General features: G+C 63.8%; 48 protein-coding genes (1 of these 48 running past the window's edge). 27 read left to right on the top strand and 21 right to left on the bottom strand.

The features are described from left to right. The 3 genes from ftsL to GAK28_RS14280 form a co-directional block, all read left to right on the top strand. Positions 1 to 47, top strand: the 3' portion of a protein-coding gene (gene ftsL / locus GAK28_RS14290) for a cell division protein FtsL (protein WP_291780361.1). It extends 352 nt beyond the left edge of the window; only the last 47 of its 399 coding nucleotides appear in the window; the start codon falls outside the window, past its left edge; it ends in the stop codon at positions 45 to 47. Positions 48 to 285: 238 nt separating this feature from the next. After that, positions 286 to 567 (top strand): hypothetical protein, encoded by a 282-nt coding sequence (locus GAK28_RS14285; protein WP_291780358.1) that lies wholly within the window; start codon positions 286 to 288, stop codon positions 565 to 567. A gap of 69 nt (positions 568 to 636) precedes the next feature. Beyond that, positions 637 to 1,014, top strand: a complete 378-nt coding sequence (locus GAK28_RS14280) for a hypothetical protein (protein WP_291780356.1) — start codon at positions 637 to 639, stop codon at positions 1,012 to 1,014. Here GAK28_RS14280 and GAK28_RS14275 read toward each other — a convergent pair. Then, positions 981 to 2,369, bottom strand: coding sequence for a DUF418 domain-containing protein (locus tag GAK28_RS14275; protein WP_291780353.1), 1,389 nt, complete (start codon positions 2,367 to 2,369; stop codon positions 981 to 983). The genes GAK28_RS14280 and GAK28_RS14275 overlap by 34 nt on opposite strands. Positions 2,370 to 2,527: 158 nt before the next feature. Next, positions 2,528 to 2,800: a hypothetical protein gene (locus tag GAK28_RS14270; protein WP_291780350.1), complete on the bottom strand. Its 273-nt coding sequence runs from the start codon at positions 2,798 to 2,800 to the stop codon at positions 2,528 to 2,530. Here GAK28_RS14270 and GAK28_RS14265 point away from each other — a divergent pair. Then, a complete protein-coding gene (locus GAK28_RS14265; RefSeq protein WP_291780346.1) occupies positions 2,793 to 2,981 on the top strand; it encodes a hypothetical protein in 189 nt (62 codons plus the stop codon). The genes GAK28_RS14270 and GAK28_RS14265 overlap by 8 nt on opposite strands. Before the next feature lie 75 nt (positions 2,982 to 3,056). Continuing rightward, positions 3,057 to 3,341, top strand: coding sequence for a hypothetical protein (locus GAK28_RS14260; protein ID WP_291780343.1), 285 nt, complete (start codon positions 3,057 to 3,059; stop codon positions 3,339 to 3,341). On the opposite strand, the gene GAK28_RS14255 is transcribed toward GAK28_RS14260, so the two are convergent. The 3 genes from GAK28_RS14255 to GAK28_RS14245 form a co-directional block, all read right to left on the bottom strand. After that, positions 3,338 to 3,529 carry a hypothetical protein gene (locus GAK28_RS14255; RefSeq protein WP_291780341.1) on the bottom strand — a complete coding sequence of 64 codons (192 nt, stop codon included), beginning with the start codon at positions 3,527 to 3,529 and terminating at the stop codon, positions 3,338 to 3,340. The genes GAK28_RS14260 and GAK28_RS14255 overlap by 4 nt on opposite strands. A 411-nt stretch (positions 3,530 to 3,940) precedes the next feature. Continuing rightward, on the bottom strand, positions 3,941 to 9,421 hold the full coding sequence (locus GAK28_RS14250; RefSeq protein ID WP_291780338.1) for an RHS repeat-associated core domain-containing protein: 5,481 nt from the start codon (positions 9,419 to 9,421) through the stop codon (positions 3,941 to 3,943). A gap of 75 nt (positions 9,422 to 9,496) precedes the next feature. Beyond that, positions 9,497 to 12,820: an IPT/TIG domain-containing protein gene (locus tag GAK28_RS14245; RefSeq protein WP_291780335.1), complete on the bottom strand. Its 3,324-nt coding sequence runs from the start codon at positions 12,818 to 12,820 to the stop codon at positions 9,497 to 9,499. A 168-nt stretch (positions 12,821 to 12,988) separates the two neighbouring features. Here GAK28_RS14245 and GAK28_RS14240 point away from each other — a divergent pair, with 168 nt between their 5' ends. Next, positions 12,989 to 14,065 (top strand): cytochrome c peroxidase, encoded by a 1,077-nt coding sequence (locus GAK28_RS14240; protein WP_343161875.1) that lies wholly within the window; start codon positions 12,989 to 12,991, stop codon positions 14,063 to 14,065. A 5-nt stretch (positions 14,066 to 14,070) separates the two neighbouring features. Here GAK28_RS14240 and GAK28_RS14235 read toward each other — a convergent pair whose 3' ends face one another. Both GAK28_RS14235 and GAK28_RS14230 read right to left on the bottom strand, forming a co-directional pair. Beyond that, positions 14,071 to 14,589 (bottom strand): hypothetical protein, encoded by a 519-nt coding sequence (locus GAK28_RS14235; protein ID WP_291780329.1) that lies wholly within the window; start codon positions 14,587 to 14,589, stop codon positions 14,071 to 14,073. Positions 14,590 to 14,657: 68 nt separating this feature from the next. Continuing rightward, positions 14,658 to 15,572 carry a LysR substrate-binding domain-containing protein gene (locus GAK28_RS14230; RefSeq protein WP_291780327.1) on the bottom strand — a complete coding sequence of 305 codons (915 nt, stop codon included), beginning with the start codon at positions 15,570 to 15,572 and terminating at the stop codon, positions 14,658 to 14,660. A gap of 112 nt (positions 15,573 to 15,684) precedes the next feature. On the opposite strand from GAK28_RS14230, the gene GAK28_RS14225 reads away from it, so the two are divergent. Then, positions 15,685 to 16,401 (top strand): HAD hydrolase-like protein, encoded by a 717-nt coding sequence (locus tag GAK28_RS14225; protein WP_291780324.1) that lies wholly within the window; start codon positions 15,685 to 15,687, stop codon positions 16,399 to 16,401. A gap of 4 nt (positions 16,402 to 16,405) precedes the next feature. Here the strand turns inward: GAK28_RS14225 and GAK28_RS14220 are convergent, their stop codons facing one another. Both GAK28_RS14220 and GAK28_RS14215 read right to left on the bottom strand, forming a co-directional pair. Next, entirely contained in the window at positions 16,406 to 17,710 is a 1,305-nt protein-coding gene (locus GAK28_RS14220; RefSeq protein ID WP_291780321.1) for a sorbosone dehydrogenase family protein, read from the bottom strand. After that, positions 17,703 to 18,131 carry a hypothetical protein gene (locus GAK28_RS14215; protein WP_291780318.1) on the bottom strand — a complete coding sequence of 143 codons (429 nt, stop codon included), beginning with the start codon at positions 18,129 to 18,131 and terminating at the stop codon, positions 17,703 to 17,705. Before GAK28_RS14215 ends, GAK28_RS14220 begins: the two co-directional genes overlap by 8 nt. 194 nt (positions 18,132 to 18,325) lie before the next feature. Between GAK28_RS14215 and GAK28_RS14210 the strand changes: the two genes are divergently transcribed. Further along, on the top strand, positions 18,326 to 20,431 hold the full coding sequence (locus GAK28_RS14210; RefSeq protein ID WP_291780316.1) for a TonB-dependent receptor: 2,106 nt from the start codon (positions 18,326 to 18,328) through the stop codon (positions 20,429 to 20,431). Here GAK28_RS14210 and GAK28_RS14205 read toward each other — a convergent pair. Both GAK28_RS14205 and GAK28_RS14200 read right to left on the bottom strand, forming a co-directional pair. After that, a complete protein-coding gene (locus GAK28_RS14205) occupies positions 20,416 to 21,807 on the bottom strand; it encodes an ATP-binding protein (RefSeq protein ID WP_291780315.1) in 1,392 nt (463 codons plus the stop codon). The two genes, GAK28_RS14210 and GAK28_RS14205, sit on opposite strands and share 16 nt — an antisense overlap. A gap of 6 nt (positions 21,808 to 21,813) precedes the next feature. After that, positions 21,814 to 22,287, bottom strand: coding sequence for an Lrp/AsnC family transcriptional regulator (locus GAK28_RS14200; protein WP_291780312.1), 474 nt, complete (start codon positions 22,285 to 22,287; stop codon positions 21,814 to 21,816). A gap of 153 nt (positions 22,288 to 22,440) precedes the next feature. Between GAK28_RS14200 and ald the strand changes: the two genes are divergently transcribed. Beyond that, the gene (ald, locus tag GAK28_RS14195) at positions 22,441 to 23,556 is read left to right on the top strand and encodes an alanine dehydrogenase (RefSeq protein ID WP_291780310.1); all 1,116 of its coding nucleotides are present in this window, start codon (positions 22,441 to 22,443) and stop codon (positions 23,554 to 23,556) included. Between the two features lie 45 nt (positions 23,557 to 23,601). Here the strand turns inward: ald and GAK28_RS14190 are convergent, their stop codons facing one another. Further along, positions 23,602 to 24,357 (bottom strand): SDR family oxidoreductase, encoded by a 756-nt coding sequence (locus GAK28_RS14190; RefSeq protein ID WP_291780308.1) that lies wholly within the window; start codon positions 24,355 to 24,357, stop codon positions 23,602 to 23,604. 169 nt (positions 24,358 to 24,526) lie between these two features. Here GAK28_RS14190 and GAK28_RS14185 point away from each other — a divergent pair, with 169 nt between their 5' ends. Both GAK28_RS14185 and GAK28_RS14180 read left to right on the top strand, forming a co-directional pair. Further along, positions 24,527 to 25,444, top strand: a complete 918-nt coding sequence (locus GAK28_RS14185; RefSeq protein WP_291780305.1) for an AraC family transcriptional regulator — start codon at positions 24,527 to 24,529, stop codon at positions 25,442 to 25,444. Between the two features lie 725 nt (positions 25,445 to 26,169). Then, entirely contained in the window at positions 26,170 to 28,179 is a 2,010-nt protein-coding gene (locus GAK28_RS14180; RefSeq protein ID WP_291780302.1) for a phospholipase C, phosphocholine-specific, read from the top strand. 44 nt (positions 28,180 to 28,223) lie between these two features. On the opposite strand, the gene GAK28_RS14175 is transcribed toward GAK28_RS14180, so the two are convergent. The 3 genes from GAK28_RS14175 to GAK28_RS14165 are packed head-to-tail and all read right to left on the bottom strand — an operon-like array spanning position 28,224 to position 33,837. After that, positions 28,224 to 29,618: an efflux transporter outer membrane subunit gene (locus GAK28_RS14175; RefSeq protein WP_291780300.1), complete on the bottom strand. Its 1,395-nt coding sequence runs from the start codon at positions 29,616 to 29,618 to the stop codon at positions 28,224 to 28,226. 4 nt (positions 29,619 to 29,622) lie between these two features. After that, positions 29,623 to 32,760 (bottom strand): efflux RND transporter permease subunit, encoded by a 3,138-nt coding sequence (locus GAK28_RS14170; protein WP_291780297.1) that lies wholly within the window; start codon positions 32,758 to 32,760, stop codon positions 29,623 to 29,625. Between the two features lie 3 nt (positions 32,761 to 32,763). Further along, a complete protein-coding gene (locus GAK28_RS14165) occupies positions 32,764 to 33,837 on the bottom strand; it encodes an efflux RND transporter periplasmic adaptor subunit (protein ID WP_291780294.1) in 1,074 nt (357 codons plus the stop codon). Between the two features lie 204 nt (positions 33,838 to 34,041). On the opposite strand from GAK28_RS14165, the gene GAK28_RS14160 reads away from it, so the two are divergent. Then, entirely contained in the window at positions 34,042 to 34,791 is a 750-nt protein-coding gene (locus GAK28_RS14160) for a response regulator (RefSeq protein ID WP_291780291.1), read from the top strand. Next, on the top strand, positions 34,791 to 35,870 hold the full coding sequence (locus tag GAK28_RS14155; RefSeq protein WP_291780288.1) for an ATP-binding protein: 1,080 nt from the start codon (positions 34,791 to 34,793) through the stop codon (positions 35,868 to 35,870). Before GAK28_RS14160 ends, GAK28_RS14155 begins: the two co-directional genes overlap by 1 nt. Here the strand turns inward: GAK28_RS14155 and GAK28_RS14150 are convergent. Further along, entirely contained in the window at positions 35,833 to 36,255 is a 423-nt protein-coding gene (locus GAK28_RS14150) for a hypothetical protein (protein ID WP_291780286.1), read from the bottom strand. The two genes, GAK28_RS14155 and GAK28_RS14150, sit on opposite strands and share 38 nt — an antisense overlap. Before the next feature lie 232 nt (positions 36,256 to 36,487). On the opposite strand from GAK28_RS14150, the gene GAK28_RS14145 reads away from it, so the two are divergent. After that, the gene (locus GAK28_RS14145) at positions 36,488 to 37,594 is read left to right on the top strand and encodes a glycosyltransferase family 9 protein (protein ID WP_291780283.1); all 1,107 of its coding nucleotides are present in this window, start codon (positions 36,488 to 36,490) and stop codon (positions 37,592 to 37,594) included. On the opposite strand, the gene GAK28_RS14140 is transcribed toward GAK28_RS14145, so the two are convergent. Next, on the bottom strand, positions 37,567 to 38,232 hold the full coding sequence (locus GAK28_RS14140; protein ID WP_291780280.1) for a response regulator transcription factor: 666 nt from the start codon (positions 38,230 to 38,232) through the stop codon (positions 37,567 to 37,569). The genes GAK28_RS14145 and GAK28_RS14140 overlap by 28 nt on opposite strands. A 181-nt stretch (positions 38,233 to 38,413) precedes the next feature. On the opposite strand from GAK28_RS14140, the gene GAK28_RS14135 reads away from it, so the two are divergent. From GAK28_RS14135 to GAK28_RS14125, 3 genes are read left to right on the top strand one after another with little or no spacing between them, the layout of a single operon-like run. Continuing rightward, a complete protein-coding gene (locus tag GAK28_RS14135) occupies positions 38,414 to 39,877 on the top strand; it encodes a TolC family protein (protein ID WP_291780278.1) in 1,464 nt (487 codons plus the stop codon). Continuing rightward, a complete protein-coding gene (locus tag GAK28_RS14130) occupies positions 39,874 to 40,986 on the top strand; it encodes an HlyD family secretion protein (RefSeq protein WP_291780276.1) in 1,113 nt (370 codons plus the stop codon). Before GAK28_RS14135 ends, GAK28_RS14130 begins: the two co-directional genes overlap by 4 nt. Beyond that, the gene (locus tag GAK28_RS14125; protein WP_291780274.1) at positions 40,979 to 42,514 is read left to right on the top strand and encodes a DHA2 family efflux MFS transporter permease subunit; all 1,536 of its coding nucleotides are present in this window, start codon (positions 40,979 to 40,981) and stop codon (positions 42,512 to 42,514) included. The genes GAK28_RS14130 and GAK28_RS14125 overlap by 8 nt, the downstream gene beginning before the upstream one ends. 3 nt (positions 42,515 to 42,517) lie before the next feature. On the opposite strand, the gene GAK28_RS14120 is transcribed toward GAK28_RS14125, so the two are convergent. Next, positions 42,518 to 43,270: a helix-turn-helix transcriptional regulator gene (locus GAK28_RS14120; RefSeq protein ID WP_291780272.1), complete on the bottom strand. Its 753-nt coding sequence runs from the start codon at positions 43,268 to 43,270 to the stop codon at positions 42,518 to 42,520. Positions 43,271 to 43,344: 74 nt separating this feature from the next. Between GAK28_RS14120 and GAK28_RS14115 the strand changes: the two genes are divergently transcribed. From GAK28_RS14115 to GAK28_RS14070, 10 genes are all read left to right on the top strand, one after another. Further along, on the top strand, positions 43,345 to 43,893 hold the full coding sequence (locus GAK28_RS14115; RefSeq protein ID WP_291780270.1) for an RNA polymerase sigma factor: 549 nt from the start codon (positions 43,345 to 43,347) through the stop codon (positions 43,891 to 43,893). A gap of 102 nt (positions 43,894 to 43,995) precedes the next feature. Then, positions 43,996 to 44,916 carry a FecR domain-containing protein gene (locus tag GAK28_RS14110; RefSeq protein ID WP_291780268.1) on the top strand — a complete coding sequence of 307 codons (921 nt, stop codon included), beginning with the start codon at positions 43,996 to 43,998 and terminating at the stop codon, positions 44,914 to 44,916. A gap of 118 nt (positions 44,917 to 45,034) precedes the next feature. Beyond that, positions 45,035 to 48,133 carry a TonB-dependent receptor gene (locus tag GAK28_RS14105; RefSeq protein WP_291780266.1) on the top strand — a complete coding sequence of 1,033 codons (3,099 nt, stop codon included), beginning with the start codon at positions 45,035 to 45,037 and terminating at the stop codon, positions 48,131 to 48,133. Between the two features lie 95 nt (positions 48,134 to 48,228). Continuing rightward, complete coding sequence (locus tag GAK28_RS14100) at positions 48,229 to 48,999, top strand: Slam-dependent surface lipoprotein (protein WP_291780264.1); 771 nt, start codon at positions 48,229 to 48,231, stop codon at positions 48,997 to 48,999. 55 nt (positions 49,000 to 49,054) lie between these two features. Next, positions 49,055 to 50,512: a surface lipoprotein assembly modifier gene (locus GAK28_RS14095; RefSeq protein ID WP_291780261.1), complete on the top strand. Its 1,458-nt coding sequence runs from the start codon at positions 49,055 to 49,057 to the stop codon at positions 50,510 to 50,512. A 6-nt stretch (positions 50,513 to 50,518) separates the two neighbouring features. Continuing rightward, the gene (locus GAK28_RS14090) at positions 50,519 to 51,100 is read left to right on the top strand and encodes a biliverdin-producing heme oxygenase (RefSeq protein WP_291780257.1); all 582 of its coding nucleotides are present in this window, start codon (positions 50,519 to 50,521) and stop codon (positions 51,098 to 51,100) included. Further along, positions 51,097 to 51,810, top strand: coding sequence for a tonB-system energizer ExbB (gene exbB / locus GAK28_RS14085; protein WP_291780254.1), 714 nt, complete (start codon positions 51,097 to 51,099; stop codon positions 51,808 to 51,810). The genes GAK28_RS14090 and exbB overlap by 4 nt, the downstream gene beginning before the upstream one ends. After that, positions 51,807 to 52,229, top strand: coding sequence for a TonB system transport protein ExbD (gene exbD / locus GAK28_RS14080; RefSeq protein WP_291780250.1), 423 nt, complete (start codon positions 51,807 to 51,809; stop codon positions 52,227 to 52,229). The genes exbB and exbD overlap by 4 nt, the downstream gene beginning before the upstream one ends. Beyond that, on the top strand, positions 52,226 to 52,951 hold the full coding sequence (locus tag GAK28_RS14075) for an energy transducer TonB (protein ID WP_291780246.1): 726 nt from the start codon (positions 52,226 to 52,228) through the stop codon (positions 52,949 to 52,951). The genes exbD and GAK28_RS14075 overlap by 4 nt, the downstream gene beginning before the upstream one ends. Before the next feature lie 479 nt (positions 52,952 to 53,430). Beyond that, positions 53,431 to 54,183 carry a Slam-dependent surface lipoprotein gene (locus GAK28_RS14070; protein WP_291780243.1) on the top strand — a complete coding sequence of 251 codons (753 nt, stop codon included), beginning with the start codon at positions 53,431 to 53,433 and terminating at the stop codon, positions 54,181 to 54,183. A gap of 150 nt (positions 54,184 to 54,333) precedes the next feature. Here GAK28_RS14070 and GAK28_RS14065 read toward each other — a convergent pair whose 3' ends face one another. The 3 genes from GAK28_RS14065 to GAK28_RS14055 all read right to left on the bottom strand — a co-directional run. Continuing rightward, positions 54,334 to 55,521, bottom strand: a complete 1,188-nt coding sequence (locus GAK28_RS14065; RefSeq protein ID WP_291780240.1) for an ABC transporter permease — start codon at positions 55,519 to 55,521, stop codon at positions 54,334 to 54,336. Positions 55,522 to 55,531: 10 nt separating this feature from the next. Then, positions 55,532 to 56,851, bottom strand: coding sequence for an ABC transporter permease (locus GAK28_RS14060; protein ID WP_291780238.1), 1,320 nt, complete (start codon positions 56,849 to 56,851; stop codon positions 55,532 to 55,534). 635 nt (positions 56,852 to 57,486) lie between these two features. Continuing rightward, on the bottom strand, positions 57,487 to 57,671 hold a 185-nt coding region (locus GAK28_RS14055; RefSeq protein WP_291774467.1), incomplete at its 5' end, for a hypothetical protein.

Genomic DNA, 57,671 nt, shown 5'->3' with positions numbered 1-57,671 from the left:
TGACTGAAGACTCGCCCGGCCATGCGAGTTCGGTCTACGCCCCCTGAATGCATCGCGCGATTTGGCCCAATCGCGAAATCATTTGGCCGCTTTTCGCAACCGCTTCCGATAGCCGATGCGGATAATCGGTGCAGCCTCCGGCCATGTGTCCCAAAGAACTGGCCTGCCAGCCCCGTCTCCTTCTTCGGTTCCTGCCCATGCTTTCAATAAATCCAGGTGGCCCTGTTCACGGGCCGCGCCATGGCGCACGCCTGCGCCTCGACGTGACGATCCGGGAGACTGCCCATGACTGAACGGCGGCGTGTCGGCAGGATCGAGGCTGCCTTCCAGAAAATGTTCACGCGCAACGCCAGGGTCGTCGCCATCGAGCCGATCGGCGCACGCTTCCGGTTGATTACCCTGGGGGGCGACGCCTTGAAACAGGTTGCGTGGACGCCGGGCGACAAGCTGCAATTGATGTTCGGCGGCTGGATGCAACGCACCTACACCCCGATTGAATGGGATCCGGACAACGGAACGACACGACTCCTGGCATTCATGCACGGCGAAGGGCCCGCCGCGCGCTGAGCACGCGAACTGAAGATCGGCGACGACTGCACCCTGTTCGGCCCACGCCGCTCCATCGACCTGCACGCCGTGACGGCTCCGGCCTTCGTCTTCGGCGACGAAACGACGCTGGGCCTGGCGATCGCTCTGGGGGACATGCGCCCCGCGCTATCCCCCGTAACGATCTCGCTGGAAATGACGCCAGCCGACGACCTGAACGAGGTCAGGCAACTGCTCGGACTCGGACACGTCGATATTCACCTGCGCCGCGCGGACGACGCCCATTTTTCGGCTATCGAAGAGCGCGCGACGCGATTCCTGACGACATACCCTTCGGCATCGTTTGTGCTGACAGGCAAGTCCACCTCCATCCAGCGCCTGCGCCGCTCGCTGCGAAAGGAGAACGACAAGACGTCCGCTTACCAGAACAAGGCTTACTGGGCGCCAGGCAAGACCGGACTCGACTGAAGCGGCTGCCAACGCCAATAGGTAAGAGAACGCCAGACCCATTCCACGGGACCGAAGGCGAAATGGCGCAACCAGAGGCGACTGAACAGGATATTGAAGACCCACACGGCCACCACGACGTAGAGGTACTGGTAGTACTCAAGCGTGCCGTAGAGTTTCCAAGGCCCCCAACTGAACACGAAGCGACACAGGATGCTCGTGAAGAGGTAGTTGGTGATCGCCATGCGCCCAACAGCCGCAAGGCTCCCGGCCACCATGGACAGGCGGCCGGAGCGGATAAGCAGGATCATCAACGACGCGTTGCCCATCGCCGCAAAGAACTGCAACACCATGTAAGGGCAATACAAGGCCTTGAGCAACGCACCGGTCGAAAGATCGTGGTGGAACCCGTACCAGAGACCGCCAAGGCTCAGGGGCAAGGCGACGGCGTAGCTGACCAGGGCGACCTTCATGTACGTGCGTGACGACAGGTCACCCGTGAGGAAGCCCATTCGGAACAGCCCCATGCCGAAGATCATGCTCCCGATGTACTCGAGCATCAGGCCACCGGTCCACTGCTTCCAATAGAAGGCGAGGTATCCGCTGGCGTTTGACGCGACGGAGTCGATGAACCCCCTGCGACCATCGCGGAGGGATTCTTCCATGGCCACCGGTGCCTCCCGCGTGTCCCGAGCCTCCTCCGCCAACGCGTCACGCTGCCCCTCCGTCAACGGCGCACCGCTGGCGGTAGCCTCATGGGCTTGCTGGAGGAACGCCTCTTTGGCGAGCGCCCCCGGCATATCCATGAAACCCACCACACCCAGCGTGCCACCGACGAGCCATATCGTCAGTCCAGCCACAAGCAGACGCTTCGGCGCCACGTGACGCAACGGATAGAGCACAAGCAGGGCGATGACCCCATAGGTCAGCAGAATGTCACCATTCCAGATGACCAGACCGTGCAGCAATCCGAAACCGATCAGCCACATGTTGCGGCGATGGAAGACATCCGCTGCCTTTTCGGCTCCCGCGCGTTGTTCGATACGCTGCAAGAGCAACACGGTACTCGCACCGAACAACAGGCCGAACAGCGCCCGCATCTTGCCCTCGAAGAACGTCCACTTCAGCGCCAGGATCGCCTTGTCGAGCATGGCATGCCAGCCAACGAAGGCAGGATGGGCAAGCCCTAACGGAAAGTCGTGAAGCCAGCCTTCCGGCCCCACGAAATCGTCGATATTCATCAGCAGGATGCCCAGCAGGGCAATGCCGCGAAGTATGTCGATGATGGCGATGCGCTCACGCGATGCCAGTGGCTCACGGCCCGGCAGGTCGCCTTCGATCGCCGGGGAAAACACGGAACCCGCCACACTACTCATGAACGTCTATCGGCTCGACTCAAGGCTGCGCATTGGGACACATAGCCCGACACAGGGCTTTGCCGATCCACGCCTTTTTCCACGGTTACAGGGTCTTGCGATGACGACGCAAGAACTCCCACCGATGGTCCGCATTCACCACTCAGGTCGTACACGACTCAAATGCGCGATCGCTCCATCTGCGGATAGATCACCGAAAGGGCCGGTGTTTCGCGTAACTGCGCAATCAACCGACCTACGGCCATCCAGCGCTCCTGGCGACGGAACACCACCGACACTCCCGACGGAATGGGCTTGCCTGCAAGAGGCTTGAAGCGCACGCCCGGGAGACTCACCACATCTTTCAGCACGCTCGGGACGATGGCGACACCCGTGCCGAGGGATACCTGAGTCAACACCGCCCGCGTCGTCGCCGTCGAGCCGGTGGGCACCCGGTTCCGGCTGATCACGCTGGGAGGCGACGCGCTGAAACAGGTCGCGTGGACACCTGGCGACAAGCTCCAGCTGATGTTCGGCGGCTGGATGCAACGGACGTATACGCCGATTGAATGGGACGCCCTCAAGGGGCGCACGCGCCTGCTCGCCTTCATACACGGTGACAGCCCCGGCTGACGCTGGGCACGCGACGTACGCACGGGCGACGATTGCACGCTGTTCGGGCCTCGCCGCTCCGTGGATCTCCCGGACGTGACGTCGCCAGCCTTCGTGTTCGGCGACGAGACAACGCTGGGCCTTGCCATGGCGCTGGGCGGTATCCGGCCGGCTTTGTCACCCTTGACGATCTGCCTGGAAATGACGCCTGCGGACGATCTAGACGAGGTAAAGCACTTGCTCGGTCTAGGTCATATCGACACCTACCTGCGACGCGACGACGAGACGCACCTTTCCGCCATCGAGGATCGCGCGACTCAGCTGCTCAAGGCATGCCCATCGACATCGATGGTGCTCACCGGCAAGTCCACGTCGATCTAGCGGTTGCGTCGGGCGCTGCGCGAAGCGGGCGACAAGGCGGCTTCGTCGCAGAACAAGGCGTATTGGGCTCCAGGCAAAACCGGCCTTGATTGAATCGCAATGATTAAAAAATAATCGAAACCCAAAACAGACCACACCCAACCATTAACCCCAAAAACATCAAGAATCGATTCTTCACCATAGCCCATGATGGTCACCATTTCTCACTAGGGCCCCCAACAAATAACACTAAACGCTTCGATTCAATGCAACTATCGACACGAGAAGCAACCCAACCAAAAACCCTCCAAGCCCTAGTACGCACGACCAAAAAAAATATCGCCCGGCTAAGACCCTGTGTTCAACCAGCGCTATTTTTTCGTCTCTAGCGATAAACGACTCCTCTCCCAGAACCATGCTCAACTGCGATGCCGCAGGCAATTGCCTCCGCCGCCCATTCCAGCGTGCCCAATAATTCAATCCCTGTCCTGCGGCAAGACATGCCTTCTTGGCGGCATGGATCAAGCACCACATTTTTATCACAAAGAACAGCCATAACAGGTATGCAAAAAGAGGGCCTCCGGCCATAAAAAAAAATATAAGCCAATAAAAAAACTTCATCACCAAATAGGAACGCTTTTTGTAGCCGTCCAAGAGGCACCCGCGTGAACCTCACCGGGAAGCGTCCCCGTAACTTCGACGCCTCTTCCCAACGACAAACTCCAAGTAAGGCAATCACTCCCGATGTTGCCAACATCCAGGCCGGCTGACACTGAATCATATGCTCCACTAAACCCAACTACACCGCTCCACCCATCGAAAGCGCTCGGGTCATTCGCCTCGGAATAGGTCAAAACACCACCGCCAGAAACTCCTACGCCGCTCGAATTCTGAGTAAACGGCGATATCGAAAAAATGCCGCCCAACCGCCATCTCGAAACATCAAAGAAATGATTATTTCTCCAACTAAACGAAATTTGCGTTGATAAATCAAATTTGGCCAACAGAGAAAACGATACTGATGGCCCGATAGCCAAAGTACCCAATCCCATTGGATCCACATTTGTCAGCGGACTGGCCGCCACATAGGTGTAAAAATTCGACTGACCAGCATCGATACCCAAGGGATCCTCACTTATAAACCGCCCTGTTCGGGGATGATAGTACCGATAGCGATTAAAATAGAGACCCAATCCTTCGTTCTCCCTCCCCGCGTACTGGAACGGATTTACAGAATCCCCTCCTGAAATATCTTCACCGTAAGGCCCATATTGATACGACTGAGTAATCGATCCGGACACATCAACCAACGCCATCGTGCTTTTCTGAACATCAGCCATAAAATACCGACGACCATTTGGCAACGTAATGGCAAAATGCTCATCCATGGAAAGACCATTCAGAACACTCATGGTCACTCCCCCTTGAACAATCTTCACCGGATTCGAACCATCATACAAATATGACGTCAAAACACCGTTATCATTCTTGCTAACACGATGCCCTCGGCTATCATAAGCATAGCGAATCGTTTCCGCTCCCTTATGGATCGCAACTAGTCGCTGCCTCGCATCCCATTCATAACTCATGCTGCCATCGTCAACGACATTTCCATTGTTATCATACGAAACGTGCTTACCCTCGAATACGTCGATTCTATTATTTAAGTCGAAGGACGTTTTCGATATATAAGGAATAGGCGAGCCCGTGGCGGCCAATGTTCCACCTCGAGCCACAATCTGCCCTTCACCGTCATACTTGTAGGACAGCGACCCAAGCAATGAATCGTCGCCCCGCTTGTAATCAAGGCCGCTAACTTGGCCCGCTGCATCATAGATATAATTAGCCACGACGTGATTCGGCAACGTCATAGAAGTCCGCCGTGACGCAACATCGTAACCAAATGTCACAACATCGCTAGCCTGAGATATCGTCCTCAATCGACCTATCTTGTCGTAATCGTATGTAACCGCTCCCTGCCCATCGGCTGTCATGGAAAGTCGTCGCCCCAAGGAATCGTATGTGTATGACACCGTACCTCGGGAGGTCGATTCCTGCGTCAAACGATCGAGCGAGTCGAAGCTATGAGTGGTGATGCCGTCCTGACTATCGGTCCACTGCAGCACCTTATTGGCTGCATCGTACGCGTCAATCGTAACCGTCCCACCATCCGCGTACGTCACGCGCGTGAAACGACCGAGTGCATCGACTGGATCGTAAACCGTCACCAACCCTTTACGATCGGTATAAGAAGAAAGGGTGCCCCCTCTTGTCCATGCCCAGCTCTCCGACCGCCCTATTGCATCTGTACGCCGCTGCAACCGATAAGATGGGTCATAGGCAAATGAAAGCACGCCATCGCCGGGAAATTTTACGGACAAGATGTGACCTTCATTGTCATATGAATAAGAGACGGCATTTCCATCGCCATCAAGCGCGACGCTGAGGCGGTTGTTGATGTCGTGGCTTCGGCGAATAGATCGACCCGACGCCGAGGTCGTACTTATCAAGCGACCAAGGGAGTCCGTCGCAAACCACGTCGTCTGCCCAAGTGGATCGACATATGAGCGAGGATCTCCACCCAGGTAAGTCTGTCTCGTGGTATTTCCCAAGGGATCCGTGGTGGAAACGCGCTGACCCTGCGGATCGCACACCATGGTTGTTTTCTGACCCTCGGCGTCACGCACTCCGGTCAAACAACCTTCGGTGTACTCCATCGTAGTGACGTGACCCAGCTCGTCCTTATAAGAAATCGGATCATTTACCTCATTCCAAGTCCACTGACGAGATACCGCTTCCGACGTGCCGTACAGCCTCGTTTCGCTCAGCAGATTCCCGTGATCGTCCCAATTGAAGTAAGTCGTCCGACCCAAAGCATCCTTTGATGACACCCGCAACCCACGTTCGTTATGAACAGATGCAACAGTATTAGCCAGGGATGTGCCGTAGCCTCGAGTATCCGAATCAGGGTATCCCGCACTCCCGAAAATTAAACGGCGAACATTCCCTTGAGTGTCGGTCACTTCCGTAGCAGATCCTTGGTATCGAAATTTCATAACCCCTCCGTCCGCATAGGACTGAGAGGCCACTTTCACTCCGCAATAGCTCACATCCACCACTTTCGTACCATTACGATCAACAACACTGGCGAGTGTTCCAGGCACTGTGGAAGCACAGGCGGCACCCGATGACGGAGGTGTCGTGTTCTCGTTATAGATATAGCGCGTTGTCGTCTGATCCGGATACGTCACCGTATCCAGAAGATACATCGTCGACGTCGCGGAACCAGGCGCCGGCCCACCATCGGCCCAAGCACCGACCGGGAAGCTCAGCTTGTGGTATCCATAGGTCCAGGTCCGTCCCGTGTGATCCGCGACGGAAGCGATATTGTTGTCGCTGTTATAGGTAAACGTCAGATAGCGACCGTTCGGAGATATCACCTGGGTAACAAGGCCCGCATCACGAACGATACGAATGCGGTTGTCGAAACGGTCCCGAATCTCGTACAGACCACCGAAGGGCTGGCTGTAGTAGCGCGTACCATCCGGCGTATTGACGACATAGCATTCGAATTCGTTGTCGCGATCGCATTGGCTTGTCAATTTGGCGTCGATCGTCGTACCCGCATAGGACGCGATATTTCCCGCATACTCCCAACGACCATCCCCTCCCGGGAGCGCCTTGACCTGGTTGAATGGCGATAGCAGGGTTCCATTGGGAAGGCGGACGCTGATGGTGCCCCAGGTGCCATTGATGAATAGATCGTAGTCACCACGCCAACTACCGAAGGCACGCGTGTCCTGGACGGCATTCGGGTCCTTCAGCGCCGAGTGTGCGATCGAGTGCCAGGTTCGCGTGGCCGACACGGGCATCACGTCCGGAAGCACGACGTCCGCCACGTTTTCCACGAGCGTTCCGCTCAACAGGTCCACGGGGTCGCCACAGCAGGCACCATCCGGTTTGGCCGGATCCTTGTCGCCGGGATGGCGATTGTCCATATCCCAGCTGCCCGATGTCAGCGTCGTCAGCCTGACGCCCGCTTCCGCCTTCAACTGACTGCCATCGGGCGTGACGGTGCCGGCACCGTAGGCCCGCCACCCATCATCCGGGGTATAGGCGATGAAACTGGCTCGCTGACCTGCCGGTACATGACCATAGTTCGGATAGGTGAGCGTGATGCCCTGGGGCTGGTCCGAACGCACGTTCTGTACCGAAGCGCCGCCAGGCTGCAGGCTGAAGTACACGGCGAAGTTCATCGGCACCGGATAAGGCGCCCGATCGGCAGGCGTAGGGACGATGGCCAGCTCCGTGACTATCTTGCCCTGCCTGTCGCGAATGACCGTGCCTGCCGGGATATTCACCTCCAGGCCCGGCATGTCCGGATGGGTCACCACCATGTCATAGGTGGTCGGGGATGGAAGCTGAATGCGATCGCGCTCCAGGATACGCGGCAGGTACAGCGTGTAAGGCAACTCACTACCGCTGCCATCGACGGTGACGCCGACCTCGAACTGCCCGTAGTGGCGAGTGGCGTCGTCGGCCGGACGCCCATCCACGAAGAGCGTCTGCCTGCCCAGGGGGGCCCCCACCAACAGGAAGCTGCCGTCGGCTTCGGTGTAGGTGGATGCGCTACCGATCGACACTTGCACATGGCCGATACCACGACCATCGATGAGGTGCAGCTTGCCCTTGATCGAACCGGTACCCGCCGATTTTGCGAAGGTCGCTACCGCCGCCTTCGCTCGTCGCGCCTTCCAGGCGCGGGCGTTATCGCTTGGCGAGTAGTCGGCGACATTGAGGCGCCAGTGCCCGCCATCGGGACCGCCTGCGTTGTCCTGGCCGGGATACCACGCGCCGTCGACGATATAGCCACGATCGCGGCATAGACGATATCCCGTGCCGGACTTCCTACGACAGGAAGCCAAGACGGCCGCCTTTCCTGTCGCTGGCTCACCGGTACTTTGGTATAGCGTCATCAAGGAAGGAGTCGTTGCACCCGTGACCGATGACGCGGCCGCCGAGGAACCATGGCCGGAAGCCTGTGTCGGCGATGCGGCCCCGTTTGCGGAAACCACGCTTCCCCCCATACGAGCCGTGGTGAAACCGAACGAAGTGAAAGGCAGCGTACGCCCCTTCCGGTCGCGAATACCCGCAAGCACCACGGTGTAATGCGTTCCAGGGAACAAGTCCGCGCGAGGAACAACGAAAGCGAGGCGATCTTGGATACCCGAGACACTGGCATCCACGGGACCCGACGGCCCGACCAGCGAGACCGACGAAGGCGAGATGGTGGTCGGATCGATGTCGCCGCTGAAGCGCATGCCTACCAGACTGTCGACCGGCGCCGCCTGTTGATCGCGGCCCGGCGTCGACGCCAGCAAGGTGAAATCACCCGACTGGACAGCCTCTTTCGCCGGAACATCGAAAGAGAGAGATGACGGGTCAAATCGAACGACACCGTCCACCGACTGGAACGACGCATCCACGCCGCCCCAGATCAGCACGCTGCCGTCCACCTGCACAGCGGTGGATTGCGCAAATCTGGGAGCGGAACGGGTCACCAGTTCGACACGGATTCCCTGCACAGGCGACCATAGTGCCGCCTGACCAAACAGTCTCCGATCGGGATTCCAGCCGCCAGTAACCAGTACCCGACCATCACTAAGCACGGTGAACGCCTGACCCAGCCCAGGTGAAAGTGCCGGAATCACCGCCTCGGTGAATCGCAGGCTGACGGGATCGAGCCACCAGCCGTTGGTCGCCAAGGAGCCATCGGATTCGGCACCACCCCACAGGAGAATTCGACCGTCCGGCAACGCGACAGCCACCATACCGATTCGAGCGGACGGTAAAGGCACGGTCAGGCTCGAACCATCAGGGCGACGAAGTGCGATCGTTTTCCCATCGACACTTAGAACTCGTCCGTCGGGAAGTCCAATCGGCGCAGCGACAACCCCGTGCCGGGTCAACTCACTAGGCACGACGACCATGTCCACGCCGATCGACGACTGGGCCTCGATAATCGAGCCGATGCTCAGCCCCCCGATTGCAAGCAAACCCAGCGACAAAACACTCAGACGAAAGCGATGCGTGAGTCCCATCGTACGAAATCCTTGAGTCTTGCGGCCCTGTAGCCGCTACGCCGCCATTCCTTGGGAATGGCGGCTCCATGAGCATTACTGCAGGAGAAGCGACATCTTGGCCGGCACGCCGAACGTCGGTGCGAGCGTTATGGTGTAGGTACCGGTTTTACTTAGCGTAGGCAGCGTATAAGTACTGCCTGACGTCAAAGAAGACGCCGAATCGATGTTTGCGCCAGTCGGGTCGAAAAGTGTCAGCCTCAGCGATTCGCCAGAAGGTGACGTGGTCAGCGAGGAAACGTTGAGTTTGAGTCTCGCACCCGCTGAACCATCGAATGTCAATTTGGCGATTTGACCCTGGCGCGCGATGTCGACCGTCGAGGGCGATCCTATCGAGAGGTTACCCTGTAGATAATGACTCAGCGCGGCAACGATCGTGTAATTCGACCCGCCCGAAGATGGCATGACCTTTACCGTATATCGTCCGGCTCGCATGTTCGTAAGCGCAAGTCGACTCGCATAAGGACTGGACGTCGGATCGATGTAATTGCTATCCACTTGGCTACCTGTCGGATCGTAGACATAGTACGAGATGGAAGCCTTTCGTCCTTGAAAAACGGGACTTCCCATCCCGAACTGCAACTCGTCTCCGGCCACCGCGTCGAAGCTGTAATAGATGTACTGTCCGGTGCCTACGGAAGGAGTAGACAAAGGACCGTCAGCGACGATCATTCCACCAGCCATCGGAAGGTAGCCCGCTTGACCGGTCGCAGGCACGCCATTGTCCGGACTGACGACCAGCGTATAGGTCCCACCAATCGCCAGTTTTTCGAGGTTGAACATTCCGGCGCTGGAATCCTGCGAACTCTTGAACACCGTTCCATCCGGTGCGAAGAGGCTGACTGTGACGGATTTGCCGGCGGGTGTCGTCGTGAAGGCCTGTGCTCCGACGGCTATCGTCTGCCCTGCGACGGCTTGGAAGCTGTAACGAATGACCTGACCACTACGGCTCAGATCGAAATTCTTCGTTTCTCCAAGCGATAACGTATCCACCAGGTCGCGCGTCAAAGTGGCCGTGACATTACTTACGCAGTTGCTGAGCGTTACGACGTAGTGACCCGGTGCAAAACCCCATAGATGATGATTTCCTGCCTTCTCATACATGGTGCGGCTATAGACACTATTACCCTTGTCGTCGATCACATTGATCGATATGGATGAGCAATTGCTCCTCCATGTCGACGCGATCGCCAACTCCAGGTCCTGCTTCGCCGTTGTGTCGATAGTGAACACCGGGAGCTGTCCCACTATGGGGGCCGCCTCCACGGCCGGACCATCAGGCAACAAAGGACCTCCTGCAACCGGAGCAAACAAAAGTCTTACCGACATCGGAAGCGCATTCGCCTGTCCTACCAGTAACGTATACGTTCCCGTCGAAGGCAGTGCGCTCACATTGATGGCGTCGGCGCTCGCGATAGACTTGTCCTTGACTATCGCATTACCTGCAGGATCGATCAGGTTGAAGATCAGATTCCGTCCCGTCGGCGTAATGGCTATATTGTCGACGCCGATGGTCAGTGCATCACCCGCGTTGCCCTGAATGGCCAGTCGCGCCGACTGCCCCGGACGAGCCGAGGTGAAGACCCGGCTCTCTCCAACCGTCAGCGTACCTGTTACGTCCCTTGTCAATGTCGCCTGGAACGTCATCGCGCCTGGATTAGACGCGCTCATCGTCATAAGGTAGCGACCGCCCGCAAGCCCGGATATCGATATGCGGCACGACGGCAAGTCGGCTGCAGAGCAGCCCGACGAACCTCCCACATAGGTTCCGGCGGCATCGTAAATGCTGGTAACAACGCTGGTGAAGGTACCTGCTCCCATCGATATACCGGACAAGCCCAGTTCGAGGTTGTCTCCCGCGCCAGCACTGAAGGTGAAGGTTGCCGCGACGCCGGTGCCCGCATTTACGCCTACGGTAGGACCGTCCACGACGATCTCGCCACCTGGCTGCGTCGATACCAGCACCGCGGTATTCTGGATCGCGCCACTGCCTGGAGAAATCGTCACCTGATAGAGCCGGCCCGATTCAAGCGCTGGAAGATTGAGCAACGCGCTTGTCGTGCCAGAGGTGCTCGCAACGTAATTGCCGCCCTCATCAGCCAACTGCAGGGAAACCAGCGCACCGGTCGGCGTGGTGCTTATCGTCGGTAGCGATACCAAAAGCCCCGTTTGGCCCGTGAACAGATAGCGCCTGGACATATTCGGGACACTACCCACCACCGGTGTAGGGGCAGCCGCATTCAGCAGTAACACCGGTGCCACGTCGAGCCCCATCGTGATCGTCGTGGCAGCTGAATCCGCAGGCTTGAGGTAGACGCTATAAGTGCCCGGTACCGTCAACTTCGGCAAATGCACGCTGGGTGCCCCAGGCGATATGCTGCCCTGCGCGACCATCCGGTTACGCGGATCGTAGATCTCATACGACTCGCTCGTACTACCCGTCGCCGCCAGGCGCTGCAGGCTCAGCCATTTTGTCGCCGATGCAAGACCGCCATCGAACAGGACGACGCCTCGCTTGGACGCCGGAATGGAAATCGACTGCGTGCCGCCCGGCGCAAGGCGAGCGACACTGGCGACGGTTGTCGCGTCGATGCCCGGAGGCACCACGACGAGATCGGTGCTGGCCGTCGCCACGCCAAACGGCGTTTGGACGACCACGTGTCCAGAGCCAAGATTCTTGGGAACACTGAAGGTGATCGACGCATCGGAAAGGCTGCCGATGGCGAGCGCCGTCGAGTCGAGCAAGAGGCGCGTCTGCCCCGGCACCGGCGCCAAGTGCTCGCCCGCCACCGCGACGGAAGCGCCCGCAGCGACCACCACTGGCGTGACCGAGGTGATGACCGGCGGCAAACCGTTGCCGTCGACGACGAAGGGATGGTCACTGGTCGCCGTCTTGCCGGCGACGACGACGGTGACAGAGCCTGTCGTCGTGCCTACCGGAACCTGTGTGGTCAGCAACTGGGTCGTAGCGGCGCTCACGACGGCGGCCACGCCATTGAAGCTCGCCGCGTTATCGGTAGCCTGCGCCGAAAACCCCTGCCCCTGGATGACGACCGTTTGTCCGATGGGCCCGTGGCTCGGCCGCAACGAATAGATCGACGGCGTTCCCGCGGGTACCGCCACGACATTGAGCAGATTGCCCATGTCGTCATAGACGTAACGCGTAGTGGTGCCATCAGGTACCGTAGCCGCCACCATGCGGCCATTACCGTCGTAGGCGTAGTTTTGTGCGTGCACCTGCGGCGCGAACCCTTGCGCCATGAACAGGCATGCCGTCGTCGCCAACAGCAAGGATCGCTTAAGCCACCCCTGTCGTCCGCGCGAAAACACACGCGCGGAAAATCCACGGTCCTTGTGCATGGGTATTCCCCTGTAACGTTCGACATTGGAACGCTTGAGCCGATGCTCTCGCGGCTGTACCGCCACTCACTGGTGCGGATAGTATTGCGGCAGATCGCGAAAACTTGTCAAGGCCATGTTTTCTTACGATCCGATGACACCATATCGGCACGGAGCGGCGAATAGCGCATGAAATGGCAAGGAAAGCCCTTATGGGGAAACATAGCGGCGATCGTCACCTGTTGTTTTTTTGTGATGCTTTTCACACAGCGCGACTTGGCGCGTGCAGCCACGCCAACTATCACGCCTGCCGAATTAGGGCATAAGCTGTTCTTCGATACCGCACTTGGTGCCGATGGCAAGACGAGCTGCGCATCCTGCCACCAACCTGAGCATGCCTATGCACAACATAGTCGTGTGGCCACGGGGGTTTTCGGGCGACAGGGTACGCGAAACGCCCCGAGTCTTCTGGCACCCCCTGAGCAAACGCACTTCTTCTGGGACGGTCGCCGTGCGACGCTCGAAGAAGCCGTGCTCGATCCCGTATTCCACACGCGCGAGCTCGGCCTCGATGCCTCGACGGATATCGCGACACGGCTCGACCCCGTTACCTATTACCCACTTTTTCGCCAGGCTTTCGGGCTGCCAGAAGGAGTCAGGGCGTCGCATGCGCAGCTAAGGCAGGCGCTCGCCGCCTATATCCGCTCGATTCCCCGTCCCAAAGCGCCGTTCGATCGCTATCGTGACGATCACGACGAAGAGGCTATCGGCCGTGAGGCGCGCGAGGGTTATCGCCTTTTCACCGGGAAGGCCGGTTGCGCGCAATGCCATACCGTCGCGGGCACCCCGGCCCGATTCTCCGACGATGCATTCCATCCCACCGGCACTGGATTGGAGCGCCTCGTCGACGGTATGCCGCGTCTTACGGGCGAGCTGGCCGCAAAACCGACCGACCCTGCCAGCGTGGGCGAGTTGATCGCATCGCGTGCGGATATCGCGGCCACCGGTCGCTTCGCCGTGACGCACCGGCCTTCCGACGTGGGCCTGTTCCGCACGCCGTCGCTGCGTTACGTGGCGCAAACCGCACCGTATATGCATGACGGATCGATCCCGACACTCGAAGACGCCGTGGACCAGGAGGTGTATTGGCGGAGCCTCGCGGCGGGCAAGGCGTTGTCGCTTACCGTATCCGAGCGTGCCGCGCTGATCGCGTTCTTACGCGCCTTGTCCATCGACGATCACGAGATGGTTTCCGTCGAGCGATAGGCAGATCACTCCGGCGTCGCCATAGCCCTCACACGCAGGCGCGCACCCGCGTCACGCATCACCTTGTCAACGCGCGAGGACATATCCGACGTGCCAATGTAGAGAACGGTGACCCCCTTGGTGACCGACGTGGGAAGGTCGCGAAAACTTTCCTCGATCACGGCTGCCACCGCCCGGGAATCCGGGCCCGTGAAAGCGAGCAGATTACCTGGAATCGCGGTGTTTCCCAGGGTCGTCCGAACCGCCATGACGATACTTCGCCGGGCCTCTTTCGCATCCGCATCGTCACCTGCCGGCACTGCGAAGGTGAAGGGATGGAGAGTGTCGTCCTTCACTTCATCATGGACGACTCGTGCTGCGAACGCGCGCCAGGTGCCGGCGCCTGCGTTTCCTGCAGGTGGTTTGATCGCTTGCGATACGGGAGGATCGGCAACGCCCGGATCCTCCTGATGATGGCATCCACCGAGAACGACCATCCCCGCCAGCATCGCCCAGGTACACCGCATATTCGAAACGAACTTCATAAACGCTCCCTGTCTTGGGCAGCCCCTACCCTCATGACGCACAAGCATGCCTGTGACGCGTAAACGACTCAACCACGCGATCGTCCGGAGTGCGGATAGACAATCGACAGGGCCACCGTATCGCGCAACTGCGCGACGAACCGGGCGACGGCTGCCGAGCGCTCATGACGGCGGAACACCGCCGCCACACCGGAGGGAATCGGCTTGCCAGCCAGTGGCTTGAACCGTACGCCGGGAATGCTTACCACGTCCTTGAGCACACTGGGCACGATGGCGACGCCCGTGCCCAAGGATACCTGCGCCAATACGGCCAGCAGGCTGCCCGGTGCGTCGCCGATACGTGGCGTGAAGCGCCCTCGCCGGCCGATTTCGTACGTGCCCAGCGCCTGCTCGGGGAGTAGAAAGGTTTCGCCAGCCAGCGCTTTGGCGCGCAAGGGACTCGACGCACCGGCCAGCACGTGCGCGGAAGGCAGGGCCGCACAGAAAACGTCGTGCAACAGCACATGCGAGGAAAGCGACGATGGCAGGCTCATTGGCAGCCGTGCGAAGGCGATGTCGATGCCGCCCTCTTCCAGCAAGTCAGGAAGCGCCTCCATCGGATGTTCCGTCGCGACGATGGCCACGTCGGGCCACGCGTCCCGGAATCGCTGCACCTGCGATTGCAGCACGCCAGCGAAGGCCGCCGAGCCGATGTAGCCGATTTCGATTCGCCCCACTTCGCCACGTCCCGCACGCTGACCCACACTGCGGGCTCGCTCGAACTGGGCCACGGTCAAGCGAGCCTCCTCGAGAAACGCCTCGCCGGCCGGAGTAAGGGAAACGCCGCTCCGCGAGCGAACGAACAGCCGCGCATGCAGGTCGCGCTCCAGCTCCTGGATCTGCACGGTGAGCGTCGGCGCCGCGATGTCCAGCCGTTCGGCCGCCCGGGCGAAATGCAGCTCTTCGGCCGCGGCGATGAAATACCTCAGGTGGTGGAATTCCATGGCAACCCCTTGTTAGCTTGCACCTAATGTAAACCCTTCATGATGGCAATGAAAATGAATATGGCAAAGCGTCCAATGGAGTCATCCCCACAGGCTGCATAGAGGATTCCCCATGGTCTCGACCCGCCACTATTCACCCGACATCGCCCAACCCTTTGTCCTCGATACGGACCGCGTGGCGATCTTCGATCTCGACGGCACACTGGTGGATTCCGTCGAGGGCATGACGCTGGCCGTGAATCGCCTTCTGCGCAGCCTTCGCGCACCGCCGCTGGTCTGCAAGGAAGCCGCTGCCTTCCTGGGGCATGGCCTGGAGATGCTGGCCCGCAGGGCTTGCCGGCTACGCGGCGTCACGCCCAGCGACGAGGACATCCAGCACTTCGTCAACGACTACCGGCTGGATCCCCTGACCGGCACGCGGCTGTATCCGGGTGTCGCCAACACCCTGAGCGCCCTTGCGCAGGAAGGCTGGCGACTGGCCGTTTGCACCAACAAGGCCGAGGAAGCCGCCCTTACCATTCTCGGTGGCCTCGATGTGCTGGGCTACTTCGATGTGGTGTGCGGCGGAGACGCGACAGGTACCCCCAAGCCGGACCCGCGCCATATCGAGCACACGCTTCGCCTCGGCGGCCTGGGCTGCCTGCCGGCGGTGATGATCGGCGACAACGCCGTCGATGTCACTGCCGCAGCGGGCTACGGGATTCCCTGCATCTTCGCATCGTGGGGATATGGGCAAGCCCCGAGTGGTTTTCGCGACGCCATAAGCGCACAGCAGTTTACGGATCTTCCTGAGCTGCTGGAGCGCCTCATTCCCCTGCGTCGCGACTGACGCGTCAACGCGACCCGGTCACCCGCCACACGGTATTCCCGACATCGTCGGCCACCAGCAGCGCCCCGTCCGCATCCTGCGCCAGCCCCACCGGTGCGCCATGCAGGAGCTTTTCGTCCGCGGAAACAAAGCCCGTCACGACCGGCTGCATGCGCCCTACCGGCTTGCCATCCTGGAAGGCGACATAGGACACCTCGTAGCCACTCAGTGGCGAGCGATCCCAGCTGCCGTGTTCCGCGATGAAGGCGCCGCTGCGATAGGCCTCGGGCAGGTTGTCGCCCTGGTAAAAGAACAGACCCAGCGGGGCGACATGGGAGGTCAACGCGTAGTCGGGCTTGATGGCCTTCGCCACCAGGTCGGGGCGTTGCGGCTTCACACGACGATCCTCGTGCTGGCCGAAGTAGCTGTACGGCCAGCCGTAGAAACCGCCCTCCTGCACAGCGGTCATGTAGTCGGGCACGAGATCGGCGCCGATCTCGTCGCGCTCGTTAACGATCGCCCAGAGCTTGCCGGTCTTCGGCTCCCATTGCAGGCCCGTGGGGTTGCGCAGGCCCGAGGCGTAGATCCGGCTCCCGCCGGTGGCCACGTCGACTTCGAGCACCGCTGCGCGACGGTATTCGACCTCAAGGCCGTTCTCGCCGATGTTGCTGTTGGAGCCCACGCCGACGTAGAGCTTGGTGCCATCGGGACTGGCCAGCAGCGACTTGGTCCAGTGATGGTTGACCGTATCGGGCAGGTCGGTGAACTCCTTGCCCGGGTCCGTGATACGCGTATCGCCGGTGACGTACCGGTACTTCATGATGTTGCCGGTGTTGGCGACATACAGGGTGTCCCCAATCAGCTGGACACCGAAGGGTGAATCCAGGTGTTCGAGGAAGACATGCTGTTCCCACGGGCCGTTCGCGCCCGTCTTGCGCAACAGGGTGATCCGGTTGCCGCCCTTTCCGCCCTTGCCCGAATTCGACTTCACCAGCCCGCCGATCCATTGTTTTGGCGTGGTGAGCGCTTCGGTACCCGGGCCGTTGGATTCCACGACCAGCACATCGCCGTTGGGCAGTACGTAGAGCTGGCGGGGGTGCATGAGGCCGGAGGCGATCTTCTCGATCTTCAGGCCTTGCGCCACCTTCGGTGCCTCGCCGTCCTTCCAGCCTACGCCTTTGGGCACCTGCATGGGAGGCAGCAGGAAGTCCTGCGCAGGCGGAAGCCGCGGATCGGCACCCATCTGCTCCGTCGGATCGATCGAGGCACGATGACTGCAACCGGCTGCAAGTATCGCGGTCGCGAGGGCGATGTGGCGAGTCTTAGACATGCGAAGCCTCCTTGCGCGAGGTATGCACTGTCTTCGCGATGGCGGCCGCGAACAGCAGGCCCACCGTGATGGCGGACAACCACACGTTCTGGGGAACCGCGGCGTAGGCATCGCGGCTATGCACGAAGGCGTTCACGATAGCGGCCACGATCGCCAGCAGGTTCAGCCAGAACGCCGGCTTGCCGGCATGGCGGGATGGACCCCATGTCTGCACAAGGTTGATCAGGCGAGGCACGACCGCGAAGAACAGGCCGATGGTGATCAACCAGGCCGCCGCCTTCACCCAGAGGATCTCGGCCGTCGAGGCATAGGTGGCATCGAAGATGAGCGCCATCACGAATGCCCCGTAAGGCACCGGATCGAGCAGGTCGAAGATCGTCGTGGCAAGCAAGGAACGGTGTGGCGTCGTTCGGGATGTCATGGGCCGCCTCGTCGTGAAGCCGGGGACCAGCCGCCCCCTCGGCCAGTCTAACGTGCCGCTCTCCGCGCCATGGATGCGTGAACGGCAACGCCACGTTTAGCCAAGGTCATCGTTTGGCCGTCCATGACTTCCGGGCCGGCGCACCGCCTGTTTTGTTATGTTATAACAATAACACCCGAGCACGATGGTGAACCATGAAGCAGTCCCTTTTGGCGGCGGCCCTCCTGATAGGCCTTGCCGGACGGGTCGATGCGGCCGACACGCAGAGCGACGACACGACCGCCCAGACCACCCGCCTTTCGGCGATCCACGTGGCGGCCAGCCGCACGGTCCGCAACGACTACGCGCCGGAACTGGGTAGTAGCAGCTATACGCTGGACCGGACGACGATCGAAGCGTTGCCGCTCGGCGACAGCACGCCCGTGAACCAGGTGCTGCTCCGTGCGCCCGGCGTGGTGCAGGACTCCTACGGCCAGCTGCATATCCGTGGCGACCACGCGAACATCCAGTATCGGGTGAACGACGTACTGATCCCCTCCAGCATCGGCGGCTTCGGGCAGAACCTCGACACTCATATCGTGGAATCCATGCAATTGCTGACGGGCGCCCTTCCCGCCCAGTACGGCTACCGCACGGCCGGTGTCGTGGAAATCACCACGCGCACGGGCGAGCACCTGGACAACGGCGGCAGCGCTGGCGTAACCGCCGGATCGTTCGGCACCTGGAACCCGAACCTGTCGCTGCATGGACACCAGGGCGACTGGAGCTATTTCTTCTCCGCCAACTACCTGCAGAACGACGTCGGCATCGAGAATCCGACCTCCAGTCGCAAACCGATCCACGATCACAGCAACCAGCGCAACGCCTTCGGCCTACTGTCGTACGCCATCGCGCCGCATGTCCACCTGGACATCATGGCAGGAGTGACCAACAACCGCTTCGACATACCCGACAACGCCAACGCCAGGCCGTCGTTCGACTATCTTGGCCGTAACGATTTCGATGCACGCGACCTCAACGAGCGGCAACGCGAGGTGACGCGATTCGGCGTGCTGGCCCTGCACGGAAGGGCCGGAGAAACGGATTACCAACTGGCCCTGTCCCAGCGCTATAGCGCCGTCAATTTTCATCCCGACACCATCGGCGACCTGATGTTCAACGGCCTCGCCTCGCGCGTGAGCCGGGGCAGCCGGGCCAGCGGATTCCAGGCGGATTTCTCCACCGCACTGGGAGACACCCATACGCTCGGCTACGGCATCTACCTCAACCGCGAACAGGCCACCAGCGGCAACGACTCGCTGGTGTTCCCTGCCGGGCCGGACGGTCGGCAGCGCTCCGATGTGCCTATCCGGGTCGACGACCATCAGCACATCATCGGTCACCAGTACACGGTCTACGTGCAGGATTCCTGGACGCCCACGGAACACCTCACGATCAATCTCGGTGCGCGCGCGGACCGAAACAAGGCCTACCTCGACGAGGGCCAGGTCAGCCCACGCGCCTCGTTGTCGTATCGCATCGACGACGACACGACCACGCATGTCGCCTATGCGCGTTACTTCACGCCCGCGCCGACGGAACTGGTCGCGCCCGCCAACCTGCATCTCTACGACGGAACGACCAACCAGCTGTCCAACACCGAAGACAGTCGGGTGAAGGCCGAGCGCTCGGATTACTACGACATCGGCATACAACACCGCTTCACCCCCGCGTTGACCGTGGGCCTGGATGCGTATCACCGGGAGGCCCGCCATCTCCAGGACGAAGGCCAGTTCGGTGCAGCACTGATCTATCTTCCGTTCAATTATGCGAAGGGGCGCATCCGTGGCGTGGAACTGTCGGTCAACTACGACAGCGGCCCCTGGTCGGCCTTCTTCAACCTTGCCCAGCAACGTACGAAGGCGAGGCAGCTGACCTCGGGACAGTACAATTTCCAGCCGGACGATCTGGCCTATATCGCCACCCATTGGGTGCATCTGGATCACGAACAGCGACTAACCTCGTCGGGCGGCGTGTCCTATGCGTTCACGCCAGACTGGAAATTCGCTGCCGACTATCTCTTCGGAAGCGGCCTGCGGCGCGACGGCGAGGGGGTGCCCAACGGGGCGCACATGCCCGGTTACTTGCAGCTCAACATGAGCCTGTCGCATCACTTCGACGATCACTGGAACGCGCGATTGGCGGTGATCAACGTACTGGACCGGGGCTACGAGCTACGCGATGGCACGGGTATCGGCGTCGGTGCACCGCAATTTGGCCCCCGCCGAGGGCTGTATGCGAGCCTTCAGCGCGACTTCTGATTCGTCGAGGGCAAGCGTGTCCTGACCAGCAGGCCGCCGCCCCAGGGCGCATCTTCCAGCGATACGACAGCGTGGTGCAGTTGCGCCACGCGTTGAACGATCGAGAGCCCCACGCCGAAACCGTCGCCCAGGCCACCCGCTTCGCGATGGAAACGGGCGAATACCGCTTCACGACGATCGGGAGGTATACCGGGGCCGTCATCCATCACGTCGAGGACGACCTCGTCGTGATGGTGCATCGCCTCGACACGCACCTTTCCGCCACGCGACACATGGCGAGCGGCGTTTTCGAGCAGGTTGCGGATCATCGCAGCCAGCGCAGCGTCGTGACCGTCCACGGGAAGCGGTTCGTCAGGCAATGCCACATCGAGATGGAAACGCTCCGTATCGACGGTGGGCATCCATTCGGCCAGCACACCACGAATGATCGTCGAGAGGTCAAGCCGCTCCAGCGGCATCGAACCGGCGTCCTCCAGGCGCGCCAGCACCAGCAACTGGTCGGTGCGCCGGGCCAGCAGGCGAAGGCTTTCGATGGCATCAGGCAGCGCGATGGCGGAGTACTCGGCGGACCCTGCCGCCGACGCGCTGTCGAGGTTGATCATGGTGGCCGCGATGGGGGTGCGCAGCTCGTGCGCCACGTCCGAACTGAAGCGGCGTTCGCGCTCCAGGGCCATTTCAATGCGACTGATCTGTCCGTTGAGCGACGCCACGATGGGCTGCACCTCCTGCGCCGTATCGGCCAGCGCAAGCGGCTCGCGCGAACCGGGCTGCCGTGCGACGAGAAGGCGCGCCAGCGCGTCCAGCGGACGCAACCCTCGCCGGATCGCCCAGCGCAAGGCGATAAGCAGCAGCGGCAGCGTCACCAGGATGGGCAGGGTGCGCTCCACCGCCACGGCATTCATGATGTCGCGCCGCGTATCGTGACGCTCCGCCACGCTGACCACCACGCCGAGATCCGGATCGGGGCGCGTGTAAACGTGCCATCGACGACGACGTACCATTACCGAATGGATGCGGTCATCGAGCGGCATGGACGCTGGCAACTCGGTCATGTTGTCCGTGGTGAGCAGCACGTGCCCATGCATGTCCGTGACCCGGTAGCCCACCTCGGTTTCGTAAGGCGATGCCACGCCCTTCGCCGTGGCGACGGCCGGTGCGGGTGACAGGTCTTCCAGGCCCCCGTTGACACCCGTACGACGCAGCAGCGCGTCGAGGGTGAGTGCCGTTTCCCGCAGGCGCACATCGGAAAGCTCGTTCGCCTTGGCAATGGTGCGGTAAGCCGCAAGCGCACCCATCGGCAGCAGTACCGCCAGCACAGCCAGCGCCACCCCGCGACGCAGGCGTCGTTCGATACTGGGTGGCGTCGACGTTCCCATGCCGTATCAGACCGGCAGCGAAGTGGTCTTCTTCACCGTGCGCAGCGCCAGCGTCGACTGCACGCGGACGACACCGGGCAACTGGGTGAGGATCTCGGTGTGGATGCGCTCGAAGTCCGCTGCGTCGGCGTAGACCACGCGGACCATGTAGTCCGCCGCGCCCGCGAGCAGGCAGCACTCGGCCACCTCCGGATGTTCCTGGATGGCCGACTCGAAGGCATCCAGCGCCGCCCGACCCTGCTGGTCGAGGGTGACCAGCACGAACGCCGTGCCAGGAAGGCCCGCCTTCTTCTCGTCGACCAACATCACGTAGCGCGCGATGAGCCCGCGGTCTTCCAGCAGCTTCACCCGACGCAGGCAGGCCGACGGCGACAGGTTGATCTGCGCTGCCAGCTCCAGGTTGGTGAGCCGACCGTCCTCCTGGAGCAGCCGGAGGATCGCCCTGTCGCGGTCATCGAGGATTGGATCGTGGCTTGGCATGAAATTTCAGCAACCGGGGATTTTTTCGCCAGGAATTCGAAGATGCATCATAAACCATCGGCAAATCGGCGACCTATTGCACGATGCTTCAATCATACTTCGCCGCCAGCCCCCTTCGCCGGGGCAGTCCAACCCAGCAGAGAGATTCAGGCAATGCGCATCGGTGTGCCGAAAGAAATCAAGAACCACGAGTACCGCGTGGGCCTCATCCCCTCCTCCGTGCAGGAACTCGTGCACCACGGCCACCAGGTGCTGGTGCAGGCCAACGCCGGCATCGGCGCGGGCATCACCGATGAAGACTACAAGGCCGCCGGCGCCACCATCGTCGAGTCCGCCGACCAGGTCTTCGCCGACGCCGACATGATCGTCAAGGTGAAGGAGCCGCTGGCCGTCGAGCGCAAGAAGCTGCGCAAGGGCCAGATCCTCTTTACCTACCTGCACCTCGCTCCGGACCTGGAGCAGACCAAGGACCTGATCGACTCGGGCGCCGTCTGCATCGCTTACGAAACCGTCACCTCGCCGAACGGCTCGCTGCCGCTGCTGACCCCGATGTCCGAGGTCGCCGGTCGCCTTGCTCCGCAGGTGGGTGCGCATTCGCTCGAGAAGGCCCAGGGTGGCCGTGGCGTGCTGCTGGGCGGCGTCCCGGGCGTGCCGGCCGCCGAGGTCGTGATCCTGGGTGGTGGCGTGTCCGGCACCCACGCGGCGACCATCGCCGTAGGCATGGGCGCCAAGGTCACGGTCGTCGACCGCTCGGCCGACGCGCTCAAGCGCCTCGCCACGCAGTTCGGCACCTCGATCTCCACCGTGTTCTCGACCCGCTCGGCCATCGAAGAACTGGTGCGTCGCGCCGACCTCCTGATCGGCACCGTGCTGGTGCCGGGCGCCGCCGCGCCGAAGCTCGTCACCCATGACATGGTCCGCACCATGAAGCCGGGTTCGGTCATCGTCGACGTCGCCATCGACCAGGGCGGTTGCGTGGAAACCTCGCACGCCACCACTCATGCCGACCCGACCTACGTCGTCGACGGCGTGGTGCACTACTGCGTGGCCAACATGCCGGGCGCCGTGGCCCGCACGTCCACGTTCGCACTGAACAACGTCACCCTGCCGTACACCCTTGCCCTGGCGAACCAGGGCTGGAAGAAGGCCCTGGCCCATGACGGCCACCTGCGCAACGGTCTGAACGTCTGCGAAGGCCAGGTCACCTGCGAGCCGGTCGCTCAGGCGCACAACCTGCCGTACGTGAAGGCCGAAACCTTCCTCGGTTGATGACGTAACCGCATCGCCCGGGCGCAATGCCCGGGCGATGTCGTGTCAGAGGCGGATGCCGCCCGACACCTCGATCCGCTGCGCCGTCACCCAACGGTGTTCCTCGCCCAGGAGCGAGGCGATCATCGGCCCGATGTCCTCGGGCAGCCCCACCCGACCGAAAGGACTGGCCGCCGCGAGATGGCGGTTCACCTCGGCGTTGTCGCGTACGTGCCCGTTGCCGAAATCGGTCTCGATCGGACCCGGCGCCACGGAATTCACCGTGATGCCACGCGGACCCAGTTCCTTCGCCATGTAGCGGGTCAGCATGTCGATCGCCGCCTTGAGCGAGCCGTAGTACGCCGTGCCGGTCTCGGTGAAGCGAGCCAGTCCGCTGGACAGGTTGACGATGCGTCCGCCGTCGCGAATCAGCGACAGCAAGGCCTGCGTGAGGAAGAAGACGCCCTTGAAATGCACGTTGTACAGGCCGTCCGCGTCGGATTCCGTCATCGACTCCAGCGTGCCGGAGGCGAAGTGGCCTGCGTTGTTCACCAGATGGTCAAAGCGATCGTCCTGCCACGTATCGGCCAGTACGCGCCTCACCTCGGCAGCGAACGCGGGAAAAGACGACGCGTCGCCAACGTCGAGGCGCAGGGCGACCGCCTTGCGACCGAGCGCCTCGATCTCCGCGACCGCCAGTTCGGCCTCGGCACGGTTGGACTGATAGGTCAGGAAAACGTCGACGCCTCGCTGCGCGAGGGCGAGGACGGTGCTGCGGCCGAGACCTCGGCCGCCTCCGGTAACGATGGCGATCTTGCCCATGGGAAGGTCCTCGTTGGGGTTGGGATGGTGAGGCAAAGTCTAGGTAGCGCCCGGCGGGGCCGAAATGCCGGAACCGACGGAGTTCATGCCCGATCCTCCAGAACGACCTGCGGCACCCGAGAGCGCGACCTATACTTGCCCCATACCCGGGACCGACGAGACATGCGCCATGTCAGATGCACTGAAAGCCGTCATGCATGGGTTTTTCGCCCAGCGCGACCACACGGACGGCATCCATGAAACGGCCCTTCCGGACCTCGCCCTGATGCGATCGACGACATCGGGCATGCCCAATCATGTGCTCTATCGTCCTGCCCTGTGCTTCGTCGTCCAGGGGGCCAAGCAGGTGATGCTCGGCGAGGACGTACTGCATTACCGGGAAAACCAGGCGCTCGTGGTGAACGTCGAGATGCCTGGCATCGGACGGGTGACCCGGGCCAGCGCCAGGGAGCCCTACATGGCGATCCACCTCGCTTTCGACATGGGCCTCTTGCGTGAGGCGCAGGCGATGGTACCGGCGCCCGCGAAACGACAGCCCGAACGCGCCACCGGCATGTTCGTCGATACCTTCGACGACGCGCTGGTCGATTGCATGCTGCGGTTGGTGCGCCTGCTCGATACACCGGCGCACATCCCCGCCCTGTATCCGTTGCTGGCACGCGAGATCTTCTATCGCATGCTGACGGGACCGACCGGCGCATGGGTAGGCGCAATGGTGTTGCCCGATACGCACACGCAACGCATCGCCGAGGCGATCCACCAGCTGCGCACGGATTTCACCCGTGCGGTGCGCGTGGAGGATCTAGCGGCCGTGGCAGGCATGAGTCCATCGTCGTTCCACCAGCATTTCAAGGCGGTGACGTCGGTGTCGCCGTTACAGTTCCAGAAGAATCTGCGCCTGCTGGAAGCGAGGCGATTGATGGTGACCGAAGACGCCGCCGTGGCGAGCGCCGCCTATCGCGTGGGCTACGAAAGCGCCTCGCAATTCAGCCGCGAATACACGCGCATGTTCGGCGCGGCACCGAAGCGCGACGCGGAGGTGTTGCGCGAGGCGTTTCGGCGGGATGGAACCGCGTTGCTGGTCTGAGCGCCTATCGTCGTTCCAGCGAACGCTGGAACCCAGCGCGAGGCGATCGGTTATCGCGTCGAGACCCCCTACGCAAAACCGATGCGACCCCCTCGCCGTGCTGGCGAACCGAGGCGCTGGGTTCCTGTTTTCACAGGAACGACGAGCCCGCGATCCGTCGTTCCAGCGAATGCTGGAACCCAGCGCGAGGCGATCGGTTATCGCGTCGAGACCCCCTACGCAAAAGCCGATGCGACCCCCTCGCCGTGCTGGCGAACCGAGGCGCTGGGTTCCTGTTTTCACAGGAACGACGAGCTCGCGATCCGTCGTTCCAGCGCACGCTGGAACCCAGCGCGAGGCAATCGATTATCGCCTCGCGGCTTCCTACGCAAAAGCCGATGCGGCGCCCTCGCCCTGCTGGCCAACCGAGGCGCTGGGTTCCTGTTTTCACAGGAACGACGAGCTCGCGATCCGTCGTTCCAGCGAACGCTGGAACCCAGCGCGGGGCGATCGATTGTCGCCTCGCGGCCTCCTACGCAACACCCGATGTGGCGGCGTCGTTTTGCTGGTGAACGGAGGCGCTGGGTTCCTGTTTTCACAGGAACGACGAGTTGAGAGCCATCGCGCTCCAGCCATAGACAATCCACCCTCCCTGTCCATCCCCGGTCAGAAAGCTGACGCCTGCCCTGCATCGGCCTGAAACGCCCGCGCGATGTCGTATGAAGACACCCAGAAAGGAGTTCGGCATGAGTGGCATCGACGACGTGAAGCGGCGCAGGTTCCTCAAGATGACGGCGGCCTCGGCGGGCGGCCTGGCGGTATCCGTGTTGCCGCCCTCGCTCAGGCAGGCACTGGCCACGCCGGCGGCGACCGTCACCGGCACGATCCAGGACGTCCAGCACGTCGTGGTCTTCATGCAGGAGAACCGCGCATTCGACCACTACTTCGGCAGCCTCGCCGGCGTGCGCGGATTCGGCGATCGTGTACCTGCACCGCTACCGGGTGGCACCAACACCGTCTGGCAGCAGCCCTACGGCAGCGGCCACATGCTGCCCTTCCATATGGACACCCGCACCACCAGCGGTATCTGTATCAATGCCCCGGCCATGAGCTATCCGGTGGACACCGCCATCTGGAACAACGGCCGCTTCGATGCCTGGAACACGGCGCGGGCACCGGGCCTGGGGATGGGCTACTTCACCCGCGATGACCTGCCGTTCTACTACGCGCTGGCCGACCAGTTCACCATCTGCGACCAGTACTTCTGCTCCACCCTCACGCAGACCAATCCGAACCGCCTGCACCTGTTCAGTGGAAGCAACGGCCTGTCGGTCGGCCAGGCCGCGGTGCTGGACAACACCGAGCAATCCTCCGGCTTCAGCTGGACCACGTACGCCGAACGACTCCAGCAAGCCGGCGTCAGCTGGAAGGTCTATCAGCAGAGCAACAACTTCGACGACAACGCGCTCGCCTGGTTCGCCCCCTTCAAGCAGGCCCGGGCGGGACAACCGCTGTACGACCGCGGCATCGCCGTGACGACCGACCTGGTGAAGGCCTTCGCCCAGGATGTCGCCAACGACACGCTACCCCAGGTTTCCTGGATCGTGGCGCCGGATTACCTGTCCGAACACGCGAACTACAAGCCGGCCTACGGCGAAGACCTCAGCGCTCGCCTCCTCGCCGCGCTGGCTGGCAATCCCGCCGTGTACGCCAAGACGGTCTTCATCCTCAACTACGACGAAAACGGCGGTTTCTACGACCACGTGCCGCCGCCGACGCCTCCGTCCTCATCCGCGAACGGCCTGTCCACCGTGAGCGTCACGGGCGAGATCCAGGATGGCAAGCCCATCGGCTTGGGCTTTCGCGTGCCGATGACCATCGTCTCGCCGTGGACGCGCGGCGGCTGGGTATGCTCCGAAGTGTTCGACCACACGTCGGTGCTGCGCTTCCTGGAAACGCGTTTCGACGTGAAGGAGCCCAACATCAGCGCGTGGCGCCGTACTGTATGCGGCGATCTCACCTCCGCCTTCGATTTCTCGGGCGCCGACACGCGCTGGACCGCGTTGCCCGATACCAGTGGCTACACGGCGGAAGCCGACCGCCAGTGCAAGAATCTGCCCTCTCCCGCTGCACCATCGACACCATCGATGCCCGCACCGGAATCCACCCGCACGCGTCCTGCACGCGCGTTGCCTTACGAGCTGGACATCCAGGGCCATGTGGACTCGACCAATGGACGCTACGTCCTCGAGTTTCTCAATACGGGAAGCGCCGGCGCGGTCTTTCAGGTCTATGCAGCCAATCGCGGCGATGGTCCCTGGCGCTACACCGTCGAAGCGGGCAAGACGCTCTCGGATTACTGGAGCGCGAAGACCTACACCAAGGGTGTCTACCAGTTGGAAGCCCATGGTCCAAACGGCTTCCTCCGCGCATGGAACGGCCAGGTGGCGACGGCATCGGTCATGCCGGAGATCGTGCTGTCCTACGATCCGAACAACGGCCGGGTGAAGCTGACCCTGACCAATGCGGGCGATAGCACCTGCACGTTCACGGTCAGCAATGGGTATGTCGCGGAAGACGTGCGGATCTATCCGGTGCCTGCGCGCGGATCGCGCGGGGATAGCTGGGATCTGGGGGACACCGCGCACTGGTACGACTTGACGGTGACCGTGGCGGAGGCCTCGGGTTGGTCGAGGCGTGTGGCGGGGCACATGGAAACCGGAGCGCCGAGCACGAGCGAGCCACATAACCTGTAGGAGCGCGCTTGCGCGCGATCGCGCGCAAGCGCGCTCCTACAACATCATGCCTCGCCACCGCCAAGCGCCTTGTACAGGTTCACCGTGTTGGTGAGCGCGGCACGGCGCAGGTCCAGCAGCGACTGTTCCGCCGCATAGCGCTGGCGCTGCGCGTCGAGCAGTTCGAGACGACTGTCCTGTCCGGCCTCGTAACGCAGGCCGGACAACTTCGCCCGCCGCGTGGCGCTATCCACCACGCGGCGCTGGGCATCCAGCTGACCGCCATAGGTCGCCTGTCCCGCGAGCCCATCGGACACCTCGCGGAACGCCACCTGCAAGGCCTTCTCGTAGCCGACCACGGCGCTCGACTTGCGAATCTCCGCCAGGCGAAGCTCCGCGCGCAGCTTGCCGCCCTGGAAGATCGGCTGGCTGATCTGCGGCGTGAACGACCAAGTCTTACTAGCGCCCTTGAACAGGTCACTCAGCTGACCGCTGCCAAAGCCATAGGACCCAGTAAGCGTGATTCGCGGAAAGAACGCCGCGCGTGCCGCGCCGATATCGGCGTTGGCTGCCTTCAAGTCGTGCTCGGCCTGGGCGACGTCCGGCCGGTGGACCAGCAAGTCCGACGGCAGGCCGGCGGGCAACGTGGTCAGCACCGGACTCGCGTCCAGCGCGAGCGGTGCCGGAAGGTCTGTCGGCAACGCGGCACCTACCAGCAAGGCCAATGCGTTGTCCGCCTGGGCAACCTCGCGTTCGCGTGCGCTGATATCCGCTTCGGCCTGGTCGACCTGGCCTTGCGCCTGGGCCAGGTCGATACCGCCGACCTGGTCCGCGCCATGCAGCGCACGGGTGATGCGCAACGACTCCTGCCAATCGGTCAGCGTGCGCCTGGCGAGGTCGAGCTGCTCGGTGGCGACGCGCTGCTCGACGTAGGCCTGGGCCACGCCGGCGACCAGCGCGATGCGCGCCGAACGGGTGCCCTCCTCGCTGGACAGGTAGCGCTCCCATGCCGCATCGGACAGCGACTTCACGCGTCCGAACAGGTCGACCTCATAAGCCGCCAGGTCGAGGGTGGCGGTCCGCTGGTCCATGCGGCCCGGCATGCCTTGCAACGATGACTGGCCCGCACCACCGGTACGCTGGAGCTGACTATTGGCCCCCAGCGACGGCAGACGCGCAGAGCGCTCGACACGAAACTGCGAATGCACCGCCTCCGCGTTGAGCACGGCGAGCTTCAGGTCACGATTGTTCTTAAGCGCAAGGTCCACCAAGGCGCGCAGCCGTGGATCGGGCATGACCTCATGCCAGCCGAGGGTGGCGGCGTTGTCGCCACCGCCACCCGGATGCTGGGCATAGACCAGCGGCAACGGGCTATCCGGCCGCGTATAGGTCGGTGCCATGGAGCAGGCGGTGGCCGTGAAGGCCATCGCGAGCAGGATCGTCAAACGATACGTACGCATCTGATCATTCTCCGGGCAGGCGTTCGGCCTGCGCCGAGGGTGTCCCGCGCTTCTTGCCGAAACGATCGGCGAGACGCTGGACCAGCATAAAAAACACCGGCACGAGGAAGATCGCCAGCACCGTCGCGGTGACCATGCCACCGAACACGCCGGTACCGATCGCGTGCTGGGTTTCCTGGCTTGCACCACGCGCCAGCATCAGCGGTACCACGCCCAGCGCGAACGCCAGCGACGTCATCAGGATCGGACGCAGGCGCAACTTCGCCGCTTCGATGGTGGCCTCGACAAGACCCTTGCCTTCGGCACGCAACTGGCGAGCGAACTCCACGATGAGGATGGCGTTCTTCGCGGAAAGACCGATCACGGTGATCATGCCCACCTTGAAGAACACGTCGTTGGGCAAGCCGCGGATCAGCACCGCCGCGATCGCGCCGATCAACCCCAGCGGCACCACCAGCATCACCGACACCGGAATCGACCAGCTCTCGTAGAGCGCCGCGAGCACCAGGAACACCACCAGCATCGACAAGGCCATCAGTATGGGCGCCTGGGCTCCCGCTTCCTTTTCCTGCAACGACTGGCCCGTCCACTCCACCGCATAGCCACGCGGCAACTGCGCGACGATGCGCTCCATCTCCTCCATCGCCTGACCGCTGGAGTAGCCAGGTGCCGCTGAACCGCTGATGCGGGCCGCCGGATAGCCCTTGTAGCGAACCATCTGCAACGGCATCTGCTTCCACACCGGATGCACCACTTCGGACAGCGGCAGCATGCCCCCGCGCTCGTTGCGCACGTAGATCTTCAGCACGTCGTCGAGCTGCATGCGGAACGGCGCGTCGGCCTGCACGATCACCTGCTGCATGCGACCGTTGTTGGGGAAGTCGTTGACGTAGTTGGAACCCATCGCTGCCGACAAAGTGTCGTTGATGACCGTGAAGTCCACGCCCATCGCCCGTGCCTTGTCGCGATCGATCTCCAGCTCGATGCTGGTACCCGGCGGCAGGCCTTCCGGATACACGAACATCAGCTTCGGACTCTGCGCCGCCAGTTCAAGCACCTTGTTCTGCGCGGCCTGGAGCTGCTCATTGCCACGGTTGGCACGGTCGACCAGGCGCATCGCGAAGCCGGACGAATTGCCCAGGTCGTCGATGGCCGGCGGCATCAGGCTCATGATCGTGCCTTCCGGCGCGCCGCCCATGGCCGCCTGGGCCTTGGCCACTTCCTCCTGGGCCGTGGCGCCTTCGCGCTGGTCCCAGTCCTTGAGCATGGTGAAGGCCAGGGCCGCGTTCGGGCCGGAACCCGCGAAGCTGAAGCCCAGCACCGATTCGTTGTTGGCGATGCCCGGCTGAGCGTCCACGTGCTTTTCGTAGCGCTTCACGATATCGAGCGTGCGCTCGGAGGTCGCGTCAGACGGCAGCTGGAACGAGGTGATGAAGTAGCCCTGGTCTTCCTCCGGCAGGAACGCCGACGGCAGCATGTGGAACGCGGCCGCCAGCAGCGCCACGATCACAGCGAAACCCGCCATCGCCCGGCCGGCGCGCTTGAGCACGCCGCCGACCAGCCGACCGTAGCCCGTCGTCATCCGTTCGAAGCGACGATTGAACCAGCCGAAGAAACCACGCTTTTCGTGATGCCCCGGATCGATCGGCTTGAGCAGGGTGGCGCACAGCGCCGGCGTCAAACTGAGGGCCAGGAACGCCGAGAACACGATACTCACCGCCATGGAAATCGTGAACTGGCGATAGATCGCGCCCACGGAGCCGCTGGAGAACGCCATCGGAATGAACACCGCGGTCAGCACCAGCGTGATACCCACCACGGCACCGGTCAGCTCGCGCATGGCACGCGACGCGGCCTCCTTCGGCGACAGTCCTTCGCTGGCCATCAGGCGTTCCACGCCCTCCACCACCACGATGGCGTCGTCCACGATGATGCCGATGGCGAGCACCATGCCAAACATGGTGAGCACGTTGATGGAGAAGCCGGCGATCAACATCACCGTGAAGGTACCCAGCAGCGCGATCGGCGCGACGATCGCTGGAATCAGCGTGTAACGCACGTTCTGCAGGAACAGGTACATCACGAGGAAGACCAGCACCATCGCCTCGATCAGCGTGTGCAGCACCTTCTCGATCGAAACCTTGACGTAGGGCGAAGTGTCGAACGGAATCGTGGCGTACATGCCCTTGGGCATGCTGGTGGACAGCTCGGCCAGGCGCTGGCGAATGGCGTCGGCCGTGCGCACGGCGTTCGCGCCCGGGCTCAGCTGCACGCCTGCGCCAGCGGAGGGATGACCATGCTCCCGCACCGAGAACGTGGTCGTCTGCGCGCCGAGTTCCACGCGGGCCACGTCGCCGAGCACCACCTTGGAGCCGTCGGGATTGCTGCGCAGGACGATATGCGAGAACTCGTCCGCGTTGGTCAGCTGGCCCTTGGCCACCAGCGGCAAGGTCACGCGCTGCCCCGGCACGGTCGGGTTGTCGCCAACGCGGCCCGGGGAAATCTGCACGTTCTGCTGGGCCACCGCCGTGTTGATGTCGCTGAGCGATACCTTGAGCGCGGTGAGCTTGTTGGGATCGACCCAGATGCGCATGGCGCGTTCGGAGCCGAACAGCTGCACGCGACCCACGCCGTCGATACGACGAAGCTCTTCCACGACGTTGCGGGCGAGGTAATCGCTGAGCGTCAGGTCGTCGATCTTGCCGCCTTCCGAATTCAGACTCACCACCATCAGGAAGCCCGAGCCCGACGATTCCAGGTTCAGACCGTTCTGGCGCACCGTCTGCGGAAGACGCGGCTCGACCGTCTTGATGCGGTTCTGCACGTCGACCTGGGTCAGTTCGGGATCCGTGCCCGGCTTGAAGGTGACGGAGATTTCCGCCGAGCCGGTGGTATCCACCGTCGATTCGAAGTAAAGCAGGTTCTTGACGCTGGACAGCTCACGCTCGATCAGCCCCACGACGGCGTCGTTGAGCGTCTGAGGTGTCGCACCCGGATAGGTGGCGTAGATCGAGACCTTGGGCGGCGCCACGGTCGGATAGCGCGCGATCGGCAGCATCGGGATCGCGATGGCGCCGAAAAGCACGATGAAGATCGCGATCACCCAGGCGAAAACCGGGCGATTGATGAAGAATTGCGGCATGGGTCAATGCTCCGCGACGGCCTGCTTGTCACCCGTCGAGGCCTCGGGGGCCTTCCAGGGACTCGCATCCACCGCGACGTCGTTCTGAAGTCGATCGAAGCCTTCCACCACCACGTTGTCTCCTGCGGCGATTCCTTCCTCGATCACGTACTGTCGCTCCACCAGCGCACCGAGCCGGACCGGATGCGGATGTGCCTTGTGCTGGGCATCGATCACCCAGACGCTCGGCTGGCCGGCGCTGTCGCGCGCCACCGCTTCCTGCGGCACGCGCAGCATCGGCCTCGGTGCGCCGCGCGGCACGCGTGCGCGCACGAACATGCCCGGCAGCAGCAGTCCATTGCCATTCTTCACGGCGATGCGCATCACGACGTCACCCGTGCCTTCGTCCACACGCAGGTCCGAAAACAGGATGTGGCCCTCGACGGGCAGCGGCTGGTTGCCGTCACCGAGAAAATGGGCCACCCGCGGCGTGCCGCGATCGGCCTCGGCGCGCATCGCGGCGAGCATGCCGGCCGGCTGGCGAACGTCCACATACACCTCGTCCAGTTGCTGCACGCGCGCCATCGGCGAGGCGTCGCTTTGCGATACGAGGGCACCCTCGGTCACCAGTTCCTGGCCGATGCGTCCGTCGATCGGCGAGCGCACGGTGGCGAAACCGAGGTCGACCTTGCGACGATCGAGGTTTGCCTGCGCCTGGGCGACTTCGGCCGCAGCCTGGTCGCGCTGGGCGATGGCATTGTCGTAGACCTGCCGGCTGATGGCGTCGGCGTCCACGAGCCCGGTCAGGCGCTTCGCGGTGATCTGGGCCTGGGCCAGGGCCGCCTGGGCACGCTTGAGCGTGGCGGCGGCGCTGTCCACCTCGGCCTGGAACGGCACGGGGCTGATTTGGAACAACGGCTGCCCGGCCTTCACGAGGCTGCCCTGCTCGAACAGGCGACGGGTGACGATGCCGCTGACCTGGGCGCGGATCTCGGCCGTGCGGCCGGCGACGACGCGGCCCGGCAGGTCGTCGGTAACCTGGGTGACCACGGGGCTGACCGTGAGGGTGGTGACCACCGGCGGTGGGGTCGGGGGCATCTCCTCCTGGCCGCAAGCGACAAGCAGGAACGGAAGACACAGGTACGCCAGCCTCCATGGACGGGGCGCAAAAGAGTTGATGCTCATTCGTGAGCCACACACATCGAATTGGGGAACGTGCATGCTAGGGCCCACGATTGGGCTTTCCGTGGGTAGTTCGTGGAGATACGATGGAGAATCCCGGTTTCGTCGGTGCAGCACGCCATGGCCGCTTCTTCTCCTTCCCCGGGTCACGCCGAATCGACCGACCGCTTGCGTTCCGCGCAGCTGGTGCTCGTTGCCGAGGATGATCCCGATATCGCCGACATCATTCGCTCGTACCTCACGCGCGACGGTTACCGCGTGGCTCATGCTGCCGACGGTCGCGCCGCGCTAGAGATGCACCATGCGCTCAAGCCCGACCTGATCGTGCTCGACGTGGGCATGCCGCATGTCGATGGCTGGAACGTACTCACCGAGGTGCGCCGTCGCGGCCAGACGCCGGTGATCATGCTTACCGCCTACGACCAGGACATCGATAAGCTGATGGCCCTGCGCATCGGCGCGGACGATTACGTGGTGAAGCCCTTCAATCCCGCCGAAGTCGCTGCCCGCGTGGGCGCCGTACTGCGTCGCGCGTCGCGCGCGGACATCCCGGCGAACCAGCAGCTGCGCGTAGGTCCGGTCGAGATCGATCTCGAAACCCATTCGGTCTACGTCACGGTCAATGGTGGCCGCTCGTCGCTCACACTGACGCTCACCGAGTTCAAGTTGCTCGCCCGCATGGCACGCACGCCTCAACGCGTGTTCAGTCGATCGGAACTGCTCGCGGCTTGCCTGCCCGAGGGCGATGCCCTCGAACGTACGGTGGACAGCCATGTGAGCAAGCTGCGCAAGAAGCTCGAGGACGCCGGCGTCGCCGGCATGCCCGTCAGCGTGCGCGGTGTCGGTTATCGCCTCGAGCAGTCCATCTGATGCAGCGTCGCAGCCTCAGCCGCCAGATCGTGCTCTCCACCGGCGCCGTCGTACTGACGGTGATCGGCCTGTTCCTGGTCACGGCCTACGTGCTCTACGCCTTCCTGTTCGACGACATGGTCGGCCCCGACCCAAATCCGGACGACTGGCTTCCCTCCAACACCGAGCTGGTGTGGATGGGTTCGGTCACGGTGATCGGCCTGGTGCTCGCGACGCTGTCCGCGCAGAAACTCGCACGACGCATCCTGAAGCCGCTGAACTCGGTCGCCAGCGGCATCCGTCTCGCCGCATCGGGCGATCTCAGCGCGCGTGCCGACGCCGGTGACGAATCGCTGGGTGAAACCGCCGAGCTGGTGCGCGACTTCAACGCGCTGGCGGAACGACTCGAACGTATCTCCTACGAGCGCACCACATGGAACGCCGCGATCGCGCACGAACTGCGCACGCCCGTATCGATCCTGCGCGGCCGCCTGCAAGGCTTGGCCGAAGGTGTGTTCGACCCGGACGAGAACCTGTTCCGCAGCCTGCTGACTCAGGTGGAAGGTCTTTCCCGACTGATCGACGATCTGCGCATCATCAACCTTGCCGATAGCGGCCACCTCGGCCTCGAGCTCACGAACGTGCACCTGGCGGAAGAGATCCGCATGCTGGTCGCACTGGTGCAGCCGAGCTTCGAAGGCCGCGGACTCGCCTTCGACCTCGATCTCGACGAGGGGTTGATCCACTGCGACGGCATCCGCGTTCGCCAGGCCCTGCTGGCAGTGCTCGACAACACGGAACGCTATGCGTCGCCGGGCACGGTGTACATCCGACTGCGCATCCACGATGACGCGGTGACGATATGCGTGGAGGATGAAGGACCGGGCATGCCCGACGAACTGCGTGTCCACGTGTTCGATATCTTCCGGCGTGGCGAAGGGTCGCGCGGACGCCATAGCGGTGGCAGCGGCCTGGGCCTGGCCATCGTCCAGGCGATCTTCCAGGCGCACGGTGGCTACGCCATCTGTGACGCCGGACGCCGCAACGGCAGCGTGTTCCGGCTCAACCTGCCTCGGGGCGAGGTGTCGACGGCGGAGTGAAGGCCTTGCGCGGCAACGCCATGGCACCATGCGTGAAGTAGTCGCGAAGCCAGCGCGCACCCGTTTCCGCGTCCATGTCGCCACGCTGCACGGCCAGGCACAACTCCAGCGTATCGCTGAAGAAAAGCGCGCTCACGGGAAGGTAGTGCCCACGGATGAACAAACCCGCCCCGGCACCCTCCAGGGCAACCATCACCTCCGCCAGCGACGCATATCCGGCACCTCGCTGGCGCATGATCGTCAGCAGTTGCCCGTCCTCGCGATGAAAGGCAGCCACGGCGATGAGCGCCCGAGCGGAGTGTCCGGTCCGATGGAGCACGGTAGCCCGGCGGAGATGCCGCGACCGGCGCAGGGCACGGACGGCGAGTTTCAGGAACGGCGTCATGGAACGGTAGCATCCTCCGGGATAAGCCAATGGCACCACGCTGCCAAAGGAAGCTGAGGCGAACCTTAGGAAGACTAGCCCCGACGCCCGCCGCCGTGAAGAGGACATAGCAGGCTCCGTCTACGGCCGCCTGGACGGCCGTAAGCAAAGCTTCATCTTCCCGACAGCAGAAGCTAAGGCTGGGCTGTCACCGTGACGGCACGCCCGGGTGGCCGGGCGGTGCCGGAATCCCATGTCCCCTGCGATCCCCCTCACCCGCGATGCCGCCCCCACGGGTCGCGCCCCGTTCCATGGCCGATTCCAGGCGGTCCGTCGACGGGCCATGGCCTGGTTGGTCCAGCGGATGTTTCCCTCGCAGGGCAACCTTGTCGGCGTCGGCGACCTGCCCCGTTACGGCATCCAGCGCATCCTCGTCTGCCGCCCCAACCATCGCCTGGGCAACACGGTGCTCATGACACCGCTCATGTGCGAGTTGGAGCGCCACTACCCCGGCGCCGAAGTGGATGTGCTCGCCTCTGGCAACGGCGCCCGCAGCGTCTACGGTGGCTTCGCCACCCTGGGCGAGCTGTTCCTGCTGCATCGCCGGGCCGCGCGCCGCCCCCTGGAAACCATCGGCGTGCTGCGCCGGTTGCGCAGCCGGCGCTACGATCTCGTGATCGACGCCGCCTCGGGTTCATCGTCGGGCCGGATGACGGCCGCCATCGCCCGTGCGCGCCATCAGCTGCGCGTGGACGACTTCGAAGACGGCATGCCCACCCACTTCGCCGGACGCGCTGTGCATGCGTTACGTCGCGCGCTAGGTGACGAAGCCATCGTACCCACGCCGCGCCCCGACCTGCGCCTGACCGATGCCGAACGCCGCACCAGCCAGGACACCCTGCGACGCGTGCTGCACAATACCGATAACAGCGTTCCCGTACTCGCGATCTTTCCGAACGCCACGGGCGCAAAACGCCTGGACGAAGCATGGTGGCGAAGCTTCCTCGATACCCTGCTCGGCGAACTCGGTCCACGACGCGTCGTGGAGCTGGTGGCCGCCGACGGCGTTTCGCGCGTGGGTAATACGTGGCCAACCTATTTCACCAGCGATCCGCGCAAGCTGGCCGCGTTCATCGAGGCCGCTGGCACCTACGTCAGCGCCGATTGCGGCGTGATGCATCTCGCCGCCGCCACGCAGGCCACGACCATCGGGCTGTTCGGTGCCACGGATCCGCAACGTTACGCGCCTTACGGCGGCGGAAACACCGGTTTCGCCTGCGAGGACGGCTGCCCCGTGCGCACGGCGAAGCGGGTCGCCTCACACCTGAAGCATCAGGTCGGCGACAGCGGAATCATGTAGCCGAAACCGCGTACGGTCTGGATCGCCTCGGGGCTCAACTTGCGGCGCAATGCGTGCACGAGCACTTCCAGCGCGTTGGTTCCCACCTCAGTGTCATTGCCGTACACGGAATTCTCGATGGCCTCGCGTCGCACGATGCGTCCGGCGCGCTCCATCAGGATACGCAGCAAGGCGAATTCGCGACGGGTCAGCTCCACACGCGCCTCGCGATAGGTCACTTCGAACGTCGCGAAGTCTACGCGCAGCACGCCTGCCTCGATGACGTTGTCCGCATGGCCTTGCGCTCGACGCGCGAGCGAGCGGATGCGCGCCGCCAGTTCGTCGAGATGGACGGGCTTGACGACGTAATCGTCCGCGCCCGCGTCGAGTCCTTCGACCTTGGACTTGACGTCGTCGCGCGCCGTCAGCACCAGCACGGGCGTGCGAACGCCCGAACGCCGAGCCTCGCGCAACACCTCGATGCCATCCTTGCGCGGCAGGCCGAGATCGAGCAACACGAGATCGGCGCTTTCCTGGCGCAATGCCTCAAGCGCTTCCGTGCCGGTCGTCAGCCAGGTCACGTTATAGGACAGCCGCTCGAGTGCCCGCTTGATCGCGGAGCCGAGCGGCACGTCGTCTTCCACCACTACGATGTTCACCGGGTACCTCCTGGACGTCCGCGTATTCTGCGTCAGGCGACGTGAACCGTCTTCGCATGCCTCCATCCTAGCGGCGTCGACGCAAAAATGACCATTTCGCGCTAAAGGTCTACCCATTCGCGTCGGATGACGCCGTCTTCCGTCCCTAGCATGGCTGGTCTCTCCCACGAGAAGGCGTGCCATGCTCCATCGATCGTGGCCTGTCGCGGCGCTGTGCGTCGCCATGGCCGGTTGCGTCACGCAACCCATCCGTCCACCACGCAGTACCGTCGAGTTCCCCGCGGGGACGGTGTCGACCGCGGAGCCCTCCACCGAACGCTGGTGGTCGCTTTACCGGCTTCCTGCCCTGGACGATGCCGTCGTCGAGGCACTGACGAACAATCGCGACTTGCGCGTGGCCGAAGCCAACCTTCGCGAAGCACGTGCCGCACTGGGACAGGCTCGCCGAAACAGGCTTCCCTCCACCACGCTGAGGGCAGGCGCGGGCTATGGCAGCACACTGGACGACCAGGTCGAAACCGCGCTGCTCGACCGACAGGCGATCCGTACGGGCACCCGCTATACGGCAGGCCTGGACGTCGATTGGGAAGCCGATCTCTTTGGCCGCCTTCGTCACGCAGTGGACGCGGCGCATGCCCAGGCCGAGGCATCACGCGCCGCCGAGGATGGGGTTCGCATCGAGGTGGCGGCGGAAACGACGCGGTCGTGGCTGGATGCTTGCGCCTACGGTCACCGCATTGCCATTGCTCGACGATCGCTCGCGCTCGTCGAGCGCGGCCGCGATGTCGCGCGCAGTCGGCGCGACGCCGGGGACGGCGTGATGCTGGACGTGGTGCGGGCCGACGCGCTCGTCGAGCGCACCCAGGCGGCCATCGCGCCGCTGGAGGCTTCGCGCCAACGCTCGCTTACGAACCTCGCCGTGCTGCTGGGCCGTACACCCGACCACGTGCCCGCCGAAGCCGCCGCCTGCGACGCGCTGCCGCCCACCGACCTGCCCCTGCCCGATGGCGATGGCACGGCATGGCTGCGTCGTCGTCCCGACGTTCGCGAAGCCGAGTACCTTCTCGGCATGGCCAGCGCGCGGCTAGGCGAGGTACGTGCCGACCTCTGGCCGCGCGTATCGTTCGGCGCGAGCATCGCGGGGTCCGCACATCATCCCGATGGACTGGACGACCATGCGTCGCGCGTATGGCGCATCGGCCCCCTGCTTTCCTGGCAGTTTCCCAACATCGCGGTGGTCCGTTCGCGCATCGCCCAGGCCGGCGAGCGGGAAAACGCGGCGCTGGCCCGGTTCGATGCCAGCATCCTCGGTGCGCTGAAGGACACACAGCAGGCCTTTGTTTTCTACGACGCCACCCGGCGCCAGCGCGATGCGTTGTCCAGGGCGGCCGCACGCAGCGGCGAGGCCCTGCGCCTGGCCGACGCGAGCCGCGCGGCGGGTGCCATCGGTGCGCTCGAACACCTCGATACACAACGCGACGATGTCGCAGCCCAGGCCGCGCTGGCCGACGCCGACGCGGAGGTCGTCGATGCGCAGATCGCCGTATTCAAGGCGCTCGGCGGCGGATGGCGCGACGCGCCCGTCGTCGATCTGCCGATGGCCCTCCGCGATACCGCCTCCCTTTCCCACGGATCCACGCCATGACCGACACCACTACCGTTCCCGAGGCGGCGATCGACCGCCGAGCACGACGCCGCGCCATCGCGATCTACGCGGGCAGCTTCCTTGCCGTTGCCGTACTGGCCTGGGGCATCCACTGGTGGCGTACGGGACGTTTCCTCGTCGCCACCGATGACGCCTATGCGCGCGCCGATATCGTCACCATCGTGCCGCGCGTGCCGGGCTACCTCGTGCAGGTGGCCGTGGCCGACAACCAAGCGGTGAAGGCAGGTGACGTGCTTGCGCGCATCGACGACCGCGACTACCGCGCCCGCGTGGCCCAGGCCGAGGCGGCGCTCGCGGCCGCGGAGGCCGAGGCACGCGGGCAGGAGGCCCGAATCGCCAACCTCGATGCCCGGCACACGCAGCAACAAAGTCTCGTGGACGAAGCTGCCGCCACCCTCGTCGCAGCCACGGCCGAACGTGAACGCGCCGCCGCCGAGGACCGTCGGCAGGCGACGCTGGTCGCCCAACAGGTCAGCAGCGAACGCCAACGCGAAGTCGCGCTGGCGGATACGCGGCGCGCGGGAGCCGGTGAAGCCTCGGCCCGCGCCGCATTGCAGGCGCGTCGCAAGGCGCTGCCGGTACTCGATACGGAACGCGCCGCCGCCGAGGCGGAACGCGAGAAGGCTCGCGCCGCACTGGCGGGCGCAAAGGCTCGTCTTGCGCTTGCCCAGCTGGATCTGGAACACAGCGTCATCCGCTCGCCGCTGGACGGCACCGTGGGCCAGCGTAGTCTGCGCGCCGGCCAGTATGTCGACGTGGGAACACCCTTGCTTGCCGTAGTACCCAACGAACGCTATGTCGTCGCCAACTTCAAGGAAACCCAGGTCGAACGCATGAAGCCGGGGCAGCCTGCCGAGGTGGAGGTGGATGCGTACGGCGGCCTGCACCTCACCGGCCGTGTGGACAGCTTCGCACCCGCGTCGGGGGCACAGTTCGCCCTGCTGCCGCCGGACAACGCCACCGGCAACTTCACCAAGATCGTGCAGCGCATGCCGGTGCGCATCCGCCTCGACGCATCGGCAAAGACGCTCGCCGACATCCGGCCCGGCATGTCCGTGATCGCCACGGTGGACACGCACGATGAGTGAGCGCGAGGATGAAACCGTATCGCTGCGCACCTGGATCGCGGTGCTCGGCAGCGTCGTCGGCTGCTTCATGGCCGGCATGAACGTACACGTCACCAACGCCTCACTGCCGGACGTGCGCGGCTCGCTCGGCGCCACCTTCGAGGAAGGCTCGTGGATCACCACGGCCTACCTGGTCGCCGAGATCATCATCATCCCGATGACAGGCTGGCTGGTCTCGGTGTTCACCATGCGCCGCGTGCTCATGGTGGGCACGGCGGGCTTCGTGCTGTTCTCCATCGCCTGCTCCCTGGCACCCAACATCCAGACGATGATCCTGGCCCGTGCCCTCCAGGGGGCCTTCGGCGGCGTGCTGATTCCCCTGTCGTTCCAGCTCATCGTGGCCGAACTGCCGTCCGCAAAGCATCCGCTGGGCATGGCGCTCTTCGCGGTGGCGAACAATGTCGCGCAGGCGGCCGGCCCGTCGCTGGGCGGCTGGCTGACCGACGTGTATTCATGGCGCTGGATCTTCTATCTCCAGATACCGCCGGGCCTGCTCCTGCTGGCCGCCATCGGTTGGTCGGTGCGACCGCAACCCGCCCAGACCCATCGCCTGCGCCAGGGCGACTGGGGTGGCATCGCCGCGATAGCCGTGGGCCTGTCCGCCTTGCAGATCATGCTGGAGGAAGGCGGGCGCGAAGACTGGTTCGCCTCATCCTTCATTGTCTGTTGCGCGGCGGTCGCCGCGATGGGACTCGTCGCCTTCGTCGTGGTGGAACTGCGTCGCAAGGAGCCCTTGCTCGACCTGCGCCTGCTGGCCAGCTACAACTTCGGCATCGCGAGTTTCATGCAGTTCACCTTCGGCGCGGTGGTGTTCGGCGTGGTGTTCCTCGTGCCCAACTACTTTGCCGAGGTGCACGGTTATAACGCCCGCCAGATCGGCGCATTGATGATTCCCTATGGCCTCGTGCAGTTCGTGATGTCCTTCGCCACGCCACGCCTGATGCGCCTGACGAGTCCGCGTACGGTGATCGTCGCCGGCTTCGCCCTCACGGCGGTGGGTTGCCTGATGAACATGCATCTCAACCCCGACGCGTCCGCCAACGTGATCGTCCCTTCCCTGATCGTCCGTGGCGTAGGACAGGCATTGATCGTGGTAGCCCTGGGCGTGCTGGCCATCCAGGGCCTGCGCAAGGAGCAACTCGGGTCGGCGTCGGGCCTGTTCTCGATGGTGCGCAACGTCGGCGGCGCGATCGGCATCGCTATTTCCAGCCAGATCGTGGTGGAGCGCACGCGTTTCCATGCGCAACGCATCGGCGAATCGGTGAATCCCTTCGAGCCCGCCACCCGGGAGCGCATTGACGCCCTCGTTCATACGCTGGCCCACGCGGGCGGTGAAGGACTCGCGTCGTTGCACCAGCGCGCGTTGTGGATACTGGATCGCGTCGTGCAGCGTAACGCCACCCTGCTCGCCTATAGCGACACCTTCTTCCTCGCCGGCTTGTTGATGCTGGCCTGCGTGGGTGGCGGCTTCATGCTGCGGCGACGCTGAGCGTCAGCGGTAAAACGCCGACGGCGACACACCGAATTGCCGCTTGAACACGGCGGCGAAGGCGCTCTGGCTGTCGTAGCCATGCTCGATCGCGACTCGTAGCACGGGAAGCCCTTCGGCCAGCGCCTCCAGCGAACCAAGCAGGCGTGCCTGCTGCCGCCAGCGCCCGAAGGTGATCCCCGTGCCGCGCAGGAACTGGCGATGGAAGGTCTTCGGACTCATCGCCAGTCGAACCGCCCAGGTGGCGGCTGTCGTCTCGTCGGCCGGCTGATTGACCACGTCGGTGCAAACGCGGCGAATGCGCGGATCGTCTGGCCAGGGCAGATGCAGCGGCAACATCGGCGAGACCCGCAGCTCGTCGAGCAACAGGCGCAGGACGCGGCCGTCGCGGGTATCCGCATCACGGACCTGCCCCGCTTCCGTCGCGGCGAGGATCAGCTCGCGCAGCAGCGGCGAGACATCGATCACGCAGTCGCGCATGGGAAGCCCCGGTGCCGCATCCGCATCCACGAAGACGCTGCGCATGCGCGCCTGCCCACGCATCCGCACCGAATGCGCCACGCCCGCCCGCAGCCATACCCCGCGGTTGGGCGGCACCACCCAATGCCCCTCGGGCGTCTCCACCACGAGTACGCCCTCCACCGCGTAGACGAGCTGGGAGCGCGCGTGGGTATGCGGCGCGATCACGTGGCCGCTGGGGAAGTCGATGGCGACACCGCTGACCGGCATCGCCATGGGATCGAAGTGAAGGTCCATGGCACCTAATCGCAATTGCGAGTCATTCTCAACAAAGATACCATGTGGGTATCCGTCCATTACGAGGCAAGAGGATGCCCGACCGTGACGCGGAAGCCACGGGGACGCCGACATTCGCCGCCTTGCTGGAAAGCCGCTACGACGAACTAAGGCAGTTTGCCCTGCGCCGCGGTGGTTCGCCCAGTCTGGCGGACGACGTGATGCAGGACGCCTGGCTGCGCCTCTCCGCCGAACGGCCCACCCGGGCCGACAGCGGCGGTATCGGCAATCCCCTGGCCTACGTGTACCGCGTCGTGGCCAATCTTGTCATCGATCGGCAACGCCAGGGCATGCTGCACGACCGACACTTCCACGACGACGCGCCCGCCGATCAGGTGGCCACGCCCGCCCCATCGCCCTTCCGGGTGGTCGCCGGGCAGCAGGAGTACGCACTGCTCCAGGACGCGATCCGTGCCTTGCCGCCGAAATGCCGCGAGGTGTTCCTGCTCTACCGTGCCGAGCACCTGACCATGCGGCAGATCGGGGAACGCCTGGGCATTTCGCCGAAAACGGTCGAGAACCATATTGCCCATGCGATGCTGGCCTGCCGTCGACGTGTGAAATCGGCAGGATCGGAATCATGATCGTGGGGGAAACCTTCCCGTTCATTCGTCATCGTCATGACGGGTGATCTCTCGCCAGACGCGGCCCTCGCCGCCCACCCATTCCGGACCGCGGATAGGCACATGGACCAGCAACCCTCCATCGACGACGAGTGTTTCACCGAAGCGGTCCGCTGGCACGCCCGCCTGCGCGACGCCGACGATACCGTGCGCCGTGCGCATGCCGCATGGCTGTCCCTCGATCCCCGCCACGCCCTGGCGATGGCTGAAGTCGAGTCGCTGCATGCGCAACTGGACGAGCCCGTGCGGGCGATGTGCGCGCCTCCCCGCCCGCGACGGATGCCCCGACGCCGTCTGGCGGTCGCCGCGGTGGCTGCCGCCATCATGCTGACCGGCCTCGTGGTCATCCACCAGCGCGACGCGCACGACGCGGTGACCGCCGTGGGCGAGACCCGCGAGGTCCAGCTGACCGACGGCACCCAGGTCACCCTCAACACGAATTCGGCGATCGACGTGGAGATCGACGGCGCGGGACGCCACGTGCGCCTGGTGCGTGGCGAAGCCTTCTTCCGCGTGGCCCATGACGCCTCGCGGCCGTTCACGGTACGCACGGACAGCGGTGAAGCCCGCGTCCTGGGCACGGTGTTCGATGTACGCGTGGACGAGAACCGTACACGCGTCGGCGTGGTGGAAGGTCGCGTCGCGGTACACGGCGGCACGGACGACACACTCACCCTGCTGGCGGGAGACGCCGCCACGCTGGATACCCAAGGCACGCACGCAGCGCCTCCCGGCGATGCCGATACCCTGTCGGCCTGGACGCGTGGGCAGCTGGTGTTCTATCGCGCACCGCTGTCCCAGGTAATGGATGAGCTGGGCCGTTATCGCCGTGGCGGCATCTGGGTGCGTGGAAGCGCCCTGCGCGACCACCCCATCTCGGGGGCCTTCGACATCCGCGACCCCGACAAGGCCCTGGAGGCCGTCGTTGCCTCGCTGGGCCTGCGCCAGAGCCGCGTAGGCCCGCTACTTACCGTCGTGTACTGAAAAATAATTCGAAAGTTTCTTGGGGGATTCCCCGGGTCCCGTTCGTCTATGTGGGCAGACAGTCAATGAGACTCATTCTCATTGACCTGCGACAGCCTACAGGGATCCCACGCCACCCATGTCCGCCCCATCCACGATCACGCGTTCGTCCGCCTCGCTGCCGACGATGCTCGCCGCCGCCATTCTGCTTGCCCTTGGCACGGTCGCCACCACTCGCGCCCAGGAAGCGCCCGCCAGCAACCAAGCCGCCCGGCATCCGGTGGACATCCCCGCGCAATCGCTGCCCCGCGCACTGGCCACGCTGTCGTCGCAGACGCGCCTGCAGGTGATCTACAGCGACGAGGCGCCCTACGGGGTACAGGCGCCTGCGTTGAAAGGTGACTACACCGATACCGAAGCGCTTGATCGCCTGCTGCAGGGTTCGGGCCTGCGCTGGCGCCAGGTGAGCCCCGGTGTGGTGACACTGGAAAAGGCCGCTGCGGGCAGCAAAGGCGACGTGGTGACAGGCACCCTGTCGGTGGAGTCCGCCTACGGCGATCACCCGACGGGAGACGCCCGTGACCGTCGCGGCTACGACGATGTCTACGGCAACGATTTTTCCAGCGTCTACAAGGGCCGCAAGGACATCGAACGCTATCGCGGCAACAACCCCGCCGACCTGCTCAAGGGCATGGTGAATGTGTACAGCGGCGACGCGCGCAACAGCGGCGCCCTCGATCCCAGCATCCGCGGTGTGGAAGGACCGGGCCGTGTACCCGTCCTCATCGACGGCACCGAACAGGCACTCACCGTATGGCGGGGCTACAACGGTGCCAACAATCGCGCCTACATCGACCCGTCGCTGATCGGCGGCATGCAGGTACTCAAGGGGCCGACCACCGCACGCGACGTGAACGGCGGTATCGGCGGCGCCGTGGTGGTGAAAACGCTCGACGTGGACGATGTGCTCGCACCCGGTCGCACCATCGGTGTGGATATCCGTGCCGAAGGTGCGAACAACTCGACATCGCCGCGCTTCCCCACCCTGCTCACGTGTCAGGATTACCGCAACGTCCCCAATTTCCCCGGTACGCCCGGCGCACCGGCAGGTACCTCGCCCAACGCCTCGTACGGCGATCCGACGGTTCGCCAGGTGCCCCGGAAGGATCCGCAGACGCTGAGCATGGGCGACCGCGCCTATCGCGTCGCATTCGCCGCGAAGCAGGACGATTTCGACTATCTCACCGCCTATGCCTATCGCAAGCGCGGCAATTACTTCTCCGGCAAGAACGACGCGAGCTACTACTCGCACCAGGACCTCTACGGCATGAACAATGTCGTCCGCCAGCTCGGTACGGCCTATGAGCCCGGTAGCGAGGTACCCAACACCTCCAGCGAACTGCAATCGTGGCTGGGCAAGATCACCTGGCATATCTCCCCCGACCAGAGTCTGCAGCTCGGCGCGCGCGACACGATGTCCCGCTACGGCGAGATCATGCCCTCGCGCATCATCCTTGGCGGCATTTCGAATCTTGGCGCGGTGCAGTGGCCCGAAAGCAAGGTGGACGCCAAGGCCTATAACCTGGAATACCGCTGGAACCCGGACAGCCCCTGGCTGGACCTGTACGCGAACGCGTGGACCACGCGGACGGCGAGCCACACCTACACCGCTGGCGGTTTTCCCAACTACGCCCCAGGCCCCAGCGACCCGATCCTGCGCAACACGGCGCTCGCCAATGCGCAGAACAATCGCGTGGGCCTCACCCTGAGCAATCGCATGCACTTCGGCGAACGGGTCGACTTCACCGTGGGCGGTCACTGGGAACACGAGAAGCTGTCCTCCAGCGATGTTTGGAACGGTACCGACGATGGTTGGCGCCAGTTTCCTCGCGCGGGGCGTCGCCAGGAATACGACATCCATTTCGATGTGCAATGGCGTGCCACCGATGCGCTGACGCTCGAGGGCGGCATGCGTTATTCGGGCTACAAGGCGCATGACGATTTCCTCGCGGCCCAGATTCGCGCTGGGAAGGGCGACTACTTCACTACCCAGTACCGGGACAAGAAGCAGCTGACCTACGACACGATCGAAACCACGCCCGACAAGTACGTCGAGTCCATGCGCAAGATGCTGACCGACTCCGGCCTGAGCGGCGCCGACCTGGACAATCTGTTGGATATCTTTCGCCAACAGCAGGAAGGCCAGACCTATAACTTCACCAACACGGTGGACTGGCTTCCCGATGCCAATGGCCGGTACCACCGTGCGGACGACATCTGCGTCAATGGCTTCCTTTCCAGCGTGAAGAATTACGCTCCGGGCACCTGCCAGACGAGCAACGACTTGCCCGCCCCCCAGCAGATTGCCGCGCGTGCGAAATCCCAGCGCGGCCACGGCTGGGCGCCGTGGTTCTCGGCCAGCTACCAGTTCACGCCGAACAGCCGGGCGTACCTGCGTTACGTCCAGGCCTATCGCTTCCCCAGCCTGTTCGAAAGCACCATCGGCTTCTCGGCGTCGATCGATCCCCTGAACAGCCTGAAACCCGAGCACGCCTACACCTGGGAAGCGGGCTACGTGCATGACCTGCGTGACCTGTTCCACCTGGATAGCGACCAACGCGCCGACGTGAAGCTGACCTGGTTCAACACCATCACCCGCAACGTTATCGAGCGCAGCGACAAGCTGATGTTCACCAACATGAACCGGAAGATCGTGCGCGGCTTTGAACTCCAGGGCCGCTACGACAACGGTCGCTTCTTCACCGACCTCGGTATCGCCAAGACCACTACCGACAAGACCTGCGACGACAACCGCGCGATCCTGAGCGATCCTTCGCATGGCAATGTTCCGAATTGCGTGAACTACGGCTTCGTGAGCAGCTACTTGCTGACGCAGGCCACGCCGAAGTTCTCCGCGAATCTGACACTCGGCGCACGCTTCTTCGATCGTGCGCTCGAAGTGGGTACGCGCACGGTCTACTACCGCGCGTATTCCAATCCCCAACTGGATAAGTACGTCACGACGGGAACCATCAGCGGCTATGGACTCAACGTGCCCTACACCTGGGGCACGATCGTGACCTACGACGCCTACGCCGATTACAAGCTGCACAACGGCATGACGCTGGAACTGGCCGGCACGAACCTCGGCAACCGCTATTACGTCGACCCGCTCACCCGTTCGCTGATGCCGGCTCCCGGCCGGACGATCCGCCTCAGCGTGAACGCGCGGTTCTGACACCCCTCATGGAGCTCTAGCTGGCCCGCCACGGACGGCAGGGAACACCGCGCTCAGCCATCGCCGGCGCTTCCTCTTTTCAAGGAGAATTCACGATGCAAGGTTTCCCCCTCAGGGCCCTCGGCCTGCTTTCCGTCGGCGCGCTGCTGCTCGCCGGTTCCGCCCACGCCCAGGTCGTCGGCGCCGTCAGCAACAACAACATCAGCGCTGGCTCGTCCACCGTCAACGGCGGTCCGCACCACTCCGGCCTGCCGGGCATCGGCGTGCCGTCGACCGGCACCGCCAGCCTGGTGGACTTCGCCGGTCTCACCGCCTATGGCAGCACGGATGCCAGCGGCGTGACCTTCCTCAACTTCGCCAGCCCGACCCCGCCGGCCGGTTCGCCGCCGGACCACACCAAGCTGGGTTCGTTCCACTTTGCCAAGGTGAGCAACGCCAACGTCTACTACGGTGAGTGGTCGCAGACCGCCAGCGCCGCCGACGGCACGCACGCCACCTATTACGCAGGCGACACCGCCGGCACCACCGTGCCGACCACGGGTTCCGCCACCTACGCCGTGCAGGGTATCAGCGACTACGCCAGCAACGGCGCGCTCGCCGGTACCTTCTCCGCCAACTTCGCCACCCGTCAGCTCACCGGTTCGGTCTCGAACGGTAACTACAAGGTGGATATCGGCACGGCCGCCATCGCCGGCGCGAACATCGTCGGTGCCGGCGGTGTCGCCAGCGTAGGCGGTGCCAACGTCGCCACTGGCGGCTCGGTGAACGGTCGCTTCTTCGGCGCCAACGCCGCGTCGGTGGCGGGTATCGTCTCGTTCGCCAACGCTCGCCAGTACAACACCGCGTTCGGCGGTGCCAAGCAGTGACCCCGTGAGGATGACCCTTCGTCATCCGCCACGCGTCCGGGAGCGGGGGCCAGTCATGGGGCCCCCGCTCCTCTTCGCGTTGGCGCTGGCCATCGCCTGCCCCGCCGTGCGGGCGCAGACCGTGGACGATACCCGGCTGCGCCTCGACCAGACCGGTGAACGCCGCGAGGCCGCGCGGGAGAAACACCTTGTCGAGGACGCCGACACCTCGCGCATTGTCATCGACGAAAAAACCTATAGCGTGGGCAACACGGCCAGCGATGTCGGCGAGGCGCTGTATGTTTCGGTGGAAAAACGCGCCTGGGCCGATGCACGGCGATTCCTTGCGCGATACGAACACATGCCCGACGCCGACCCGATGCTGCTCCATTACGCACGCGGCGGCCTCGCTCGCGAAGACGGCGACCTGCATGGCGCCGAACGCGAGTATCGCGACCTGCTGAAGCTGCAGGACGAATTCCTGCCCGGCCAGCTGGAACTGGCCCGCGTGCTTTTCGAAAGCCAGCAGGATCGTGACGCCGAAACCCTTTTCACACGCATCGCGGACAAGCTTCCCACCGCAGACGACAAGGCGGCCGGTGTACGCCGGAGCGTGGAGACCTTCCTCGCCGCCCTGAAGCGTCGGCGCGCCTGGCAAGGCTCGTTCGCCATCGGTCCGTCGTACAACGACAACCTCAACCAGACCTCGGCCAGCGAGACCTGCCTGCTGATCGGACCCGACGGCACCTGCTTCATCAATCGCAAGGTACCGCCCGCCATCGGTTCGCGCGGCGTCAACTTTGAAGGCAGCCTGTCACGCCGCGAACCGCTGTCGGGGCATGGCGGCATCTACCTGCGCTCGTTCGCCTTCGGCGACATCTATCCTGGCCATTCGCGCTACAACCAGGTCACCAGCGTCACCCAGATCGGCTACGACCATCGTACCGCCCACGACACCTGGGCCATCGCGCCGACCTTCGACGCCGGCACCTATGGCACCGGCCTGCTCTATACCGCCTGGGGCGGCCACGCCGAATGGATCCACGACGTAAACGCCGTCATGACCTTCAAGCTGGAGGCCGACCGCAAGCAGTTCCGCTACAAGCAGCCCGGTTACGACGCCTACGATGGTGCGCTCCGCGATGCCTTCGCCACCGTGTGGTATCAGCTACCTCGCCAATGGACGGTCTTCGGTGGCCTGGACCTCGTCGACAAGAACGCACGCGACGTCACTCAGGGTTTCATCCAGCGCGGTGCGCGTATTGGCGTGGTACGCGCCTGGGGTAACGCCTTCACCACCTATCTCTCCGCCTCGTTCCGTTATCGCGACTACGCGGCCTACAGCGACCTGCTGGAAGCGCGTCGCCACGATGTCGAACGCAACGTCATCTTCATCCTCGGCATGCCGAAGTTCCGCTTCATGGGACTTACGCCGAGCCTCACCGCGCAGATCAACCGCGTGCGCAGCAATGTCGGCTGGCTCTACAGCTACCAGCGCCGCCAGATCAGTTTCCGTCTCGAACACACTTTCTGAACCGATATGACCACTCTCGCCTCTCCCTCCCGCGCCCGCCGCCTCGCCGAAGCCACTCGCCCCATGCATGGCGAGCTGGACAGCCTGATCATGGCCGGCCAGCCCTTCGCGTCGCGCGAGAACTACACGCGCTTCCTGCGCATGCAGTACCGACTGCATCGCGCCGCCGATCCGCTGTTCCATCATGCCGGCTACGCCTCGTTGCTGCCCGACCTGCACGAGCGTCGACGCCTGCCGGCCGTGATGGATGATCTTGTCGCGCTCGGTGTCGAACGACCGGAACGGGAGGCCTCCCCCTTCGCCGATGGCATCGACGCGGCCACGGGCCTGGGCTGGCTGTATGTCGTCGAGGGCTCCAACCTCGGAGCGGCCATCCTGCTCAAACTGGCGGCAAAGCTGGAACTGGGGCCCGCCTTCGGCGCAAGCCATCTGGCGACGCCGGAAGACGGCCGCGCCGGTCACTGGCGCGGCTTCGTCGCCGCGCTGGACGCCGCCGAGCTTGACGACGAAGAGGAGCAGCGTGCCGTGGAAGGCGCCAAGGCCGCGTTCACGCACGCCGTCGTGCTGACCCGGGAATGCTTTGCATGAGTACCTCGACGATGCCGCCGACCGATGCCTGGTCGATGCTGGTGCATGCCAATGGCGTCGTGCAAGGCGTGATGATCCTCCTCGCGTTGGCTTCGTTCGCGACGTGGACGATCCTGCTGGCCAAAAGCTGGGAGCTGCGAGGCTTCCGTCGCCGCGTTGAGGATGCAGGCGATTACCTGGAGCAATCCAGCGTGCTGCCCGTCTCAGCATCCCTTCCCCCCGGCGTCGTCCAGTCACTCGTGGAGGCCGCCTGGAGCGAGCGTCGCCATTCCGCCGGATTGCGCGAGCGTGTCGGCATCAAGGAACGCACCGCGTCGCGCCTGGCCAGCGTGGAGCGGGCTTGGGTACGCAAGCTGCGCCACGGTACCGCGTTGCTCGCCACGATCGGTTCGACGGCGCCCTTCGTCGGCTTGTTCGGTACGGTCTGGGGCATCATGAACAGCTTCACCGGCATAGCGAAGGCGCACACCACCAGCCTGGCGGTCGTCGCGCCGGGCATCGCGGAGGCCTTGATGGCGACCGCGATCGGTCTCGTCGCGGCGATTCCCGCCGTGGTGATCTACAACCATTTCACCCGATCGGTCGGCGCGCTACGCGCCGCCATCGCCGATCTGTCGGCGCGTGTCCTCGAACTCGTTTCGCGCGATCTCGATCGCCAGCATGAAAGCCCCGATGCGTTCGCCCAGCGTCGCCGCGAGGCGACACCGTGAGCTTTCGCACCAACGACGAGGACGACGATCTCGAACCGGCGCACGAGATCAACGTCACGCCCTTCATCGACGTGATGCTGGTGCTGCTCATCATCTTCATGGTGGCCGCGCCCCTGGCGACGGTGGACGCACCCGTGGACCTGCCGGCCAGCAACGCGAGCATCCAGCCACGTGACGACGCACCGGTCTATCTCACCGTGACCGCCGACGGCAGCTGGAAGCTGGACGATGACGTGGTGCAGCCCGCCACGCTGAAAGCGGCGCTGGATCGTCGCACGCAGGCTGACCACGAGCGCCGCGTGCTCCTGCGTGGCGATCGCAGCCTGTCGTACGAGCGCCTGATGGATGCCATGAACGCGCTGCGCGATGCGGGTTACACCCATATGGCGCTGGTCGGCCTGGAACGCGACCACGGATGAACACGGATCGTCTGCGCTGGGTCGCCAGCGGCGTCATCGTGGCGATGGTGTTCGGCGTGCTGGTCATCGCCGCACGTTGGATCGGCATGGATCGCGTGACACCGCCCCACGACCTGCCCATGGAAGCCATCGCCATCGAGCCGGCACCCCAGCCCGCCGCCCCACCCGCCCCGGTAACCCAACGCGAAACCGGACCGCTCCGCGAGGCGCGTACCGCGGCCACGGCTAAGCCATCGCCGCCCCGACAGGTCGCGCCCCCGCCTGCACCGGTAAAGGACGTGGTGGCCGGCACACCGGAACCCACCGCACCTGCACCCGCCGTCCAGGCCGAACAAGCCGCCGACCAGAGCACCGCGCCTCCGCATGTAGAGGCCCAGAACGCCGAACGCTACGCCGCGCCCTCCACCCAGTCAGCCCAAGGCGCGTTGCTCAAGGCCGAATGGCAGAGCACCCTCCTCGCGTGGCTCAAGCGCTATCGCCGGTATCCCCGCCAATCCGAGCGCTCGCATCAAGAGGGCGTCGTATGGGTCCGTTTCTCTGTGGACCGACAAGGCCGCGTCGCCGACCCGGTGGTGCAACAACCGTCCGGTTATCCGCTACTGGACGAGGAAGCCCTCGCCACCGTCCGCCGTGCCAGCCCGCTGCCGCCACCACCCGCCGAGGTGCCCAGCGACCCCGTCATGGTGCTGGTGCCGATCAATTTCTTCCTGCGCTCGTCTTAGTCGCCTCGCAGACTCATGCCCGGCGTATTATCGCCACCGCACAAAGCACCCTCACGTCGTTCCAGCGAACGCTGGAACCCAGTGCGATGCGACCGGTTTTCGCAGGTGCGCCCCCTACATATCGCCATCTCACACTCTCTTGTGGCGAACACCCTAAAGCACCCTCACGTCGTTTCAGCGCACGCTGGAACCCAGTGCGATGCGGCCGGCTTTCGCGAGCGCGCCACCTACATAAAGCCGATGATGCGCTATCGCCACGCTGGCAAACCGAGGCGCTGGGTTCCTGCGTTCGCAGGAACGACGATGCTGCATCGCACGGCACTAAAGCGCCGTCGGACGTGTATTCGCCATGTCGAGGGAAATGAAATACCCCTTGGCAAGGACATCGATGCGAGACATAGGGGAAAGCACCGCTGGTCTTCGTCTATGACGAAGACGCTTTTCGCTTTCGACCTGCTTCACCTCACAAGGAGAATCTCATGCAAGGTGTGTCACTCAAGGCTATCGGCCTGCTCTCGATAGCCGCGCTATCGATGTTCGGTACGGCGCATGCGCAAATCGCCGGTGTCGTCAGCAGAAACGCCATAAGCGTCGGTCCTTCCGTTTCCTTCGGCGGCCCAGGGATCAACGTGCCTTCCACGGGAACATCGGGCCCTGGTGCCCAGATCGATCTTCCCGCACTGGCGCAACTCGGGCATACGGATGCCTCGGGTGTCGTCACGCATCAACCCGGGGATGGCGTGCCGCCTCCCGGCTTCCTGGCGCCTCTGGGCACGTTCCACTTCGCCAGGATCAGCAGTGCCAATGTCTACTTCGGTGAGTGGTCGCAGAGCGGCGCTGTCGGCGACGGTACGCATGCGACCTTCATCGTGGGTGACACGGCCGGCACCACGGTACCGACGGCCGGGACCGCGACGTACGCCGTGAAGGGCATCAGCGATTACGCGGGGAACGGTCTTCTGGCGGGTACGTTCAACGCCGACTTCGCCGCGCGGCGGCTTTCCGGGAGCCTGAGTGGAGGGAACTACACCCTGGTCCTCGGCCCGACAGCCGTCGCGGGTACGCAGATCTCCGGCGTGGGCGCCATCGCCAACGTCGGTGGCGTGGATGTCGCCACCATGGGCACCATCAGTGGACGTTTCTTCGGCGCGAATGCCGCCACGCTGGCCGGCGTGGCGTCCTTTGCCAACGCCCACCAGTACGATGCCGCTTTCGGGGGCACCAAGCAGTAAGGCCACCTCTGTAGGAGCGCGCTTGCGCGCGATGGGGGATACGGTGACCTCCATCGCGCGCAAGCGCGCTCCTACCTACATTCAGGCGGCGCGCGTGGCCGCCACCGGCGGCACGAGGGATGCCCGGTGTGCCGGCACGAAAACAGCTATCTACCCGAGAAGCAGCACAATCGCCACACCGACCACCACCCAGGAGAGGGGCATCCTGTCCAGATCGAAGTAATGCATCAACAGGATGTTCAAGGCGAACGCCAGGACGATACCCAGGCAGGCCCCGCCGATGGAAATGGCAAGGTTCTCTACCTGGAAATAACGCAGGATATCGATCTTCCGCGCACCCAGCGCACGCCGCACGCCGATCTGCCGATACCGTTGACCGACCCAGAAACTGGTCAGCCCGACGATGCCTGCCGTGGTCACCGCCAGCATGATCACGCAGACCACGCTCATCACGATCGCCATGCCGATATCCTCCTCGTAGGCACTGGCGCGGATATCTGCGAATGACTTGATGCTTTCATCCGTCAGCACCCTCATCGGATTCGTCGCATACAAGGCGGAAGGTACTGCCTTCATGGCAGCCTCGATCCGACCCGGCTTGGCACGCACCGCATAACGGGTGAAGCTGGAAGCGCGGCGCACGGGAAGAATCACCGAGTTCCACGCGAAATCCGTGGCCCAGCCCGGCCCCTGGAGCCTATCAACGACACCGGTCACCAGCACGGGCAATGTAGCGCCATCAATGTAGATCGGTTTTCCGACCGCGCTTTGTCCCGGAAACAGTTTTTCCTGCAACGAACGGGTGATGACGGCGGCGCTCGGCCGACTCTGCGCCCGCGCCTGCAAGCTCATCACATCTTGCGCATGAAAAAACTGCCCATCCACCAACTTCGCGCCCAGCACGTCGAGCGCCTTGTCGTCGACGAAGTAGTACGTAACCCGCGCGATGCTGGCATCGGGCACTTCGATGGAACCGTTGCCGGGACGCCCCCCGACCGAGCCAGACCACGCCGAAGGGTAAAGCGGAAGGGAGTTGATCGGAGTGACCCCGGCGACATCCGGCAAGTTACGCAAGGTGGCCAGGTCCTCCAGTTGCATGTTCTCCAGGATCTTTGCGCCCTTCGGTTCATCGCCGCTCGGCGCTCCCACCCACTGCTGGGAGACCAGGAAGAGATCGCTTTCCTCCAGACCCGTGGGTCGGCCTACGTTGTCGATGCGCTTGCCGATGATGAACAAGGCATTGCACACGATGGCGAGCGTGAAGGCGATCTGCAGCGTAATCAGGATGACGCCGGACTTATGCTTTCGCAGTGCGGCAAAAATAGGATGCAGGCTCATATCGACGTCCTCAATTCGATTTCAGCTGCAAGGCGGGCTGGATCATCGACGCCCGGAATGTCGGATAAGCACCCGCCAGCACGGCCGAAATCAGGGCCACGAGCAGGGTCATCGCCAGCAGGGAGAGGTCGATCTTCGCCAGTACCGCGATATTCCGGGGCAGCACCCAACCCACGCCAAGGACACCCACGCCGGTAAATACAAGGCCCAGCACGCTGCCAACAATGCCGATCATGCCCGCCTCGGTGAGAAACTGCGCGTAGATCGCCCGACGCGGCGCACCGAGCGCCCGACGAACACCGATCTCGCCGCTGCGGCGAAGAAACTTGGCCAGCAGCAGTCCAACCGTGTTGATCAGGCACACCACCAGAAGCCCGAGTGCCACCATCAACGATACCTTGGTATCGCGGGGAGCCACCTGTTGATATTCCAGCCATGCAGGCATATCGCGCAGGCGATTGTTGGGTTCCCAGGCGAAACGTCCTTCCTTCCGCTGGTTATTCGCATACCCTTGCAGGTAGTCGCGATACGCCGAAACCGCGGCCGAGTCGTCGAGCTGGACCAGGAAGGGAATCCATACGCATGACGAACGCTTCAGACCCGCGAAGCCCGGCTCTTTGGCTGGCTCCGCACAGTTCGTGTTTCCATCGTTGTCGATGTTGGCCTCGATCGAACGCTCAAAGGGAATGAATAGGTCATCGGTTCCGTTCGTGAATCCGTTGGTATTCACCACGTCGTAGAACCGGGGCTGGGGATTCCAGTTGTCCAGGACACCGACGATCCGATACTCCTTTCCGTCGATGTTGAGGGGAAAGCCAACGCTGTTCTTCCCGCCGAACAGTTTCTGATTCAGCTTGCTGCTGATCACGGCGACCGGGGCGCGCTGCCGGTCATCGTCGGCGCTCCATCCCCCGCCAAACAGGAAGGGCGCGTCGACCATGGGAAAGAACTCGCTATAAACGGCGTGACCGTCGCTCTTGAGCGGATGGGCGCCACTACCGGCGGGAACGACCGAGGGCGAAATCGCATACAGTGCCGACTGCCATTTCGCGCGGTGCTCCCGCATCAAGGCCGTGGCATCGGTATAGGTAAGCGCTTCCGTGGGCTCCACCGAACCCTTGCGACGCGAGCGCGGGCCCCAGACATCGATCTGCGGAACGAAGAGTCGTGAGGATTTCCAGGGGATCGGGTCGCCCGACACGGCGCGAAACACCGAATACGTCGTCATCGATGCGCTGACGCCGAAAGCGATAGCGACAATCATGAGCACCGTGAGGCCAGGACTTCGCTTCAGGCTCCGCCATGCGAGCTGCAGGTAATAGCCAAACATGTCGTCTCCCCTCTCCTTGCCGATGATCTGCCCACGTCGGTGGGACTCCCCTGACGGACATGCCCGACTCGTGGCTGTCCGTTGCTGGGATGTGAAGCAAATTGTGGGCCAGCGGTGTGAGGGGTATGGGTGGCGCTGTCTGGTGCGGTCTTTCCTGGTGTCGGGAATGGGGGAAGACTGTCCGCGGACAGGAGACGGACGGCTGGCGGACGGCGTCGGTTTCTGCTGTCTGGTTGGGGTGCTTCGTAGGGGTTGCTCGCCTGCGGCATCGCTTGCGGCGCTCGGGCGTGGCTGGGGGAGCCGTCGGGCCGCCGCCGGGGCGCGCCGGCTCCGCCGTCCCTCGGGAAAGGCTGGCCGCTGCGCGGCCCATGTTTTATGGCTTCGCCCCTTCGGGCTCGGGCAGGTGGTCGAGGTTCCTCGACTCGGCATCCTGCCTCGGCGAGGAATGGCGGTCTTCCTGACCGCCACCGCTGCGCGGCCTTCTTCGACCACCTACCCTCGGCTCCTCAAGTCGCGCCCCGGCGGCGGCCCGACGGCTCTCCGTACGGTGAGGCACCCTTGCGACAATCGCCGATGCGATGGGTGCTCGCGACTCCGCACACCTGTAGGAGCGCGGGTCGCGCGCAAGCACGCTCCTACAGTTCGGGTTCCCGAGAAATGAACCACATCCAGATCGCGCCCAGCGTCGAGCCGATCAGCAAGGCGCCGGAGAATTCCAGCCAGTTATCCGGCCATTCGTATTGGTGGGGACGTAGATCATAGCGACCGGCGAAACTGCCTAACGCGAAGGCCGCGACGATAAAGGCGATCAAGGAAATCC

The organism is Luteibacter sp., assembly GCF_009912395.1.
Lineage (GTDB): Bacteria > Pseudomonadota > Gammaproteobacteria > Xanthomonadales > Rhodanobacteraceae > Luteibacter.
The sequence above is the reverse complement of the archived record's forward strand: the minus strand, read 5'-3'. Positions and strand labels throughout refer to the sequence as shown.

Excerpts from the sequence above, each read along its gene's own strand:
- GAK28_RS14240 (WP_343161875.1), top strand. The coding sequence starts at position 12,989 with ATGAAATGGCAAGGAAAGCCCTTATGGGGAAACATAGCGGCGATCGTC.
- GAK28_RS14065 (WP_291780240.1), bottom strand. The coding sequence starts at position 55,521 with ATGAGCCTGCATCCTATTTTTGCCGCACTGCGAAAGCATAAGTCCGGC.
- GAK28_RS14285 (WP_291780358.1), top strand. The coding sequence starts at position 286 with ATGACTGAACGGCGGCGTGTCGGCAGGATCGAGGCTGCCTTCCAGAAA.
- GAK28_RS14185 (WP_291780305.1), top strand. The coding sequence starts at position 24,527 with ATGTCAGATGCACTGAAAGCCGTCATGCATGGGTTTTTCGCCCAGCGC.
- GAK28_RS14125 (WP_291780274.1), top strand. The coding sequence starts at position 40,979 with ATGAGTGAGCGCGAGGATGAAACCGTATCGCTGCGCACCTGGATCGCG.
- GAK28_RS14255 (WP_291780341.1), bottom strand. The coding sequence starts at position 3,529 with ATGGGCTATGGTGAAGAATCGATTCTTGATGTTTTTGGGGTTAATGGT.
- GAK28_RS14235 (WP_291780329.1), bottom strand. The coding sequence starts at position 14,589 with ATGAAGTTCGTTTCGAATATGCGGTGTACCTGGGCGATGCTGGCGGGG.
- GAK28_RS14205 (WP_291780315.1), bottom strand. The coding sequence starts at position 21,807 with ATGGGAACGTCGACGCCACCCAGTATCGAACGACGCCTGCGTCGCGGG.
- GAK28_RS14090 (WP_291780257.1), top strand. The coding sequence starts at position 50,519 with ATGACCACTCTCGCCTCTCCCTCCCGCGCCCGCCGCCTCGCCGAAGCC.
- GAK28_RS14180 (WP_291780302.1), top strand. The coding sequence starts at position 26,170 with ATGAGTGGCATCGACGACGTGAAGCGGCGCAGGTTCCTCAAGATGACG.
- GAK28_RS14100 (WP_291780264.1), top strand. The coding sequence starts at position 48,229 with ATGCAAGGTTTCCCCCTCAGGGCCCTCGGCCTGCTTTCCGTCGGCGCG.
- GAK28_RS14230 (WP_291780327.1), bottom strand. The coding sequence starts at position 15,572 with ATGGAATTCCACCACCTGAGGTATTTCATCGCCGCGGCCGAAGAGCTG.
- GAK28_RS14210 (WP_291780316.1), top strand. The coding sequence starts at position 18,326 with ATGAAGCAGTCCCTTTTGGCGGCGGCCCTCCTGATAGGCCTTGCCGGA.
- GAK28_RS14215 (WP_291780318.1), bottom strand. The coding sequence starts at position 18,131 with ATGACATCCCGAACGACGCCACACCGTTCCTTGCTTGCCACGACGATC.
- GAK28_RS14245 (WP_291780335.1), bottom strand. The coding sequence starts at position 12,820 with ATGCACAAGGACCGTGGATTTTCCGCGCGTGTGTTTTCGCGCGGACGA.
- GAK28_RS14190 (WP_291780308.1), bottom strand. The coding sequence starts at position 24,357 with ATGGGCAAGATCGCCATCGTTACCGGAGGCGGCCGAGGTCTCGGCCGC.
- GAK28_RS14275 (WP_291780353.1), bottom strand. The coding sequence starts at position 2,369 with ATGAGTAGTGTGGCGGGTTCCGTGTTTTCCCCGGCGATCGAAGGCGAC.
- GAK28_RS14060 (WP_291780238.1), bottom strand. The coding sequence starts at position 56,851 with ATGTTTGGCTATTACCTGCAGCTCGCATGGCGGAGCCTGAAGCGAAGT.
- GAK28_RS14250 (WP_291780338.1), bottom strand. The coding sequence starts at position 9,421 with ATGGGACTCACGCATCGCTTTCGTCTGAGTGTTTTGTCGCTGGGTTTG.
- GAK28_RS14165 (WP_291780294.1), bottom strand. The coding sequence starts at position 33,837 with ATGCCCCCGACCCCACCGCCGGTGGTCACCACCCTCACGGTCAGCCCC.
- GAK28_RS14145 (WP_291780283.1), top strand. The coding sequence starts at position 36,488 with ATGTCCCCTGCGATCCCCCTCACCCGCGATGCCGCCCCCACGGGTCGC.
- GAK28_RS14220 (WP_291780321.1), bottom strand. The coding sequence starts at position 17,710 with ATGTCTAAGACTCGCCACATCGCCCTCGCGACCGCGATACTTGCAGCC.
- GAK28_RS14155 (WP_291780288.1), top strand. The coding sequence starts at position 34,791 with ATGCAGCGTCGCAGCCTCAGCCGCCAGATCGTGCTCTCCACCGGCGCC.
- GAK28_RS14135 (WP_291780278.1), top strand. The coding sequence starts at position 38,414 with ATGCTCCATCGATCGTGGCCTGTCGCGGCGCTGTGCGTCGCCATGGCC.
- GAK28_RS14095 (WP_291780261.1), top strand. The coding sequence starts at position 49,055 with ATGGGGCCCCCGCTCCTCTTCGCGTTGGCGCTGGCCATCGCCTGCCCC.
- GAK28_RS14115 (WP_291780270.1), top strand. The coding sequence starts at position 43,345 with ATGCCCGACCGTGACGCGGAAGCCACGGGGACGCCGACATTCGCCGCC.
- GAK28_RS14200 (WP_291780312.1), bottom strand. The coding sequence starts at position 22,287 with ATGCCAAGCCACGATCCAATCCTCGATGACCGCGACAGGGCGATCCTC.
- GAK28_RS14070 (WP_291780243.1), top strand. The coding sequence starts at position 53,431 with ATGCAAGGTGTGTCACTCAAGGCTATCGGCCTGCTCTCGATAGCCGCG.
- GAK28_RS14130 (WP_291780276.1), top strand. The coding sequence starts at position 39,874 with ATGACCGACACCACTACCGTTCCCGAGGCGGCGATCGACCGCCGAGCA.
- GAK28_RS14150 (WP_291780286.1), bottom strand. The coding sequence starts at position 36,255 with ATGACGCCGTTCCTGAAACTCGCCGTCCGTGCCCTGCGCCGGTCGCGG.
- GAK28_RS14110 (WP_291780268.1), top strand. The coding sequence starts at position 43,996 with ATGGACCAGCAACCCTCCATCGACGACGAGTGTTTCACCGAAGCGGTC.
- GAK28_RS14075 (WP_291780246.1), top strand. The coding sequence starts at position 52,226 with ATGAACACGGATCGTCTGCGCTGGGTCGCCAGCGGCGTCATCGTGGCG.
- GAK28_RS14105 (WP_291780266.1), top strand. The coding sequence starts at position 45,035 with ATGTCCGCCCCATCCACGATCACGCGTTCGTCCGCCTCGCTGCCGACG.
- GAK28_RS14160 (WP_291780291.1), top strand. The coding sequence starts at position 34,042 with ATGGCCGCTTCTTCTCCTTCCCCGGGTCACGCCGAATCGACCGACCGC.
- GAK28_RS14170 (WP_291780297.1), bottom strand. The coding sequence starts at position 32,760 with ATGCCGCAATTCTTCATCAATCGCCCGGTTTTCGCCTGGGTGATCGCG.
- exbB (WP_291780254.1), top strand. The coding sequence starts at position 51,097 with ATGAGTACCTCGACGATGCCGCCGACCGATGCCTGGTCGATGCTGGTG.
- GAK28_RS14225 (WP_291780324.1), top strand. The coding sequence starts at position 15,685 with ATGGTCTCGACCCGCCACTATTCACCCGACATCGCCCAACCCTTTGTC.
- ald (WP_291780310.1), top strand. The coding sequence starts at position 22,441 with ATGCGCATCGGTGTGCCGAAAGAAATCAAGAACCACGAGTACCGCGTG.
- GAK28_RS14120 (WP_291780272.1), bottom strand. The coding sequence starts at position 43,270 with ATGGACCTTCACTTCGATCCCATGGCGATGCCGGTCAGCGGTGTCGCC.
- GAK28_RS14175 (WP_291780300.1), bottom strand. The coding sequence starts at position 29,618 with ATGCGTACGTATCGTTTGACGATCCTGCTCGCGATGGCCTTCACGGCC.